49 protein-coding genes and 1 tRNA gene (2 of these 50 only partly in view) are annotated in these 57,671 nt (G+C 62.2%); 25 read left to right on the top strand and 25 right to left on the bottom strand.

Going from position 1 to position 57,671, the window contains the following annotated elements:
* Both LDN90_RS20335 and pucL read right to left on the bottom strand, forming a co-directional pair.
* On the bottom strand, positions 1-393 hold the 5' portion of the coding sequence (locus LDN90_RS20335; protein WP_223946877.1) for a nucleobase:cation symporter-2 family protein. The gene continues 1,116 nt to the left of window position 1, outside the view; only the first 393 of its 1,509 coding nucleotides appear in the window; it begins with the start codon at positions 391-393; the stop codon falls past the left edge of the window.
* Between the two features lie 184 nt (positions 394-577).
* The gene (gene pucL, locus LDN90_RS20330; RefSeq protein ID WP_223946876.1) at positions 578-1,492 is read right to left on the bottom strand and encodes a factor-independent urate hydroxylase; all 915 of its coding nucleotides are present in this window, start codon (positions 1,490-1,492) and stop codon (positions 578-580) included.
* 372 nt (positions 1,493-1,864) lie between these two features.
* Here pucL and LDN90_RS20325 point away from each other — a divergent pair, with 372 nt between their 5' ends.
* Both LDN90_RS20325 and LDN90_RS20320 read left to right on the top strand, forming a co-directional pair.
* Positions 1,865-2,041: a hypothetical protein gene (locus tag LDN90_RS20325; RefSeq protein WP_216926482.1), complete on the top strand. Its 177-nt coding sequence runs from the start codon at positions 1,865-1,867 to the stop codon at positions 2,039-2,041.
* Between the two features lie 180 nt (positions 2,042-2,221).
* Positions 2,222-3,181: a type IV toxin-antitoxin system AbiEi family antitoxin domain-containing protein gene (locus LDN90_RS20320; protein WP_223946875.1), complete on the top strand. Its 960-nt coding sequence runs from the start codon at positions 2,222-2,224 to the stop codon at positions 3,179-3,181.
* Positions 3,182-3,261: 80 nt separating this feature from the next.
* Here LDN90_RS20320 and LDN90_RS20315 read toward each other — a convergent pair whose 3' ends face one another.
* On the bottom strand, positions 3,262-4,605 hold the full coding sequence (locus LDN90_RS20315; RefSeq protein WP_223946874.1) for an 8-oxoguanine deaminase: 1,344 nt from the start codon (positions 4,603-4,605) through the stop codon (positions 3,262-3,264).
* 400 nt (positions 4,606-5,005) lie between these two features.
* On the opposite strand from LDN90_RS20315, the gene LDN90_RS20310 reads away from it, so the two are divergent.
* The 5 genes from LDN90_RS20310 (at position 5,006) to LDN90_RS20290 (ending at position 12,421) form a co-directional block, all read left to right on the top strand.
* Entirely contained in the window at positions 5,006-5,500 is a 495-nt protein-coding gene (locus LDN90_RS20310) for a nucleoside deaminase (RefSeq protein ID WP_223946873.1), read from the top strand.
* A gap of 6 nt (positions 5,501-5,506) precedes the next feature.
* Positions 5,507-7,084 carry an NCS2 family permease gene (locus tag LDN90_RS20305; protein ID WP_223946872.1) on the top strand — a complete coding sequence of 526 codons (1,578 nt, stop codon included), beginning with the start codon at positions 5,507-5,509 and terminating at the stop codon, positions 7,082-7,084.
* A 330-nt stretch (positions 7,085-7,414) separates the two neighbouring features.
* On the top strand, positions 7,415-8,698 hold the full coding sequence (locus LDN90_RS20300; RefSeq protein WP_216926477.1) for an XdhC/CoxI family protein: 1,284 nt from the start codon (positions 7,415-7,417) through the stop codon (positions 8,696-8,698).
* Positions 8,689-9,624 (top strand): FAD binding domain-containing protein, encoded by a 936-nt coding sequence (locus tag LDN90_RS20295; protein ID WP_223946871.1) that lies wholly within the window; start codon positions 8,689-8,691, stop codon positions 9,622-9,624. Before LDN90_RS20300 ends, LDN90_RS20295 begins: the two co-directional genes overlap by 10 nt.
* Complete coding sequence (locus tag LDN90_RS20290) at positions 9,614-12,421, top strand: molybdopterin cofactor-binding domain-containing protein (protein WP_223946870.1); 2,808 nt, start codon at positions 9,614-9,616, stop codon at positions 12,419-12,421. Before LDN90_RS20295 ends, LDN90_RS20290 begins: the two co-directional genes overlap by 11 nt.
* Positions 12,422-12,501: 80 nt before the next feature.
* Here LDN90_RS20290 and nboR read toward each other — a convergent pair whose 3' ends face one another.
* Positions 12,502-13,140, bottom strand: a complete 639-nt coding sequence (gene nboR / locus LDN90_RS20285; RefSeq protein WP_216926602.1) for a nicotine blue oxidoreductase — start codon at positions 13,138-13,140, stop codon at positions 12,502-12,504.
* A gap of 159 nt (positions 13,141-13,299) precedes the next feature.
* Here nboR and LDN90_RS20280 point away from each other — a divergent pair, with 159 nt between their 5' ends.
* A complete protein-coding gene (locus LDN90_RS20280; protein WP_216926474.1) occupies positions 13,300-13,491 on the top strand; it encodes a YegP family protein in 192 nt (63 codons plus the stop codon).
* A 91-nt stretch (positions 13,492-13,582) separates the two neighbouring features.
* On the opposite strand, the gene aceE is transcribed toward LDN90_RS20280, so the two are convergent.
* Entirely contained in the window at positions 13,583-16,366 is a 2,784-nt protein-coding gene (aceE, locus tag LDN90_RS20275) for a pyruvate dehydrogenase (acetyl-transferring), homodimeric type (RefSeq protein ID WP_223946869.1), read from the bottom strand.
* 291 nt (positions 16,367-16,657) lie between these two features.
* Between aceE and LDN90_RS20270 the strand changes: the two genes are divergently transcribed.
* The 4 genes from LDN90_RS20270 (at position 16,658) to LDN90_RS20255 (ending at position 21,570) form a co-directional block, all read left to right on the top strand.
* Positions 16,658-18,223: an NCS1 family nucleobase:cation symporter-1 gene (locus LDN90_RS20270; protein ID WP_216926997.1), complete on the top strand. Its 1,566-nt coding sequence runs from the start codon at positions 16,658-16,660 to the stop codon at positions 18,221-18,223.
* A gap of 13 nt (positions 18,224-18,236) precedes the next feature.
* Positions 18,237-18,998, top strand: a complete 762-nt coding sequence (locus LDN90_RS20265; RefSeq protein ID WP_223946868.1) for an aspartate/glutamate racemase family protein — start codon at positions 18,237-18,239, stop codon at positions 18,996-18,998.
* 63 nt (positions 18,999-19,061) lie between these two features.
* The gene (locus tag LDN90_RS20260; RefSeq protein WP_223946867.1) at positions 19,062-19,829 is read left to right on the top strand and encodes an SDR family oxidoreductase; all 768 of its coding nucleotides are present in this window, start codon (positions 19,062-19,064) and stop codon (positions 19,827-19,829) included.
* 253 nt (positions 19,830-20,082) lie between these two features.
* Positions 20,083-21,570 carry a cation:dicarboxylase symporter family transporter gene (locus LDN90_RS20255; protein ID WP_223946866.1) on the top strand — a complete coding sequence of 496 codons (1,488 nt, stop codon included), beginning with the start codon at positions 20,083-20,085 and terminating at the stop codon, positions 21,568-21,570.
* Between the two features lie 69 nt (positions 21,571-21,639).
* On the opposite strand, the gene LDN90_RS20250 is transcribed toward LDN90_RS20255, so the two are convergent.
* Both LDN90_RS20250 and LDN90_RS20245 read right to left on the bottom strand, forming a co-directional pair.
* The gene (locus LDN90_RS20250; protein ID WP_216927001.1) at positions 21,640-22,071 is read right to left on the bottom strand and encodes a sterol carrier family protein; all 432 of its coding nucleotides are present in this window, start codon (positions 22,069-22,071) and stop codon (positions 21,640-21,642) included.
* Between the two features lie 28 nt (positions 22,072-22,099).
* Positions 22,100-23,116 carry an asparaginase gene (locus LDN90_RS20245; RefSeq protein ID WP_216927002.1) on the bottom strand — a complete coding sequence of 339 codons (1,017 nt, stop codon included), beginning with the start codon at positions 23,114-23,116 and terminating at the stop codon, positions 22,100-22,102.
* Positions 23,117-23,253: 137 nt separating this feature from the next.
* On the opposite strand from LDN90_RS20245, the gene purD reads away from it, so the two are divergent.
* The gene (gene purD, locus LDN90_RS20240) at positions 23,254-24,564 is read left to right on the top strand and encodes a phosphoribosylamine--glycine ligase (RefSeq protein WP_216927049.1); all 1,311 of its coding nucleotides are present in this window, start codon (positions 23,254-23,256) and stop codon (positions 24,562-24,564) included.
* Between the two features lie 2 nt (positions 24,565-24,566).
* Positions 24,567-25,505, top strand: a complete 939-nt coding sequence (locus LDN90_RS20235) for a phosphoribosylaminoimidazolesuccinocarboxamide synthase (RefSeq protein ID WP_223946865.1) — start codon at positions 24,567-24,569, stop codon at positions 25,503-25,505.
* A 74-nt stretch (positions 25,506-25,579) separates the two neighbouring features.
* Here the strand turns inward: LDN90_RS20235 and LDN90_RS20230 are convergent, their stop codons facing one another.
* Complete coding sequence (locus LDN90_RS20230; RefSeq protein ID WP_216927004.1) at positions 25,580-26,860, bottom strand: helix-turn-helix transcriptional regulator; 1,281 nt, start codon at positions 26,858-26,860, stop codon at positions 25,580-25,582.
* A 124-nt stretch (positions 26,861-26,984) separates the two neighbouring features.
* Between LDN90_RS20230 and LDN90_RS20225 the strand changes: the two genes are divergently transcribed.
* On the top strand, positions 26,985-27,194 hold the full coding sequence (locus LDN90_RS20225; protein WP_216927005.1) for a hypothetical protein: 210 nt from the start codon (positions 26,985-26,987) through the stop codon (positions 27,192-27,194).
* Between the two features lie 278 nt (positions 27,195-27,472).
* On the opposite strand, the gene LDN90_RS20220 is transcribed toward LDN90_RS20225, so the two are convergent.
* The 5 genes from LDN90_RS20220 to LDN90_RS20200 all read right to left on the bottom strand — a co-directional run bounded on the left by LDN90_RS20220 (position 27,473) and on the right by LDN90_RS20200 (position 34,709).
* A tRNA-Pro gene (locus LDN90_RS20220) sits at positions 27,473-27,549 on the bottom strand.
* A gap of 75 nt (positions 27,550-27,624) precedes the next feature.
* On the bottom strand, positions 27,625-29,457 hold the full coding sequence (locus LDN90_RS20215; protein WP_223946864.1) for an ABC transporter ATP-binding protein: 1,833 nt from the start codon (positions 29,455-29,457) through the stop codon (positions 27,625-27,627).
* Positions 29,454-31,253 carry an ABC transporter ATP-binding protein gene (locus tag LDN90_RS20210; protein ID WP_223946863.1) on the bottom strand — a complete coding sequence of 600 codons (1,800 nt, stop codon included), beginning with the start codon at positions 31,251-31,253 and terminating at the stop codon, positions 29,454-29,456. The genes LDN90_RS20215 and LDN90_RS20210 overlap by 4 nt, the downstream gene beginning before the upstream one ends.
* A 166-nt stretch (positions 31,254-31,419) precedes the next feature.
* Positions 31,420-32,367, bottom strand: coding sequence for a metallophosphoesterase (locus LDN90_RS20205; protein WP_223946862.1), 948 nt, complete (start codon positions 32,365-32,367; stop codon positions 31,420-31,422).
* A gap of 2 nt (positions 32,368-32,369) precedes the next feature.
* Positions 32,370-34,709 (bottom strand): transglycosylase domain-containing protein, encoded by a 2,340-nt coding sequence (locus LDN90_RS20200; RefSeq protein WP_223946861.1) that lies wholly within the window; start codon positions 34,707-34,709, stop codon positions 32,370-32,372.
* Between LDN90_RS20200 and LDN90_RS20195 the strand changes: the two genes are divergently transcribed.
* From LDN90_RS20195 to LDN90_RS20185, 3 genes are read left to right on the top strand one after another with little or no spacing between them, the layout of a single operon-like run.
* Positions 34,708-34,863 carry a DUF4177 domain-containing protein gene (locus LDN90_RS20195; protein ID WP_011775990.1) on the top strand — a complete coding sequence of 52 codons (156 nt, stop codon included), beginning with the start codon at positions 34,708-34,710 and terminating at the stop codon, positions 34,861-34,863. The two genes, LDN90_RS20200 and LDN90_RS20195, sit on opposite strands and share 2 nt — an antisense overlap.
* 2 nt (positions 34,864-34,865) lie before the next feature.
* Entirely contained in the window at positions 34,866-35,402 is a 537-nt protein-coding gene (locus tag LDN90_RS20190; RefSeq protein ID WP_223946860.1) for a RidA family protein, read from the top strand.
* A 17-nt stretch (positions 35,403-35,419) separates the two neighbouring features.
* Positions 35,420-36,331 carry an NUDIX hydrolase gene (locus LDN90_RS20185; RefSeq protein ID WP_216927010.1) on the top strand — a complete coding sequence of 304 codons (912 nt, stop codon included), beginning with the start codon at positions 35,420-35,422 and terminating at the stop codon, positions 36,329-36,331.
* Between the two features lie 141 nt (positions 36,332-36,472).
* On the opposite strand, the gene LDN90_RS20180 is transcribed toward LDN90_RS20185, so the two are convergent.
* A complete protein-coding gene (locus LDN90_RS20180) occupies positions 36,473-37,150 on the bottom strand; it encodes a Crp/Fnr family transcriptional regulator (protein WP_011775987.1) in 678 nt (225 codons plus the stop codon).
* Between the two features lie 235 nt (positions 37,151-37,385).
* Between LDN90_RS20180 and LDN90_RS20175 the strand changes: the two genes are divergently transcribed.
* Complete coding sequence (locus LDN90_RS20175) at positions 37,386-38,570, top strand: MarP family serine protease (protein ID WP_223946859.1); 1,185 nt, start codon at positions 37,386-37,388, stop codon at positions 38,568-38,570.
* Positions 38,571-38,621: 51 nt separating this feature from the next.
* Entirely contained in the window at positions 38,622-39,086 is a 465-nt protein-coding gene (gene aroQ / locus LDN90_RS20170) for a type II 3-dehydroquinate dehydratase (protein ID WP_223946858.1), read from the top strand.
* Positions 39,087-39,204: 118 nt separating this feature from the next.
* Here the strand turns inward: aroQ and LDN90_RS20165 are convergent, their stop codons facing one another.
* The 4 genes from LDN90_RS20165 to LDN90_RS20150 form a co-directional block, all read right to left on the bottom strand.
* Positions 39,205-41,391: an alpha-galactosidase gene (locus tag LDN90_RS20165; protein WP_223946857.1), complete on the bottom strand. Its 2,187-nt coding sequence runs from the start codon at positions 41,389-41,391 to the stop codon at positions 39,205-39,207.
* A gap of 104 nt (positions 41,392-41,495) precedes the next feature.
* Positions 41,496-42,845 carry a sugar ABC transporter substrate-binding protein gene (locus LDN90_RS20160; protein WP_223946856.1) on the bottom strand — a complete coding sequence of 450 codons (1,350 nt, stop codon included), beginning with the start codon at positions 42,843-42,845 and terminating at the stop codon, positions 41,496-41,498.
* A 71-nt stretch (positions 42,846-42,916) separates the two neighbouring features.
* Positions 42,917-43,843 (bottom strand): carbohydrate ABC transporter permease, encoded by a 927-nt coding sequence (locus tag LDN90_RS20155; protein ID WP_216927015.1) that lies wholly within the window; start codon positions 43,841-43,843, stop codon positions 42,917-42,919.
* A 9-nt stretch (positions 43,844-43,852) separates the two neighbouring features.
* Positions 43,853-44,815, bottom strand: coding sequence for a sugar ABC transporter permease (locus LDN90_RS20150; protein WP_223946855.1), 963 nt, complete (start codon positions 44,813-44,815; stop codon positions 43,853-43,855).
* Positions 44,816-45,017: 202 nt separating this feature from the next.
* On the opposite strand from LDN90_RS20150, the gene LDN90_RS20145 reads away from it, so the two are divergent.
* The gene (locus LDN90_RS20145) at positions 45,018-46,217 is read left to right on the top strand and encodes a Gfo/Idh/MocA family oxidoreductase (RefSeq protein WP_223946854.1); all 1,200 of its coding nucleotides are present in this window, start codon (positions 45,018-45,020) and stop codon (positions 46,215-46,217) included.
* A 14-nt stretch (positions 46,218-46,231) separates the two neighbouring features.
* Positions 46,232-47,251 (top strand): LacI family DNA-binding transcriptional regulator, encoded by a 1,020-nt coding sequence (locus LDN90_RS20140; protein ID WP_223946853.1) that lies wholly within the window; start codon positions 46,232-46,234, stop codon positions 47,249-47,251.
* A 115-nt stretch (positions 47,252-47,366) separates the two neighbouring features.
* Here the strand turns inward: LDN90_RS20140 and LDN90_RS20135 are convergent, their stop codons facing one another.
* The 4 genes from LDN90_RS20135 to acs all read right to left on the bottom strand — a co-directional run bounded on the left by LDN90_RS20135 (position 47,367) and on the right by acs (position 52,595).
* Positions 47,367-48,743 (bottom strand): FtsX-like permease family protein, encoded by a 1,377-nt coding sequence (locus LDN90_RS20135; protein WP_223946852.1) that lies wholly within the window; start codon positions 48,741-48,743, stop codon positions 47,367-47,369.
* Positions 48,736-49,485, bottom strand: a complete 750-nt coding sequence (locus tag LDN90_RS20130) for an ABC transporter ATP-binding protein (protein WP_223946851.1) — start codon at positions 49,483-49,485, stop codon at positions 48,736-48,738. Before LDN90_RS20130 ends, LDN90_RS20135 begins: the two co-directional genes overlap by 8 nt.
* Positions 49,486-49,572: 87 nt before the next feature.
* Positions 49,573-50,370 carry a DeoR/GlpR family DNA-binding transcription regulator gene (locus LDN90_RS20125; RefSeq protein ID WP_216927051.1) on the bottom strand — a complete coding sequence of 266 codons (798 nt, stop codon included), beginning with the start codon at positions 50,368-50,370 and terminating at the stop codon, positions 49,573-49,575.
* Positions 50,371-50,549: 179 nt separating this feature from the next.
* Positions 50,550-52,595, bottom strand: coding sequence for an acetate--CoA ligase (acs, locus tag LDN90_RS20120; RefSeq protein ID WP_223949344.1), 2,046 nt, complete (start codon positions 52,593-52,595; stop codon positions 50,550-50,552).
* A gap of 437 nt (positions 52,596-53,032) precedes the next feature.
* Between acs and LDN90_RS20115 the strand changes: the two genes are divergently transcribed.
* The 3 genes from LDN90_RS20115 to LDN90_RS20105 are packed head-to-tail and all read left to right on the top strand — an operon-like array spanning position 53,033 to position 55,951.
* Entirely contained in the window at positions 53,033-54,472 is a 1,440-nt protein-coding gene (locus LDN90_RS20115) for a hypothetical protein (RefSeq protein WP_223946850.1), read from the top strand.
* Positions 54,473-54,482: 10 nt separating this feature from the next.
* Positions 54,483-55,277: an endonuclease III gene (nth, locus tag LDN90_RS20110; protein ID WP_223946849.1), complete on the top strand. Its 795-nt coding sequence runs from the start codon at positions 54,483-54,485 to the stop codon at positions 55,275-55,277.
* Complete coding sequence (locus tag LDN90_RS20105; RefSeq protein ID WP_216927023.1) at positions 55,274-55,951, top strand: CoA pyrophosphatase; 678 nt, start codon at positions 55,274-55,276, stop codon at positions 55,949-55,951. Before nth ends, LDN90_RS20105 begins: the two co-directional genes overlap by 4 nt.
* A gap of 22 nt (positions 55,952-55,973) precedes the next feature.
* On the opposite strand, the gene LDN90_RS20100 is transcribed toward LDN90_RS20105, so the two are convergent.
* From LDN90_RS20100 to LDN90_RS20090, 3 genes are all read right to left on the bottom strand, one after another.
* Positions 55,974-56,174 (bottom strand): DUF1508 domain-containing protein, encoded by a 201-nt coding sequence (locus LDN90_RS20100; protein ID WP_223946848.1) that lies wholly within the window; start codon positions 56,172-56,174, stop codon positions 55,974-55,976.
* Positions 56,175-56,442: 268 nt separating this feature from the next.
* Positions 56,443-57,378, bottom strand: coding sequence for a CHAD domain-containing protein (locus LDN90_RS20095; protein WP_223946847.1), 936 nt, complete (start codon positions 57,376-57,378; stop codon positions 56,443-56,445).
* Between the two features lie 8 nt (positions 57,379-57,386).
* Positions 57,387-57,671, bottom strand: the 3' portion of a protein-coding gene (locus LDN90_RS20090) for a bifunctional 3'-5' exonuclease/DNA polymerase (protein WP_223946846.1). It continues 1,407 nt past the right edge of the window; only the last 285 of its 1,692 coding nucleotides appear in the window; the start codon falls outside the window, past its right edge; it ends in the stop codon at positions 57,387-57,389.

Genomic DNA, 57,671 nt, shown 5'->3' with positions numbered 1-57,671 from the left:
CAGGGAAGCCACGATGACCGAACCGAATACGGCTTGGATCCCCCCGCCGCCTTGGACGATCGCAACCATGGTTGAGACGCCGGCGAAGGAGACGCCCTGAACAAGCGGTAGCTGTGAGCCGAAGAACGGGATGCCCACCGTCTGGAGGATGGTGGCCAGGCCGCCAACGAACAGGCAGGCTGCGATGAGGAGGCCGATATCCTGCGAGGACATGCCTGCGGCGGCGCCGATGATCAGCGGCGGGGCAATGATGCCGCCATACATGGTGAGGACGTGCTGGAAGCCATACGCGAACGTGCTTCCGATGGAGAGGCGCTTGTCTTCGGGCCGTTCCGGCTTATGCGCCTGGGAGGGGGTGGTATCCGCAGAGCGGGATTTCTTCTTCGTGTTCATGGCAGACTTTCTGGGTTCATGGCAGACGTCTTCGTCTGGCTAACTGTGTCTGGCTAACAAAATCCGGGGTTTTTGGGGTTGGGGTTTGTGTGCAGGTCCGGCCTTGACGGGGCGCCGTTGGGGGACCTGCACACAAACTCTTGGTGGTGCGTTGTTAGGGGTGGTGCAGTGTTAGGGGCGGTGCTTAGCAGAAGCCGGCGATGCCGCTCCATGCAACAGGCGCGGCTGTTGTGTTGTCGCGCTGGACGGTTGCTTCGATGAGGCCGTACGGGCGGTCCGCGGCGAAGAAGACCTCGTTGGGGTTGTCCAGTCCGAACGGGCTCAGGTCAACCAGGAAGTGGTGCTTGTTGGGCATGGAGAACTTGATCTCGTCAACCTCGCTGTGTGCTTCGAGGACCTTCTTGCCCATGTCGAAGAGGGTCTGCTGCAGAGCGTGCGAGTAGTTCTCGGTGAAGCCTTCCAGAAGGAGGGCCTTGATGTCCTCGTAGCTCTTGTTGAAGTCGGTGGCTGCGGCGTCGAGGTTGGTGTTGTAGCGCCAGCGGGCCGAGACATCCGTTGCGAGGATGCGGTCCGTGGTTTCGGGCAGGGTGGTGTACTTGTCGCGCGGGTAGCCGACGAAGCCCGACTGGGTGGTCTTCAGGACGGTCAGGTCCTTGAGGCCGGAGATGATGTGCGTGGTTGCGCCATCACGGACGACGACGGCGGTACGAACCTCTTGTCCGTTGCGGACGAAGCTGTGATCGTGTCCCTCGCCGTGTGCCTGGATACGATCCCAGCTGTAGGCCTCGGCTTCCCAACGGCCACCGGTTACCCATTCGAACTCGCCGGTGAAGTGATCGGCGAGACGCAGCAGGAAGGACTCCGGTGAGCCGATGCCGTCACGGGCAAAAGCGTAGACAGTGTTCTTCTGGGTATCGGTGGCGACCACGTGGCCGTTGTCGCCTTCGAGGTGCGCAGCCTGGAAATCGCCGCGCAGTTGCGAGGTGACATTCAAATCTTCGATGTGGTGGCGGTCAGTATCCCGAGTGACCTTGACGACGCGGACTTCCGCTTTTCCGTACTGGTTTTCGCCGAGGACGATGTTGTTGCTCATGGTCATATCCCAACTTCTGTGAGGTGGAACCTACGTTCCATCAATGAAATTAAGCGCGTGTTTCCACCGCGTTTCTGGTGGAGCCGACCCAACAAAAAAGAGCCGGCATCCATTGATGCCAGCTCATTACGACCCTGCCTGCTGCTCTCAGGTTACGTGACGTACGCCACGAACTCATTCGAGAGTAGCGCATGATTTCGGCTTGTGTATATGGGTTTCCGGAGATCGTTATGAAGCAGCCAAATGTGACCGGAGCAACCGTTCTTCCCTTCTGGGCGGGTCTTGACGCCTGCTTCGGGGGTTGCTTATCCTTTTCACATAGCAAAAATCATTTTCCGAAATACGGAAACTTGCTTGCACTGGAAAGAGGAGGAACAGATGGACTCGAAGGATACGAACAACGTCGTGGAATTCCCGGCACCGGGTCAGGAGCTGTACCTGCCCTTCGGTGCAACAGATCCGGACTTCTACATTCCGGCCGACTGCGACCGCAATGCCGGCGGATTCTCCCGTTGGCTCCGAGCGCTCCCGGTCTTCGGCCGCCAGCGTCCCTAGGCCCCTGCGTCCACGGGGCGCGGCCCGCCCGGCCCCGCCCCGGCAGGCCCACATAGACGGCTCGCTGCAGACAAGACGGTAGGAGTCGTCTTGTCTGCAGCGAGCCCTCGAAACGGACTTTTTCCACATACGACCTGGCACCCCTGTCGCGAGGTCTAAGGCCTTGACAATGCTTGTGTCATGGCGAAAATGGCTGATCTCCCGGCGAGCATGGATCTGTGGCGAACATCCGAACTCAATGAAGCGGGGATTAACGCCCGGGACATAGCGGCCCTGGTGCGAACGGGTGAACTCGTAAGGCTCCGACGAGGGTGCTACATCCGTGGCAGCACCTGGTCGGCCCAGAAGCCCTGGGTACGCAGCCGTCAGTTGATTGCTTCCCACGCCCATGGAACGCTCACGACGTCGGGTGGTGGCTTGGTCTATAGCCACACCTCCGCTGCCCGTCTCCATCGGTTGTTCCTGTGGAATGTTGACGACCGCGTGCATATCACCCAGAAGGCGACACCATCGCCTGTTTCGCATGGCCGTGATGTTGTTCCCCATACTCGTGGGCTCGACGTTCAAGATGTAGTCGACGTGGACGGCATGCCCTGCACGTCCTTGGAGAGAACTGTCGTGGACTGCTGCCTCATGCTGAACTACCGGCAATCGTTGGTCCTCATGGATCATGCTCTCCGAAAAGGCGTGGACGTGGGCAAGCTGAGGGACATGTGCGCATCGCTGGCCGGGAGGAATGGAGTCCTCGCTTTGCGCCGCGCCCTTGAAAATGCCGACGCGCGCTCGGAGTCTCCAGGCGAAACGTTGACCCGGGAGCTACTCGCACGGTTGAAGATCGAACCACCCGAACTCCAAGTCGAAGTGTGGACGCGTGAGGGCCGGCATCGTCTTGACCTTGCCTGGCGCAATCAGAAGCTCGCCCTGGAGTTCGATGGCCGGATGAAGTACTTCGACTATGAGCCCACCGATGAGGTCATCTTCCAGGAGCGGCAGCGCGAGAAAGCCCTTACGGAGGAGGGTTGGACGTTCATTCGCATCAAGTGGCGGGATTTGTTTCAAGAGCAGGAGTTCAAGATTCGTGTGCTCCGAGCGCTCCGGCGATCCGACTCATCGCCGACTAGACGACTCCCTGCACGCTAGACGACTCCTACCGTCTAACGTGCAGGGGAGCATCGAAACGGGCGCTACCCCAACGGGCGCCACACCAACGAAGCCAGAACCTACCCCGCCACCAGCTTCCTCGCCGCAGCCGAGTGCTCAGCGATGAGGCCGGCGACGTCCAAACCGGGAATAGCTCCATCAATCACGCGCCAGGAACCACCCACCATGACCCGGTCTGCCCGGTCCGCCCCGCAGAGCAGCAGGGCGGCGACGGGGTCGTGGCTTCCGGAAAACCTCAACGAGTCAAGCTTGAACAGGGCAAGGTCTGCCTGAAGGCCCGGAGCCAACTGCCCGATGTCCGAGCGGCCAAGAACAGCGGCGGATCCACGCGTCGCCCAGCCGAGCGCACGGGAAACAGGAACCGAAGCACCGTATCGGAGTCGTTGCAGATATAGCGCCTGGCGGGCCTCGAGGATCATGTTGGAAGCATCGTTTGACGCCGAGCCGTCCACTCCCAGGCCCACTGGAACGCCAGCGGCTTCAAGTTCCAGCACTCGCGCTGTCCCGGATGCGAGGCGCATGTTGGAGGTTGGGCAATGCGCGACGGCGGTGCCAGCGGCTCCCAGCCTGGCGATCTCGTCGTCGTTGAAGTGGATGCCATGTCCAAGCCACGTGCGGGATCCCAACCAGCCAACTGACTCCAGGTAATCCACGGTCCGCAGCCCAAACATGGAGCGGCAGAAGTCTTCCTCGTCGATGGTCTCTGCGAGGTGTGTGTGCAGCCGGACGTCGTAGCGTTCAGCGAGGGCTGCGCTCTCGGCCATGATCTCCTTGGTCACTGAGAAGGGGGAGCAAGGCGCCAATGCGATCTGCACTGATGCCCCATCGCCGGCCTCGTGGTACTCACGAATCAGCCGTTCGCTGTCCGCAAGGATCACCTCGGGTGACTGGACCGTGGTCCGGGGCGGCAGCCCGCCGTCGTCCTCTCCCAACGTCATTGATCCGCGGGTGAGTGTTGCCCGCATGCCCATGGAGCGCACCGCGGCTACTTCGATATCGATGGCGTCTTCCATGCCGTCCGGGAAGAGATAGTGGTGGTCGGCGGCGGTGGTGCAGCCGGAAAGCAGCAGCTCGGCCAGTGCAACCTGCACCGCAAGTTCAAGGCTGCGAGGCGTCAACCGCGCCCACACGGGGTACAGGTTCTGCAGCCATGGGAAAAGCGGAGCGTTGGCCACCGGACCCCAGGCGCGGGTCAGCGTTTGGTAGAAGTGGTGGTGGGTGTTGATGAGCCCGGGCAGAACCACGTGGTCGGAGGCATCAAAGACGGAACACGGCAACGAAGGCTGCCCGCCCGTAGGCACGAGCTCCACGATTTTCCCGTCGGAGACCACCAGGCCGTTACCGGCGTCGAGGTCGTTTGCGGTGAAGATACCCAGCGGGTTCTTGATCCAAAGAGGGGTCATGACAGGTTCCTTGTCTGGTCGGCGTGCACGCGTTCCAGCTCAGTTAGGCCCTGTCTGCTGATCCAGGAGCCGGAGGCCAATAAAGTGCGTCCGGTCCGAAAAGCCTAAAATGCCCGACGTCGGCCGTCAACGTTCGCGGGCGACCCTCGGTCACATACGGCTGCCACTAAAAAATCTCGTATGACGAAATTAAATTTTCAAAAAACTATGGCGCGGCTCACAAACGTGGTGCTACGCTCTAACTGCCAAAGGCGGGCACCCGGACCTCGGGAAGCTATCTACCAGGCGCAACTTAACCTTCATCGCACATGCTGAAGCCTGGTAACCAAGCTAACTGAGCTCCGCTCCGTAGCGCCCCCAACAGGTCACCTGGCTTCCTCAGCACTAAGGAAGTCGCAACATGAGTACAACCGTCACGGCCGAGCAATTCCTGGCCACATCCATTGAGCTGGCAACAGCCAATGTCCTCAACAGTGGAGGCCCCTTCGGCGCCGTCATTGTTACCGCGGACGGACAAGCCTTCCAAGGCGTCAACCGCGTCACCGCCACGAACGATCCCACCGCACACGCAGAAGTCACGGCCATCCGTAACGCCTGCCGCGAGCTGGGGACCTTCGATCTGAGCGGAGCAACCCTCTACACCAGTTGCGAGCCATGCCCCATGTGCCTGGCTTCCGCACTCTGGGCACGCATTGACCGCGTGTTCTTTGCCGCAGACCGTCATGACGCCGCGTCCGTGGGCTTCGATGATGCCGTCTTCTACGAGTACTTCGAGAACGACAACCGGGACGCGCTGATGCCGGTAGCCAAGCTGGAACTGGGCGACCCCCAGGCTCCGGCGGCCCTCCAGCCGTTCACCACATGGAACACGCTTGATTCCAGGATCGACTACTAGGGCCCGGTGGCTGACATGACAATCCTGGATCCCGCAGAAATGCAGACCGCAGCTGAAAAGCAGGCTGCGCTCCTCCCCAACGGAGGCAAGAGCGCAGAGCCCACAGCGGCAAACGCAAAGCACACGGCAACCGGCAACAGCAAGCCGCCGGTGTCGAACTCCTTCCTGGATAAGTTCTTCCAGATCACCAAGCGTGGTTCCACGCTCGCCCGGGAATTCCGCGGCGGCCTGGTCACGTTCTTCACCATGGCGTACATCGTCATCCTCAACCCGCTCATCCTGGGCGGCTTCTCGGCAGACAACGCCCCGGTGGATGTGGCGGGCGGCTGGCTCTCCGCAGCACAGGTAGGTGCAGTGACTGGCCTGACCGCTGGCGTCATGACCATCGTCTTCGGACTCGTCGCCAACCTTCCCTTCGGCCTCGCGGCCGGCCTGGGCATCAATTCCTTCCTCGCCGTCGCTGTCATCCAGGAAGTCACATGGCCAGAAGCCATGGGCCTGGTGGTCATCAACGGCATCCTGATCGTCCTCTTCGGCGCCACCGGTGCCCGCACGGCGATCTTCAAGGCAGTCCCCAAGGAACTCAAGGCCGCGATCACCGTTGGCATCGGCCTGTTCATCGCCTTTATCGGCTTCGTCGACTCCGGCTTTGTCCGCCCCACCAAGGGCGGGCCGCCGGTCCAGCTCGGCACGGATGGTTCCATCACCTCCATCCCAACCCTCGTCTTCATCATCGGGTTGCTGGTCATGGGTATCCTCGTGGCACGCAAGATCCAAGGCGGCCTGTTGATTGGCATCGTCGCCACAACAGTCCTCGCAGCTGTAGCCGAGGCCGTGTTCCACATTGGTCCAGGCAGCGCCGACAACCCCGGCGGTTGGCACCTCAACGTGCCAATCCTGTCCAGCCAGCTGGTGTCCGTCCCGGATCTCAGCCTGGTAGGCCAGTTCGACCTCTTTGGTTCGTTCGCCAGGATCGGCGGATTGGCTGCGACCATGTTGGTCTTCACCCTGGTGTTCACCAACTTCTTCGACGCCATGGGCACCATGACTGGCCTGGCCAAGAGCGCAGGTGTTGCACACAAGGACGGTACGTTCCCCAAGCTGAAATCAGCCTTCATCGTTGAAGGCATGGGCGCGGTGGTAGGTGGCGCAACGTCCGGTTCCTCCAACACCGTGTACATCGACTCCGCAGCAGGAATCGGCGAGGGCGCCCGGACGGGGCTGGCCTCCGTTATCACTGGCCTGCTATTCCTGGGTTCAATGTTCTTCACGCCGCTCACCTCGGTTGTCCCGCTGGAAGTGGCTGCATCAGCACTGGTGGTGGTGGGCGCGATGATGATGGCGCAAATCCGCGAGATCAAGTTCACCAAGTTCGCTATCGCGTTGCCAGCGTTCCTCACCATTGTGACGATGCCGCTGACCTACTCCATCGCCAATGGCATCGGAGTCGGCTTCATCTCCTTCGCGGTGATCAGCGCGGCGTCGGGCAAGGCCAAGAAAGTCCATCCGCTCATGTGGGTGGTCACCGCGGGCTTCATCATCTACTTCGCCCGTGGCCCGATCAACGCCTTGATGGGCGTCTAGCCCGGTGCCCCACCCCGCGCCGGCGGGCCCATATCCGGCACTTCGAACGGCGGTCCATCCGCACCCACCGCGCGAATAGGCGTCCACCGTCGTGGTCCTTTGGGAACAGGCACGACGGCGGGCGGCGGTCCTGTTGATTCAGGAACGGGTGCTGTTGCTCCGCTACGGAGTGGGGCAGGGAGATGAAGCCCTGCCCCACTCCTGTGAACTCCTATTCAATAGCCGCGACTACCCCTCAAGACCTTCTGGAAATGAGATTATGAGGGCAAGATCGCGCACTGCTCCGGCCGGGCCACCTGGCCGGGACACCTGGAAAAAGGACGTGTTGCCATGCTGGATCTGATGCCTTCGCTGGGCAGCTGGCGGCCTGCGGTCTCTGGCCAACGATGCGCTGTGGCCACGATTGTAGGGACCGGCGGCTCAGTGCCGCGACCCATGGGGACTTCCATGATGGTCTCCGAAAACGGCGAAATCCTGGGCAGCTTGTCCGGCGGTTGCGTGGAAGGGGCCGTCGTTGAGGCAGCCCTGGAAGCCATGCGCGACGGCGGCCCACGCCTTGAGTCTTTTGGCTACAGTGCCGAGGACGCGTTCGCCGTCGGACTCACCTGTGGAGGAGAACTGGAAGTCCATATCCAGCCACTGGGTAGCGAGTCCGGCGAAATGGCCCTCTTCGATATCGCTATATCAAACGAACCCACGGCCCGGGCGCTCATCCGCAGGCTCGGTGGCGGCGGGGGAGTGGTGGTCGTCGATGATCCTGTTCGGTTCCGCGCCATGGAATCAACCCAACTGGCCCGGTTGGTGGACGATCATCCCGCCACCCTGATGGCTGCCGCGGCCCAGATTGAGCCGCTGCTCCAAGGCGGACGCACGGGTTTGGTCCGCCTGGCAGCACCCGAGGGCTGCATCGATGGCTGGGTGACCGCTGAGAGGTTGGCGGCTCCTCCCCGTGAAGAGGAAGAACCGCAGCCCATCACCTTGTTCGTGGAAAGCCGCTTGCCGGCTGCGCGGATGCTGATTTTCGGAGCCAACGACTTCGGCGCCGCGTTGCTCCCCGCCGGACAGTTGCTTGGCTACAACGTCACCCTGTGCGATGCACGCGCTGCGTTCGCCCAGCAGACCCGCTTCGCCGGTGCGGACCAAGTGGTCACCGACTGGCCGCACCGCTACCTGGAAGCCGAAGCAGCGGCCGGACGGATCGACGCCCGGACCGTGGTGTGCGTCCTGACCCACGATCCAAAGTTCGACATTCCCCTGCTTGAAACAGCTCTTCGCCTAAACCTGGCTTACGTCGGCGCAATGGGCTCGCGTCGTAGCCACCGGCAACGGGTTGAGGCCCTGCTCGAAGCAGGCACGCCTGCCGAAGCACTGGGACGGCTCCATTCCCCGATCGGATTGGACCTTGGTGCAGTGACACCAGCCGAAGTCGCAGTCTCCATCACGGCAGAGATTATCGCCGAACGCGGAGCTCGCGACCACAAAGTCACCATCCACAAAGCCACCGGTCACAAAACCACCAGTCGCGCAGCCACAGGCTTCCCCTCGCTGAAGGACAGCACGGGCCCGATTCACCCAGCACCTCAACACCTCACTCAGGAGGACCCATGGACATGAACACCATCGAGGCCGTGGTTCCCACCACGGATCCCTCTCAATGGCGCGATGGCGATGCCTGGCTCGCCGGAGGAACCGTCCTCTTCTCCTACGGAAGCACCGTGCTCAAGCGTCTCCTTGATTTGGGCCAGGCGGGTTGGCCAGCCATTACTGTCACCGATCAAGGCATTGAGCTCGCAGCAACTTGCACCGTTGCCGAGCTCTACGCATTACCGGCGTCCGCGGAAATAGCCAACCACGAGTGGCCCGCCTTGGCATTGATTCGTCCTTGCTGCGACTCCTTCGTGGCATCCTTCAAGATCTGGAACATGTCCACGGTGGGCGGCAACCTCTGCACGTCCTTGCCCGCTGGCCCCATGATTTCCTTGTCTGCCGGACTCGATGCCATGGCATCCATCCAGAGCCCGGATGGCAGCAGCCGCAGCCTGCCTGTGTCCGACTTCGTTACCGGGGATATGCAGAATGTCCTGGCCTCCGGGGAATTGCTCCGCAGCATTCACCTCCCCGCTGAGGCGCTCTCGGCACGGGTGGCTTTCAGGCGCTTGTCGTTGAGCAATCTGGGACGCTCCGGCGTGCTGCTCATCGGACGCCTCGACGCCGAGGGCGGCTTGGTCATCACCGTCACCGCCTCCACCAAAAGGCCCGTCCAACTACGGTTCCCCGCCGGGCAGGTTCCCGACGCCGGGATGCTGGCAGACGCCGTCGGGGATTCCATTCCCTGGCCGCTGTACCACGATGACATCCATGGGCTTCCCGCATGGCGCCGCGATATGACGTTCAAGCTGGCGGAGGAAATCCGGGCCGAGCTACTGGGCGAGTCGATGGTCGTGTCAGGCGATTTCTGGCCGCCGCACGCCACCTCACCGCAACCATCCACGCAACGCGCAAACAACAACCCGCAGAAGGAGGCCCCCCATGGCAATTGAGATCAACGGCGCTGCCTCTGAGGCCACACCCCGCCCCGGCCAATGCCTGCGCACTTTCCTACGGGAACAGGGAAACTTCGGCGTTAAGAAGGGCTGCGACGGCGGTGACTGCGGCGCGTGCACTGTGCACGTCGACGGCACCCCCGTCCACAGCTGCATCTATCCGGCGGTTCGCGCCGATGGCAAAGCGGTCACCACGATCGAAGGCCTCTCCAACGGAGAAAGCCTTCACCCTGTGCAGGAGCAGTTCCTTGAAGCCCAGGGGTTCCAATGCGGTTTCTGCACCGCTGGAATGGTCATGACGGCAGCCACTTTTGACGACGAGCAACGTGCCAACCTGCCCCGCAATCTCAAGGGCAATCTGTGCCGTTGCACCGGCTACCGCTCCATCGCTGACGCTGTTTGCGGTCATGATGGCGGGCACGCGCACGACGCCGGAGCCGACGTTTCCGGGGCCAAGTCGCCTGCCGCTGTGGAAGCCACGCCCGGCCAGCTTGGGGACAATGTGCCCGCACCCGCAGGCCAAGCCGTGGTTACCGGAACTGCCCGGTACACCCTGGATGTCCCGGGCGAGCAGCTTCCCGGACTACTGCACCTCAAGCTCCTGCGTTCGCCGCATCCACACGCCCGGATCGTGTCCATTGACAAGACTGCGGCTCTGGCAGTTCCTGGCGTCGTCGCCGTATTTACGCACGAAGATGGACCAGCGCAGTTGTTCTCCACTGCCCAGCACGAACACTTCACGGACGATCCCGACGACACCCGTGTGCTGGACAACGTGGTGCGCTTCATCGGCCAGCGCGTTGCCGCAGTCGTGGCGGAGTCCGTTGGCGCTGCCGAGGCCGGAACCCGGGCGCTTGCTGTGGAGTACGAACTTCTGGAGCCAGTATTCACGCCTCAGGAGGCAATTCTTCCTGGCGCTCCCGCAATTCATGGGGACAAGGACGGGGCCTACTCCCGGATTTCCCGGCCATTGGAAAATGTGGTGGCCGAGGTCCACGCCGAGCTGGGCAGCGTGGCCGACGGCTTCGCGGCAGCCGACTTCATCCATGAGCACACGTACAAGACGCAAAGGGTTCAGCACGTTGCAATGGAAACCCACGCGTCCATCGCGTGGCTGGATGAGGAAGGCAGACTGGTTGTCCGTTCCTCCACGCAGGTTCCCTTCCTGGTAAAGCGCACATTGGCGAGGTTGTTCAATCTGCCGGAGGAGACGGTCCGCGTGGTGGCTGGCCGCGTTGGGGGTGGGTTTGGCGGGAAACAGGAGGTCCTCACCGAGGATCTGGTCGCCTTGGCGGCCCTCACGCTCAAGCGGCCGGTCCAGGTGGAGTTCACCCGGACTGAGCAGTTCATGGCCGCCACCACGAGGCACCCCTTCACCATTAATCTCAAGGCTGGGGCCAGCCGGGACGGATACCTGACCGCGCTTCAACTGGATGTCATCACCAACACCGGAGCTTACGGAAACCATGCGCCCGGTGTGATGTTCCATGGTTGTGGGGAATCGTTGGCTGTCTATAAATGCGGCAACAAGAAAGTGGACGCGAAGGCCGTCTACACCAACACCGTTCCCGCCGGAGCCTTCCGCGGGTATGGGCTGAGCCAGATGATCTTCGCGATCGAGTCTGCCATCGACGAACTTGCCATCGGTATTGGCATGGATCCCTTGGAGTTCCGGCTCAGGAACATGGTCCGGCCGGGTGACCACATGTTGTCTACTACGCCCGAGCCCGAGGAAGACGTCCACTACGGTAGTTACGGTCTGGACCAGTGCGTGGCCTTGGTTCGGGATGCCCTGGACCGTGGCAAGGAGCGCTACCGTGCCGCCGGGCTGGACGACCTCGGACCTGATTGGGTGGTCGGAGAAGGTTCTGCCCTGTCCATGATCGATACCGTCCCGCCGCGAGGCCACTTCGCCCACACGAGGGTGAGCCTGGAAGCGGACGGAAGGTTCGCCGTCGATGTCGGTACTGCGGAGTTCGGGAACGGCACCACAACCGTTCATGCGCAACTGGCTGCGACGGCGCTGGCAACGGCCGCCTCAAAAATTACCGTCCGTCAGTCAGATACGGACCTCGTGGAGCACGATACGGGCGCGTTCGGCTCGGCCGGCACCGTGGTGGCCGGCAAGGCCACGCTCGGTGCGGCCCTTGAGCTCGCAACAAGGATCCAGACCGTTGCGGCTTCATTGACGGGCGCTGCATTAACGGATTGCCGTTTGGTGGACGGAGCTGTCGAGTGCGGGGACCGTGTGGTTCCGCTCAAGGAGATTTTCGATGCCGCCCGTCTCCAAGGCGTTCGCCTCGCCACCGATGGCAACTGGGGAGGAACGCCGCGGTCAGTGGCATTCAATGTGCACGGTTTCCGGGTTGCCGTTAATACGGGAACGGGTGAGCTGCGGATCCTGCAGAGCGTGCAGGCAGCAGATGCCGGCGTTGTGGTGAACCCGCGGCAGTGCCGTGGGCAGATCGAAGGCGGCATCGCACAGGCGCTGGGTGCGGTGCTGTATGAGGAAGTGAAAGTGGACGACGCCGGACACGTCACCACCGATATCCTCCGGCAGTATCACATTCCGTCATTCGCGGACGTGCCGCGGAGCGAGGTCTATTTCGCAACAACCAATGACAGCACCGGTCCCCTCGGCGCCAAGTCCATGAGCGAGAGCCCGTTCAACCCCGTGGCACCCGCGTTGGCCAATGCCATCCGCAACGCCACCGGAATCCGTTTCGGCGAACTGCCCATCGCCCGCGACAAAATCTACCTGGCCCTCTGTGACCGCACGCTGATACCCAACTGAGTCGCATTTGTGCGCGTTTTGAGCCTTCTAAACGCGCACAAATGCGACTTACTTGGGTGACATCCGGGCGCGTGGGGTTGTCAGTCCTCCAGAAGGTGCAGCTGGTCCTTCGTATCCAGGTCTTCGCCGGAGCAAAGGTCACTGCAATCCACCAGGTCCACCAAACCTGGATGCGCCTTGAGGAAAGATCGCGCCCCCGTGTCACCATTCGCGGCTTCCGCCGCTTGGGATCGGAGCCCGACGTCGATAATCACCGGGTGCCGACGCTTAAGGCGGCCTGACTCGTCAGGGTATGCGGCCGCCGTGACCCGACCCGGACGGTGGCTGCCCAGCAACCTGCTGACCGCCGTCGGGGTTAACCCGGGCTGATCCACCAGAGCCACCATGATGCTGTGTCCCGGTGAGGCTGCCTCGATTCCTGCACGGAAAGAGCCGGCCATGCCCTTAGCCCAATTTTCGTTCTCGACCACCTTGTACGTCCGTAGATCCGTGGTGCTTCGAACGCGGTCCGCCTCGGCCCCAACCACCACCACGACCTCCCGGCAGCCGCCGTCGAACAGCGTATCGGCGAGCACCTCAACCAGCGTGCGGCCGCGGTAGGGGAGCAGCGCTTTGGGCCCGCGGCCCAAGCGAGTGCCAGCCCCCGCAGCAAGCAGGACACCCGTGGTGGGCGCCACGCCGGATCCAGTCATATCCTCACGATACGCGCGGGCATGCACGCGGTCTGTAGCCTCCTCGGAGCTTTCCGGGACATCTACCAAAATCGGTTGCAAACTACTCCTCAGTAGGTCTGTTGGTAGGTTCCGACGGCCATTATTGTCGGTAGGGAATTGTTGAAATCAGCTCTAATGCAATGATGCGTGGAGGAAAAGGGGAAGATGGCGGGCAGTTTCGAAATACTCAACGCCGGGACGAATACGTTCAGGTTTCGACTCACAGCCGATGACGGCACAGTTGTGGCAGTGTCACCACAATTTCCCAATTTGAAGGCCGTCGTGGCCGGTATCAACGCAGTCCGCGAAAACGCGGCAACCGGATTCGTAGTAGACCGCAGGAATCTGGGTACCTGAGCTTCCCGGTAACACCGCAAATACAGTTGGCGGCAGTGTTCATCATGAACACTGCCGCCAACTGTTTTTATGCCCTGTTATCCGTGGGTTGCTAGGCGTCTCCGCCTGCTCCGCCGGTGGTGCCCGCGTTCACATCGAGCAGCTTGTAGCGGTCAATAGCGTACGACGGCGCACCCTCCTCGACTTCGCCCCTCGCCGCCAGCATCTGCAGGGTTTTGGCGACGATGGAGTGGGTGTCGTTTTTGAAGTAGCGGCGGGCGGCTTGGCGGGTGTCGGAGAAGCCGAAGCCGTCTGCTCCGAGGGAGGCGAAGTCGTTGGGGATGAATTGGCGGATTTGGTCGGGGACGGCTTTCATGTAGTCGGACACGGCGATGACGGGTCCGGTGGTGCCGGCGAGTTGTTCGGTGATGAACGGGGTGCGGGCGGGTTGGCCGGGGTTGAGGAAGGCGTGTTCTTCGGCGGCGAGTCCGTCGCGTCGGAGTTCGTTCCAGGACGTCACGGACCAGACGTCGGCGGCGACTCCCCAGTCGTCGTTGAGGATCCGGGCGGCGTCCAGGGCCCAGGGCACGGACACGCCGGAGGCGAGGATGTTCGCGGTGGGCCGGTTGCCGTTGCCGGTGGTGTTTTCCGGGGCGGGGGCGAGGCGGTAGATGCCTTTGAGGAGCCCGTTGATGTCCAGGTTTTCCGGTTCGGCGGGTTGGGTGATGGGTTCGTTGTAGACGGTGAGGTAGTACATCACGTTTTTATCTGACGCGGTTTGTATGCCTTGCGCGTCAGCGTCGGGTCCGTACATTTGTTCGAGGCCGTGGCGGATGATGTGGCCGATTTCGTAGCCGTAGGCGGGGTCGTAGGTTTTCACGGCGGGGTTGGTGGAGGCCAGCAGGGGTGAGTGCCCGTCGGCGTGTTGGAGTCCTTCGCCGGTGAGGGTGGTTCGTCCTGCGGTGGCGCCGATGATGAAGCCGCGGGTCATTTGGTCCGCGGCGGCCCAGAAGGAATCTCCGGTGCGTTGGAAGCCGAACATGGAGTAGAACACGTAGATCGGGACCAGGGGTTCGCCGTGGGTGGCGTAGGAGGTTCCGGCGGCGGTGAACGCTGCGACGGCGCCGGCTTCGTTGATGCCGGGGTGGATCAGTTGCCCGGCGGGGGATTCCTTGTAGGCCAGGACGAGGTCCCGGTCCACGGAGAGGTAGTTCTGGCCCTTGGGGTTGTAGATTTTCGCGGTGGGGAAGAACGCGTCCATGCCGAAGGTGCGGGATTCATCCGGGACGACGGGCACGAACCGGGCACCGAAGTTCTTATCCCGCATGAGGTCTTTCAGGAGCCGGACGAAGGCCATGGTGGTCGCGGCTTGTTGTTTGCCCGATCCGCGTTTGGCGACTTCGTAGGACTTGGCCTCGGGGAGGGTGACGGGGGTGTGGGTGCGGCGGCGTTCGGGGACGAACCCGCCAAGTTCTGCCCGGCGTTCCATGAGGTATTTGATTTCCGGGGCGTCCATGCCGGGGTGGTAGTACGGGGGCCGGTAGAGGTCCGCGTCGAGCTGGTCATCGGTGATGGGGATGCGCAGGTGGTCACGGAAGGCCTTGAGGTCTTCCATGGTCAGCTTTTTCATCTGGTGGGTGGCGTTGCGGCCTTCGAAGTGCGGGCCCAGGCCGTAGCCCTTGACGGTTTTGGCCAGGATCACGGTGGGTTTGCCCTTGAACTCCACCGCTGCCTTGTACGCGGCGTAGACCTTGCGGTAATCGTGCCCGCCGCGTTTGAGGCCCCAGATCTGTTCATCGCTCAGGTCCGCGACCATGTCCTTGGTGCGGGGGTTCTTGCCGAAGAAGTGGTCCCGGACGAACCCGCCGGACTCGGCCTTGTAGGTCTGGTAGTCACCATCGGGGGTTTCGTTCATGATTTTCACCAACGCCCCGTCGGTGTCCTTTTCCAGCAGGGAGTCCCATTCCCGGCCCCAGACGACCTTGATCACGTTCCAGCCCGCGCCGCGGAAGAACGCTTCGAGTTCCTGCATGATCTTCCCGTTGCCCCGCACGGGCCCGTCCAGGCGCTGGAGGTTGCAGTTGATCACGAAGTTCAGGTTGTCCAGGTTCTCGTTCGCTGCCAGCTGCAGCAACCCGCGGGACTCGGGCTCGTCCATTTCCCCGTCGCCCAAAAACGCCCAGACCTGCTGGTCGGAGGTGTCCTTGATGCCCCGGCCCTGCAGGTACCGGTTGGACTGGGCCTGGTAGATCGCGTTCATCGGCCCGATGCCCATGGACACGGTCGGGAACTCCCAGAAGTCCGGCATCAACCTGGGGTGCGGGTAGGAGGAGAGGGCGTGGCCTTCCTTGGACTTTTCCTGGCGGAACCCGTCCAGGTCCTCTTCCGAGAGGCGGCCTTCCATGAACGCCCTGGCGTACATGCCCGGGGACGCGTGTCCCTGGAAGAACACCTGGTCCCCGCCCGAGGGGTGGTCCTTGCCGCGGAAGAAATGGTTGAACCCGACCTCGTACAAGGTCGCCGCGCCCGCGTAGGTGGAAATATGCCCACCCACCCCAATATCGGACCGCTGCGCACGGTGGACCATGACCGCGGCGTTCCAGCGCATGTACGCACGGTACCGGCGCTCGAACTCCTCGTTCCCGGGGAACTCCGCTTCCTGGTCCACCGGGATCGTGTTCACATAATCAGTGGTCGTCACCATCGGCACACCCACCGACCGGGCACCAGCACGCTGCAACAACGAACGCATAATGTACTGGGCACGCTCCGTGCCCTGCTCCGCGATCAACGCATCAAGGGACTCAATCCACTCCGCGGTCTCTTCCGGATCACGATCAGGCAGCTGGGCAGTCAACCCGCTGAGGATGTGTGAGGTCTCTTCTCCTGCAGCCACGTCCAACCTCTCTTCATTGAATGTCTGGGCGCTTGCTCTGTGGGGGCGCTCAAGGAATTTCGTATTGTGAGAATAAAATTCTGCAATTCGAGATTACGTCTGCCGATGGGCAGCGTCAACACGGATTACGTAACCGCAACAGTCAACTGGGAAAGGCGGGCCCAATCAACCGAATGTGACCCTCCATACACTTGTGACGCCTTGACGTGACGTGACCTGAGTCATAGAGTACTTTCACTATTCAATAACTTGTTTCCGCTTTGTGGAAGCAGTACGAAGTGGAGATCCACGATGCAGACGACTTCATCAGTCGGCGTCACTGAGACTCCGGGAGACACAACAGCAGGTGGGCCCAACCACCCGGCCGTGGGCAACACGGACCTTTGCGCTATTGCTTCCGAAGCCGCAGGCCGTACCATCAGCCCGAGTCTTTACAACGTTGACCTCGCACCCACCAAGGCCGCAGGCCGCAAGTGGACGAGCTACAGCATCTTTACCCTCTGGGCCAATGACGTCCACAGCCTGGGTAACTATGCCTTCGCCATTGGTTTGTTCTCGCTCGGTCTAGGTGGCTGGCAGATCCTGGTGGCACTGGGAATTGGGGCTACCCTGCTCTTCGCCCTCTTGAACTTCTCCGGATTCATGGGCCAGAAGACCGGCGTTCCGTTCCCCGTCATGAGCCGCATCAGCTTCGGCATCCGCGGTGCGCAGATCGCCAGCCTCGTCCGTGGCGCCGTGGCTGTCGCTTGGTTCGGGATCCAGACATACCTGGCATCAGTGGTGCTTCGCGTCATGCTCGTCGCCATGGCCCCGGGCCTGAAGGATCTGGACAGCAACTCGATCCTGGGCCTTTCAACGCTGGGCTGGCTCTCCTTCGTGGCTCTCTGGATAATTCAGTTGGTCATTGTCAGCTTCGGCATGGAGATGATCCGTAAATATGAGGCCTTCGCAGGTCCCATCATCCTGGTGACCATGGCAGCGATTGCCGTGTGGGTCTTCATCGAGGCCGGCGGAGCCATCCAGTGGAGCGGCATCAAGGGACTCGAAGGCGCCGATATGTGGCTCACCATCTTCGCTGGTGGGGCATTGTGGGTTTCGATCTACGGAACGTTTGTCCTGAATTTCTGCGATTTCACCAGGTCCTCTGTGTCCAGGAAGTCCATCGTCAAGGGCAACTTCTGGGGCATCCCCATCAACATGCTGGTATTCGGTGCAATCGTGGTTGTCATGGCCGGTGGACAGTACAAGATCAATGGCACAGTCATCGAGAGCCCGTCGGACATCGTCCAGAGCATCCCCAATACTCTGTTGCTCGTCCTGGCTTGCCTTGCATTGCTGATCCTGACCATCGCCGTGAACCTGATGGCCAACTTCGTAGCACCCGTTTATGCACTGACCAACCTCTTCCCGCGGCACCTGAACTTCCGCAAAGCGGCCTGGGTCAGCGGCACCATTGGCCTCATCATCCTGCCGTGGAACCTCTACAACAACCCGATCGTCATCGTGTACTTCCTTGGTGGCCTGGGCGCCCTGCTCGGCCCGCTGTTCGGAGTGGTCATGGCCGACTACTGGCTGGTCCGTCGGGGCAAGGTCAACGTTCCCGAGCTCTATACCGATGATCCCAAGGGCGCATACTTCTACAAGCGGGGCGTGAACCCCAAGGCCATCATTGCCATGCTCCCCGCAGCTGCCTTGGCCATCGCCATCGCCTTCATTCCAGGATTAGCTCCCGCGGCACCGTTCGCGTGGTTCATCGGAGCCGGCGTCGCTGCGCTCACGTACTTCGCTGTTGCTGACAAGAAGCAGGCCCACGAGGACGTCTCCGGCGAACCAATCGCTGTCGCCAGCACGCACTGATACAGAGGAAACCATGCGCATCCTTGTTGCAAACGTGAACACCACACAGTCCATGACCGATTCGATCGCCGCTCAGGCCCGGGCTGCTGCCGCCCCCGGCACTGAGATCGTTGGCATCACTCCACGCTTTGGTGCCGACTCCTGCGAGGGCAACTTCGAGAGCTACCTTGCCGCGATCGCTGTCATGGATGCTGTGGTCAACTATCCCGAACCTTTCGACGCCGTCATCCAGGCAGGCTACGGCGAGCACGGCCGGGAGGGGTTGCAGGAGCTCCTGGATGTCCCGGTGGTAGATATCACCGAGGCTGCTGCCAGCACTGCGATGTTCCTTGGCCATAAGTACTCGGTCGTTACTACGTTGGACCGTGCCGTCCCCTTGATTGAGGACCGCCTCAAGCTTGCCGGGCTGGAGGCACGCTGTGCCTCGGTCCGCGCCAGCGGTATGGCTGTACTGGAACTCGAGGAGCACCCGGACCGAGCCGTCGAAGCGATCGTGGGCCAGGCCGAGCAAGCTGTCCTGCAGGACAAGGCTGAGGTGATTGTCCTTGGCTGCGGTGGCATGGCTGGCCTCGACGAGCAGATCCGGCAGCGCGCCGGCGTGCCTGTTGTTGATGGTGTGGCTGCGGCCGTCACCATCGCTGAATCCTTGGTCCGGCTCGGCCTCAGCACGTCCAAAGTCCGTACCTATGCAACGCCGCGTCCGAAGACTGTCATAGGCTGGCCGATAACAGCAGCCCAGCCCACTGCAGAGCAGCCCGCGGAGGCCGCTCGCTGACGCGGGTTACAGAAGCTGACGCTGGTTACAGAAGCTTAAGGCGATTTCCCGAAAGGCCACCACATGACTGACCCACGCCCGCCCGCAGACCCGAGGGTCGCCGTCGTGACCGGTGCCGGTTCCGGCATTGGGCGGGCCGTAGCCCGCCTCATGCTCGCTGATGGTTACCGTGTGGCGTTGGCAGGGCGTCGCGAAGCGCAGTTGCTGGAGACTGCGGACAACCATCCGGATGCCCTGGTGGCGCCATGCGATGTGACAGAGCCCGACGACGTCGCGCGCCTTTTCGCGGAGGTGCGGCAACGCTGGGGCCGCGTTGATGTGCTATTCAACAACGCCGGCATCTTCGGACCAGCCGGCGATGTTGGCGAGATCGACGTCGATCAGTGGGAGGCTACGTTGCGCGTCAATGTCACGGGCTCCATGCTGTGCGCCGCTGAGGCCGTGAGGACCATGAAGGCCCAGGATCCCCAAGGCGGACGCATCATCAATAACGGCTCCATCTCTGCGCATTCCCCCAGGCCCAGATCTGTTGCGTACACGGTGACGAAGCACGCGATGAGCGGCCTGACCAAGAGCATCGAGCTGGATGGCCGCGACTTCGGCATCACCTGCGGACAGATAGACATCGGCAACACCCGCACCGAGATCATGGACACCATCGGCGTTGGTTCCGGTGCCCTCCAGGCCGATGGGTCACGGAAGGTGGAGCCGATGTTCCCCGTGGCGGACGCTGCCCGTGCTGTGCTGATGATGGCCAACATGCCGGCGTCGGCCAACGTTGGTTCCCTGGTGGTGACAGCCGCGGGCATGCCGTTCATAGGCCGCGGCTAGGTCACCTGGTCTTGAGTGTGTCGTCCTGACCCTCTTTGCTTTTACTCTGCCCACGACACGCCCATATTTTGGGCGTGTCGTGGGTTTTTCCTTGCCAAAGGGGTCAGGAAGGCACGGGAGTAGGGCTTCCCATCCAAATGTGACTTTCCGCAATATGGAAATTCAATTTCCCCTTGCGGAATGATGTGAGCGGGCTTACATTTTTAAACAACCCCCAAATGTGGGGCTGTTCCCAACTGATTGGTTCAGATCAATGAAGATCCCAGACTCTGCGGCGCTGAAGGCGAGTTCGGCCCCGCTGAAGAAGAAGCCACTGTATAAGTCGCTCTTTTTTCAAATCCTGATCGCCGTCGTCGCAGGTGTGCTCATCGGTCATTTCTGGCCGAACCTCGGGTCCACCCTCCGGCCGCTGGGTGATGGATTCATTCAACTCATCAAGATGATCATCGCCCCGCTGATTTTCCTCGTGATCGTCACGGGCATCTCGGCAGTCGGCGACGTCAAGGCGGTCGGAAGGGTCGGAGTCAAAGCACTCCTGTACTTCACCTGCGCCACTCTCTTCGCCCTGGTCTTCGGACTCATCGTGGGCAACATCGTCCAGCCGGGTGCCGGCCTGAACATCGATCCCTCCACGCTTTCCCAGGAAGCCGTGGACGCAAAGACCGGCCACGCGGTTCCCAAGGATGCGGCGACCTTCCTGCTGGACGTCATCCCCACCAGTGTGATCGGCGCCTTCGCCAACAACAGCCTGCTCCAGGTGCTTTTCTTCTCCGTTTTCTTCGGTGCCGCGATCGTGGTCATTGGCCGCCAGCGCTGCCTGCCGGTGATCAGCCTCATGGAGACTGTTCTGGAGCTGATCTTCAAGATCATGTCCTGGATCATGAAGGTCGCTCCGATCGGTGCCTTCGGTGCCATGGCCTTCATCATTGGCCAGTACGGGCTTGGCACGCTGGGCACGTATGCGCTTCTGATCGCATCCTGCTACGGAGCGGCCGTCGTCTTCATCGGCCTGCTGTTCCTTGTGGCCTGGGGCTTCGCCCGTGTTCCGCTGTGGCAGTTCCTGAAATACACCCGCGAGGAATTCCTGCTCGCACTCGGCACGGCCTCCACTGAAGCGGTCATGCCGCGCATCATGACCAAGCTGACCAACGCTGGCTGTTCCCGGGCAACCACCGGTCTGGTGGTTCCCACCGGCTACTCCTTCAACCTTGACGGCGCAGCGATCTACCTTTCCATCTCCCTGCTCTTCCTTGCCCAGGCGTTCGGCCACCACCTGGACCTCGGTCAGCAGTTGGCCGCACTGGGTGTGCTGCTCCTGACGTCCAAAGGCATGGCGGGCGTCCCGGGCTCATCGTTCCTGGCTCTCTCGGCCACGGCTGCCGCCCTTGGCATCTTCCCGGTTGCAGGCGTAGCACTCCTCCTCGGAGCCGATCGCCTCATGGACTCCATGCGCGTCGTCGTCAACCTGCTTGGCAACTGCGTAGCCACGTTCGTTGTAGCCAAGTGGGAGGGCCAGTTCGACCGCAGCGTCATGGTCCGTGCCTTCAATGGCGAGATTACCAACGAGGATTCAGCCATCATGCTGGGCCAGGAGGAAGTCTTCGAGGAACAGGAGCTCGAACGCCTCAGCGAAGGCCACCACCCCTCACCGAAATTCCGTGGAGGTCCAACGTCGGACGAAATCCCGCAATTCGAGATGAGCAAGCCAGGGCAACCAACCACCCCGGTTTGCCCTGACTAACTCCACAGTTTGTGTACAGCCAATGCCCTCAAGACGCCGTCTTGAGGGCATTGGCTGTACGCAAAGCCGTTAGAGAGGAAGCAGTTCCGAGAGGTCCGCGCGTAGTCCGGACGCGGCAACGCGGCCAGCCGAAACGGCGTCTCCCCACGAGATCCGGCCGGTAACCAACTCAAGCCAGGTGGCGGCGTCGCACTCTATGACGTTTGGGGGAGTGCCGCGGGTGTGACGGGGCCCCTCCACGCACTGAGTGACGCCGAACGGAGGCACGCGGACCTCCACCGAATTGCCGGGCGCGCGGGCGGTGACTTCCTCGAGCGAGTAGCGCACGGCCAGCGCAATCAAAGAGCGCGACGGCGGTGCGGCGCCGGTTTCGCCGGAGGCGCCTTCACCCGAGGGGCCTCCAGCTGAGGGACCTCCAGTTGAGGGGCCGACGGCGGATTGCCAGGCTGCCAGCGCAGCGCGGCCCTCGTTGACGTCGATGCGGCGTCGTGCAACTGCCATGGTTTCTTTCCTTATATAACTAGGTGACTCAGTCGAGCATCGCGGATACGGCGTGGCCCAAGCGGATCTTGCCCACTGGACGCCCGCCGCCGAGCACGGGTTCCACGACGCGTTCCAGGACGTTGGAAACCGCGGGAATATCTACCGCGCCGCTTACGGCAAGCAGGGTCAAGCCCACCAGGGACGTAGCGCGGAGGTTGCCGTCCAGCATCTTGACGGCCACGGTTGCGCCGGTGGGAGTGGCGAGGACCAGAATCCCTTCGGCGCCGATCTTGGCCAGGATGTCCAGCTCTTCCATGACGATCGTGTTCGACTCGCCTTTGCCCTGGACCGCCCACGGGTAGTCCAGCATGGACGTGGCGATGGTTGCGGCGCGTGCGTTCGAGGAGGAATCGCCCGGTGATTTAGCCAGACGTGAATACGCCCGGGCCAGTCCAGTCAGCGAAATCGCCGCAACGGGTGCTCCGCAGCCATCAATGCCCAAATGCGAGATCGTTTCGCCGCTGTATTCCTCGATCACGGTCCGCACGCGCTGCTGCAACGGATGATTCGGCTCAAGGTAACTGCGAAGATCCCAGCCGTTTTCCGTGCAGGCCCACAGGAAAGCCGCGTGCTTCCCGGAACAATTGAACGCAAGCCTGCTCTGGCCGCGTTCGGAACGGACCAGCCAATTGCGGGCGGTTTCATCCTGTGGCCATGCGGTGGGGCACTGAAGCTGATCCTCGCGGACACCGGCCGCTTTGAGCATTCCCTCCACCACGTCCATGTGGTCCAGTGAACCGGTGTGGCTTCCGCAGGCCACAGCCACCTGTGCGCCCCGAAGCGGGACGCCGGACTGCATGGCTGCGAGGGCCTGGAATGGTTTCAGGGTGGAGCGGGCCAGGATGGGAGCATCGATGTCACCCAGCCGGGTGACTACGCTTCCGTCACCGGCAAGGACGACGGCAGCACCGATGTGCCGGGACTCGATAAAGCCACTGCGCTCGATGACTGCCAGTTCGACGGCGGACTCAACGTTGAACGTTTCATGCGAACTCATGGGCATGAGGCCAGTCTAGGGCGCGTCCGCTGTGTTCCCTGGTCACATGCGAGGTCCGGGCGCGGTCCCGGATCCAGTCATCCGTTGCCGGGGAACCGACACAGCTTAGGCCCCGCGCCCTACACAAAGTACCCTTGAAGACTGTGAAGGTACTCGTCATTGGCCCAGGCGGCCGCGAACACGCCATTGTCCGCTCTCTGCTTGAAGATCCCAACGTTTCCGAGGTCCACGCTGCCCCGGGCAACGCGGGCATCAGCAAACTCGTTCCCACGCACGCAATTGACGGGAACAACCCGGAAGCCGTGTCCGCGCTCGCCACCAAGCTGGGCGTAGACCTGGTTGTCGTCGGTCCGGAGGCTCCCCTGGCCGCCGGTGTGTCCGACGCCGTCCGTGCCGCCGGGATTCCGGTCTTCGGACCGAGCAAGGAAGCAGCCCAGCTCGAAGCGTCCAAGGCCTTCGCCAAGCAGATCATGGCTGAGGCTGGCGTTCCCACGGCCATGGCGCGCGTTGCCACCAATGCAGAGGAAGCCGCCGACGCCCTGGCTACGTTCGGCGCTCCGCACGTTGTCAAGGACGACGGCCTCGCCGCAGGCAAGGGCGTTGTGGTCACCAACGACCGCGAGGAAGCCCTCGCGCATGCGCAGGCTTGCTTCGACGCTGGCGGAACAGTTGTCATCGAAGAATTCCTCGACGGCCCCGAAGTTTCCCTGTTCGTCCTCTGCGATGGACGCACCACCGTTCCCCTGTCTCCGGCGCAGGACTTCAAGCGCATCTACGATAACGACGAAGGCCCGAACACTGGTGGCATGGGCGCCTACACGCCGCTCGAGTGGGCTCCCGAAGGCCTGGTCCAGGAAGTTATCGACCGCGTCGCCCAGCCAACCGTGGATGAGATGGCACGCCGCGGCACGCCCTTCATCGGCGTGTTGTACTGCGGCCTTGCACTCACCTCGCGCGGTACGCGCGTCATCGAGTTCAACGTACGCTTCGGCGACCCCGAGACCCAGGCAGTCCTCGCCCGACTCAAGACTCCGCTCGGTGCGCTGCTCCTGGCAGCTGCCAAGGGCGAACTGGACACCGCAGAGGAGCTGCGCTGGTCCAAGGACACGGCAGTCGCCGTCGTCGTGGCCGCCGAAAACTATCCGGATACTCCCCGCACAGGGGATCGCATCCGCGGCCTGAAGAAGGTGGACGAGCTCGAAGGCGTCCACGTTGTCCACGCCGGCACCAAGCTGGATGAGGAAGGCAAAGTGGTTTCGGCCGGCGGTCGCGTTCTCGCAGTGGTCGCGCTCGGTTCCGATCTGGTGGAGGCCCGCGAAAAAGCGTACGACGGCGTTGAGCTGGTTCAGCTTGAAGGCTCGCAGTTCCGTACGGATATCGGAGGCAAGGCCGCCCGCGGTGAAATCCGAGTGCCCTACGCAGCAACCGGAACCCTCCCGAAAGTACAGGCCTGAGCATGACTGATTCGCTCCCCACAGGCGGTTTCAAAACCGAGACCCTGCAGCTTCCGGGCTGGACGCACGTCTATTCCGGCAAGGTTCGCGACCTCTACGTCCCCACGGATGAATCCATCACTGAAAAGGTCGGCCAGGAGTGCGTACTGGTGGTTGCCAGCGACCGCATCAGTGCCTACGACCACGTCCTGAGCAGCGAAATCCCTGACAAGGGCCGCATACTGACGCAGCTCAGCCTGTGGTGGTTCGATCAGCTGGATGTTGAGAACCACGTGCTGGCCTCCACGGTTGAGGGTGGCGTTCCGGCCGCCGTCGAGGGCCGGGCCATGATCTGCAAGAAGCTGGAGATGTTCCCGGTGGAGTGCATCGCCCGTGGCTACCTCACGGGTTCCGGGCTGGAGGAGTACAAGCACTCCCGTACGGTCTGCAACATCCCGCTTCCCGACGGGCTTGTTGACGGTTCCCGCCTGGAGAAGGCACTGTTCACGCCCTCTGCCAAGGCCGACGTCGGCGAGCACGACGTCAACATTACCTATGACGACGTCGTGGCCATAGTCGGTGACGACATCGCCGCCCGCCTCAGCGAACTCACGCTGAAGATCTACACCCGCGCTGAGGAGATCGCCCGCGAACGGGGCATCATCCTTGCCGACACCAAGGTGGAGTTCGGCCTCGACACGTACACGGGCATCATCACGCTGGGCGACGAAGTCCTCACCCCGGACTCCTCCCGTTTCTGGGACGCATCCACTTATGCGCCGGGCCAGTCGCAGCCCTCGTATGACAAGCAGTACGTCCGTGACTGGCTGACCTCGGCCGAGTCCGGCTGGGACAAGTCCTCGGACACGCCTCCGCCGGCCTTGCCCGCTGAAGTCGTGGAGCGCACCCGTGCCCGCTACGTGGAAGCCTACGAGAAACTCACAGGGCGGACGTTCGCCTAAGTTGCACCAAAACAGCCCCGGACCAGTTCAAGTTCACCACTGGTCCGGGGCTTTTTGTGTGTTTTCGTGGTTGGCTAGCTTGCTTCGGAGTGCGCTTCCGGGTGTGATGCAGCGGCGCGGCGTTCCGCCAGGCGGATCTCCAGGACAGCATCCATGGCTTGCTGTACCCGGTCCGAGGCGCCGGCTGCACTGAAGTCGTGCTGGGCCTCTTCCAGATAGTGCAGGGCCTCCGTGGTTTCACCTGCTGCCTTCAAGGACTTCCCCAGCAACAGCGAGACCTCTCCAGCCGTGTGGCGGGCCAATACCTTGCGGTCCTTGTAGATCTCGCGAAGCTTGTCCACCGCGGCCGGAATATCGCCCGTCAGGTAGAGCCAGCGTGCGCGGATGAAAGCTACTTCCAGCTGGTCCGTCTTGTTTCCCCCGACGATGGACAACGCCAGCTCGGCACGTTCAATTGCGGACAGGGTTTCGGGCTCAACAATGCCGGACGACAACCTGACAGCGGCCGATGCCTTGTTGAATCGGGCCCACAGTTCGATGTCGTTGGCAGGGGAGAGCAGCTTTGCCGCGCGCTCGTGGTGCTTGATGCCCTCAACGTAGTCGTGTCGCATGAAAGCAACGTTGCCCACCACCCACGCGACCTCGCCGGCCAGCTGGGACATGGAGTGCTCGTCCATGTGCTCGATCATGGTCAGGCAGTACTCCCATGCTTCGTCAAGCTTGCCGCTCTCCGCGAGGGCGCCGATCAACGCCCGGTGCGCGCCGATAATCAGCGTGGATCCCTTGGGCAGCTGTTCGGACAGTTGCACAGCTTTCTTTGCATGCTCGACGGCGGTGGCCAGCTGACCTTGTCCGTGACAGACTGCGGCAAGCATCTGCCATGCCCGGACGCCAAGCCCCGCCGATTCCGTCGCCATGGGGTGTTCCAACAAATGTTCGACAATTTGCTGGCATTCCTTGAGTTGGCCTTGCTTCATCACACACTCGGCCTGCATGTAGGTCATATTCCACCAGGCGCTGTTGTTCTTCGCCTCGAGGGCGATCTGCGCGGCAGTCGCTGCATGGCTTGCTGCGAGTTGGTAGTCGCGCAGGTCCCAGGCTTGCCGGGCATACAAGCCAGCCAGCACGTACTCTGCATCGCTCACGGAGACAGGTTGGCTCCAGGCTTCCAACGCCTTGGGCGCTAGCTCGAGCCTGCGTGCCAGCTCTTCGATGACCTCGGCAGTAGGCTCGCGACGACCTGTTTCAAGCAGCGAAATGTAGCTCGGGGAATACAGGTTTTTGCCCAGTTCTGCCTGCGTCAACCCGCGTTCGAGCCGTTCGGCACGTAGCTTCTCGCCGAATCCGTTTCCCACGGGGTCCTCCTACAGGTGTCTTTTCACCAAAACCTTGACAGTCTCTGTGGAAAACATTTTACAATGTATGTCAACAGGGACCGTGCAATTTCCGTAACGAATCCGACTCGCATTGGGGAACATAATGTTCAAGAAAATGGCCGCTTCGGTGGCCTTGGCAGGCGCTCTCGCTTTTACGGTTGCGGCTCCCGCAGTCGTCTCTGCTGCTGCAGCGGCAGACTCCGGCTCGGTAAGTGCTATTGGCAACTGGCCCGATCCTATGAGGTCCACCACCACGTCAGGTGACACGACGTACACGACGTCGTCCATCGGCAACTGGCCGGATCCTATGTAAATCAGTAATTACTGAAGAAAACCCCGGAGCGTGACGAGCGATGCTCCGGGGTTTTCTTTTGCGTTCCTGCGGGTGCTCGGGTTTGCACGCGGGGGTTTGCAGGCGGTGCGACGGTGACACCCAAATTCGCCCCGGAACCCGAAACGGGTTGGCGACACCCGGATGTGGCTGTCGCCAACGGGGATGCGTGGCTTGGACGAACGTCCGTGTCGTGGCGGCACTCAGGGCATCCCCGGACAAACAAAAATGGCGCCGATTTCTCGACGCCATTTCCTTTTTGGTCGGGATGACAGGATTTGAACCTGCGACCTCTTCGTCCCGAACGAAGCGCGCTACCAAGCTGCGCTACATCCCGATCCGCTGCGAAAGCAACTGTTCAAGGATAGCTGAATCGCTGCGGGATGCGAAATCGAGGAGCGGGTGTCGCTCCTCACACGAGCGAGTCCCGCCAGGCTCCGTGGAGCCGGGCAAACTGGCCACCACCAGTGATTAGCTCGGCCGGTGTTCCGTCCTCAACAATCCGGCCGTCGTGGACCACCAGCACCCTTTCCGCTGTCTCCACGGTGGAGAGGCGATGGGCAATGATGATGGCCGTACGGGCAGCGTTCTGGCCTGCAACACCCTCCAGAAGATGGGCGAGTCCTGCCTGCACCATCCGCTCGGAGGGAATATCGAGTGAAGACGTTGCTTCATCCAGGATCAGAACGGCAGGCGCGGCGAGGAAGGCCCTGGCGAATCCGATCAGTTGGCGCTGGCCCGAGGACACGCGGCCACCACGCTTGTTCACATCCGTGTCATATCCCTCGGGCAAGCTCAGGATAAATTCATGGGCGCCCACTGCTTTTGCCGCCGCCTCCACTTCAGCACGCGAAGCCTCCGGCCGGCCCAGCGCGATGTTCTCCGCCACGGAGCCGCTGAACAGGAAGGCTTCCTGGGTCACCATGACCACTGCGCGGCGAAGGTCGGTGGTAGCCAGATCACGGAGGTCAATGCCGTCCAAAGTGATGGCGCCTGACGTGACGTCGTAGAAGCGCGCGACGAGTTTTGCAAGAGTGGATTTGCCGGCGCCCGTCTGCCCAACCAAGGCGACGGTTTGGCCAGCCGGAATGTGAAGGTCCAGCTGGGGCACAACCACCTTGCCGTCGCTGTACCCGAACTGCACACCCTTGAAGTCGATCTCGCCGCGTGAACTCTTCAGCGGCACAGGATTTTTTGGAGGCCGGACGGTGGGTACCTCTTCGAGGAGCCCGGATACTTTCTCCAGTGCAGCCTGGGCACTCTGGAAGGAGTTGTAGAACATGGCCATCTGGTCCACCGGCTGGAAGAAGCGCTTCGTGGACAAGATGAGGGCCAGGAGTACGCCCACTGCGAGGTCACCACTGAGCACCCTGAACCCGCCGAACAACAGGACCGTCGCCACGCACACGTTGCCGATCAGGACCAGTCCCGGCTGGAAGATGCCGTTCAGGTTGATGGAGCGGACAGTGTTCTTGCGGTAGTCCTCAGCCAGGGCTCCATAGCGGTCGGCGTTCTCGCGCTCCTTGCGGAAGGCCTTCACTGCACGGATGCCGGTCATGGTTTCCACGAAGTGTACGATCAACCGCGCCGAAACCACCCGGGATTCCCGGAACGCGATCTGTGAATGCTTTTGGTACCAGCGCGCGAGTAGGAACATGGGCACACCCGCCGCAAGCATGATCAATCCGCTCCGCCAGTCCAAGGCAAATACAGTGAAGGCTGTGAAGAGCATGAACAGCATGCCCGAGGCCAGCGAGCTTACGCCGGAGTCCAGCAACTCCCGCAGCGCCTCGAGGTCCGAGGTTTGACGGGCGATGATGCGGCCGGACGTGTATTTCTCATGGAATTCAAGGCTCAACCGCTGGGTGTGCCTGAACACGCGGACCCGGAGGTCCAGAAGCATGGCTTGGCTCAATTGGGCTGTGGACGTTACGTAGAGGGCGGTCATTGCAGCGGTGGCGACTGCCGCGGCCAAGTACAAGGCACCGGCGAGTACCAACGGGCCATTGTCGCCGGCTTGCAATGCGGGCAAAGCGGTGTCGATGCCAAAGGCGATCAGGGCTGGCCCCGCCACGCGGGTGAGCTGTGAAACCACCACCATCACGATTGTCATCCAGAAACGCAACCGCACCGGGCGGATCAGCGAGCCCAGCAAGGCCAGTGACCGGCGTCGTACTGCTTTGCTGTCCGCTTTGCTCAGGAGCGTGTTGTCCTCGTTGGCGGTTCCAAAGGTTGTGGCGCTCACCGGCGGGCCTCCTCGGCGTCTTCGAGCTCGTCCAGTTCGCTGTCCAGGTCCCTCGGACCGGTATCCAGGCTTGCGATGACGTAGCGGTAGTGGGCGTTTTCAGCCAGCAGTTCCGTGTGGGTTCCGACCGCGGTGATGGTTCCGTTCTCAAGCAAGGCCACGCGGTCCGCCAATGCCACGGTCGAGGGCCGGTGCGCGACGATCAGCGTGGTGGTCTCGTGCAGTACTTCGCGCAATCTTGCTTCCACACGTTCCTCGGTGTTGACGTCCAAGGCCGAGAGAGGATCGTCCAGGACCAACACTTTCGGCTTCGCTGCGATGGCCCGGGCAAGGGCTATGCGCTGCCGCTGGCCACCTGAAAGGCTCAATCCTTCCTCACCAATCAGCGTGTCGACGCCTTCTGGCAAAGAGTACGCGAAGTGGGCTTGGGCAACGTCCAAGGCTTCATCCAGGGCTGCGTCGCTGGGCTCAGGGGAGCCGAGCAGGACGTTGTCCCGTACCGAGCTGGAGAACAGTGTGGTGTCCTCGAAAGCCACCGCAACGATGCGCCGGAGTTCCTCGATGTCGTAGTCGCGGACGTCCACACCATCTATAGTCACGGAGCCTTCGCTGACGTCATAAAGACGGGGTACCAGTTGGAGCAAGGCGCTCTTGCCGCTGCCGGTGATGCCCACCAGTGCCATGGTTTCGCCAGGACGAATATCCAGGGTGATGTCACGCAGGAGCATACTGCCGTCGTCGAATCCGAAGCCCGCGTGCTCAAAGCGCAGGGCGCCCTTCACTGTTTCCGGCACCGCAGCCTGATCCGGCGAGGTGATGGTGTTCTCGGTGTCCATGACCTCGAAGTGCCGGTCCAGCGCAGTCTTGGCAGTCAGCGCCATGGCAAGGAGCATGCCGGAAAATTCCACGGGAGTGGCCACCACGGCTGCGGTCGCGAAGAACGCAACCAGCGAGCCGATACTCAGCTGGCCGCTTGCCGCGAGCATGATGCCCACCACGAGGCCGACGCCCAGTGCCAACTCAGGCAGCAAGGTGACCACCAGCGTGAAGCCGGCTTGCTGCTTCGCCTTGGCAATCTCTGTCTGCCGCAGCTCTTCCGCTTGGCCGTTGAAATTCTCCAGCGCTTCGCGGCTGCGGCCGAAAGCCTTCAGGACGCGGATGCCGTGGACGGACTCTTCCACGGTGGTAGCAAGATCGCCCGCCTGGTCCTGGCTGAGGCGCGTGACCAGGCTGAAACGACGGCGGAAGCGAAACGAATTGACCATGATCGGCACAGCCGCGCCGAGGAAGATCAACGCCAGCTGCCAGCTCATGGAGAACATGACGCCGACGCCAATGATCACTGTCAATGTGGTGACCACCAGCATGATCGCGCCGAACGCCATCCAGCGGCGCAGGAAACTCAAGTCCGTCATGGCGCGGGACAGCAACTGCCCTGAACCCCAGCGATCATGGAAGGACACTGTGAGTTGCTGGAGGTGACCATACAGCGATACGCGCATCCTGGTCTCAACCGTGGTGGCCGGGTTGATCACGAACTGCCTCCGCAAAGCCACCAGCCCGGCTTCAGCCACACCAAGCGCAAGAATCACGACGGCGGCAATCCAGACAGCACCTGGGTCACCGCCCGGCTGAAGCGAGGTGTTGACCAATACACGCAGCACCTGGGGGATGGCCAGCGCGACGATGCTGGCGAGCAGGGCGCAGAGGAGGCCCATGAAAAGCCGGGGGAGGATGGGCCGCACATGAGGGAACAGGCGGCCGACGGATGTGAAGAATGACGTTTGTTTGGACATGCCCGCTTCTCAACAGCTGGATCTTCAGATGGTGCGGAGGTAGTTTCCCGTAGCAACTACCCTATGCCATGCCGTGATTCGTTTCACAGGACCACACTTTGCTATGTGGAAAGTTCCCCAGTTATTGGGGTTCGTAATAGTCCGTGCGTTTAGCTGCGCTCGGCGTCTAGCTGCGGGCCGTGAGTGTCAGAAGGACCGCTTCCGGGCGGCACGCGATCCGGACCGGTGCGTAGCGCGAGGTGCCAATGCCGCCTGAGACGTTCACCGGCGTCGTGAACCCGTCACTTTCCCAATCGTGGAGGCCCTTCGCCCGCCATGTCGGGAGATCGCAGTTGGATACGAGAGCGCCGTAACCCGGGATGCAGATCTGGCCGCCGTGGGTGTGTCCGGCCAGGATCAGGTCTGCTTCGGCTTTGGTGAAGTGGTCGAGGACGCGTTGGTACGGTGCATGGATGACGGCGATCCTCAGGTGGGGACGGGCATCCTGGTTGACGGTGCCGCGGGGCCAACCAGCATAACGTTCGCGCTTCAGGTGGGGATCATCGACCCCCGAGAAATCGAAACGCAGGCCGTTCAACACCACCGACTGGGCGCGGTTGGTGAGGTCGATCCAGCCCCCCATGCCGAACGCAGACCGCAACCTGGGCCAGTCGAGCTTGATGGGATCAGTCCTGAGTTTCGACGGTCCGCGGAAGTAGCCCGCCGGGTTCTTGATCCTGGGTGCGTAGTAATCGTTGGAACCCGGGACGAAGACACCGGGAAATTCCATGAGAGGCCGGAGAACGGTGATCAGCGGATCGACGGCCTGTTCGTGGCTGAGGTTGTCGCCGGTGTTGACTACAAGATCGGGCTTCAAATCCACCAAAGACTGAAGCCACTGGGTTTTCTTGTCCTGTCCCGGAACGAAATGGATATCGCTCAGGTGCAGCACGCGGAACGGCTCCGAACCTTCGGGGAGGATGGGGAGAGCCTCATGGCGGACTCCGAACTGGTCCTTTTCCCACCAACCGTAGGCAGCAGCTGCCGTGCCCGCAGCGGCACCGAGGGCAGTGGTGACGGCGAAACCGCGCCCGATGGTGCGGACGCGGTTTGCCAGGGAATCAGGGAACTGCACGGTTAATCCTTGCCAGGGCCGCTGTTGTTCCCATTCCCGTTATTGCCCGTGTTACCAGTGGGGGCTGTCGTCGGGGGAGCGGGATTGTTCTGCGTGGGTGCCGGCGCTGTACTGCGCTGCGGAGCAGGGCCTCCGAGGAGGTTGGACGGCGGCGCCTGGAACGGGTTGGTGCCATACGCAGGAGCAACGGCAAGCATGTAGTTGGTGAACTGCGGGCCTGCAATCATGTAACCGTCGATCGACTGGTAGAACTTGCCGTTGACGGTCAGGTTACGTCCGGGACGCTTCTGGTCACCCAAGGGGTCACCGAACCAGGAGGCTGTTGCCAACCCCGTGGTGTAGCCGACCACCCAGGTGGAACCGTTGGTGTCGTTGGTACCGGTCTTGGCGGCTACCGGGAAGTTGTTACGAGTGGAAAGAGCAGGCCGGATCAGCGAACCCGAACCGGCGTTCAAGACTTCCTGCATAGCGTACGCCACGCCTCGGGCAACCTCAGGTTTGACGGCATCCTTGCAGTTGGAGGATTGGGCCGGGAGGTCGGCGCCGGACTGGTCCTTTACCGACGTAATCGCGATTGGCTGGCAGTACTTGCCATCGGCAGCAAACGTGGCGAAGGCGCTGGCCATGGTGAGAGGCGCAGTCTGGGTGGAACCGATGAGGTTACCCAGGGTGGTCATTGGCACCTTGGGATTGGGGTCCGTGATCTTGCCAGTATCGTCCCGTGCAGGCAGGCCGCTGTGGATGCCCGTAGCATCGACGATGCCCTGGATTCCGCAGAGGTCCAGCTGGGCAGCCGACGCAAACGTCGCCGTGTTGATGGAGTTCATGAGGCCATAGAGGACCGTCATGTTTCTGTAGTAGCCCTCGTCCGAGTTTTGGAGGTCGAACGTGCCATTGGTGGCGTCATACCAGCCAACGGTGGGCGCAGGGCAGGTGTTCCTCCACCGGAAGTTCTGCGGGTACCTGCGGACTGAAGCGTTGATCGTCGTATTCATCGACTTGCCCTCGTTCAGCCATTCAGCGAACGTAAACGGCTTCATGGTAGAACCGGGCTGGAAGCCGCCAATGCCGTTGAGGTCATTGCCGTCGGCATCGAGGACATCCACGTTGAAGTTTTGGGTCTGATCGAACTTGCCGTCTTGGGGAAGCCAAACAGTGTTCTGGGCCATGCTCACAATCTGGCCGGTGCCTGGCTGGACCGAGACGATCGAGGCACCCCACTTGTCCGGGTTGGCGCCAGCTGTCCCATCGACCTGCTGCTGGGCAACGGTCTGAGCGGTGGGATCAAGGGTGGTACGGATGGTCAGGCCACCACGCATGACCCGCTTCTCGCGCTCGTCCGACGTCTCGCCGTACGCCGGGTTGTTCAAGAGCAGGTGCAGCACGTAGTCGCAGAAGTACGGAGCCATGGTGGCGTACGCGCAACCCTGGCGTGCGGGGGTGACCTTGGTGGTGACAGGGGTGGCAACCGCTTCGTCGTACTGTGCTTGGCTGATCTTGCCCTGGTTCACCATGGCAGCCAGCACAAGGTCGCGGCGCTTCTTGGAGTTATCCGGGTTGGTGATCGGATCGAAGGCGGACGGGCTGTTCACCAAACCAGCCAGCAAGGCTGCCTGCGGAAGTGTCAGGTCCTTGGCAGAAGTGCTGAAGAAGAACTTGGAAGCAGCTTCAATGCCGTAGGCGTCACGGTTGAAGAAGACGATGTTGAGGTAGCCCTCAAGGATCTGCTCCTTGGAGAACTTCTTCTCCAAGGCAATGGCCAGCTTCATCTCGCGGAGCTTATCGCCGACGCCCTTGTTGAGGCCGTTCAGCTTGACGTCTTCGTCCTTGCCGGATGCCACCAGCGATTCATTGATGACGTTGTTGACGTATTGCTGCGTAATGGTGGATGCGCCCTGTTTGTTGCCGCGGGCGGTGCTCACGATGGCTCGCATGATGCCGGTGGTGTCGATGCCGCCGTGCTCATAAAAACGGCTGTCCTCGATAGCGATGACAGCGTCCTTGATGAACGGGCTCATTTGATCCAGCGGAACCTTGGTCCGGTTCTCAGCGTAGATCGACGCAATCGGTGTACCGTCCTTCGCCAGAATCGTTGTGTTCTGGCTCGGCGGGTCCACCTGCAGCTCTGCCGGCAGAGTGTCAAAGAACTGGATTGAACCACTTGCGGCACTGCCCGAAACGGCGGCTGCGGGGACCAAAAGGCCCGCCACCAGGACGCCACAAATCGCGCTCACGCCAAGGAAACCTAAAATCTTTCCGAGGGTGGTGGCAGTGTCGAATATGGGGTTCTTGCGAGTCACCATGTTTTCCACTTTACCGGCAAGGGCTAGGCTTTCTGTCATGACCAAATGGGAGTACGCCACGATTCCGCTCATTATCCACGCCACGAAACAGATCCTGGACCAGTGGGGCGAGGACGGTTGGGAGCTTGTCCAGGTCGTCGGTGGACCCGATGGCAAAGGCCTTGTTGCATACCTGAAGAGGGAGAAGCAGTAATCATGACAACCCCCGCAGAAACCACGTCTGCCGCGGAATCCGGCGCTCCGACGTCGGCCGTTGAGCAGCGTCTCGCCGAGCTCGGCTTGACCCTCCCGGACGTGGCCGCACCCGTTGCCGCCTACGTGCCCGCGATCGTCTCCGGCAACTACGTTTACACCTCCGGCCAGCTGCCCTTTATTAATGGCAAACTCGAAGCTACGGGCAAGGTGTCCCTCGGCGAGTTGGGCGCTTCGGATGAACCCACCGTCGATCCCGAGGATGCCAAGCGCTACGCCGCTGTCTGCGCGATCAACGCCCTCGCTGCCGTTAAGAGCGTCATCGGCGACCTCGACCGCATCACCCGCATCGTCAAGGTAGTTGGCTTCGTTGCGTCCGAGCCCACCTTTACGGGCCAGCCCGGCGTTATCAACGGCGCCTCCGAACTGCTCGGCCAGGTACTGGGCGACGCCGGCAAGCACGCACGCTCCGCCGTCGGCGTTTCCGTCCTGCCGCTCGACTCTCCCGTTGAAGTCGAGCTCATCGCTGAATTCAGCTAAGGAACCGGTTCACCCAATTGCCGCAGCTTGCCCGCCGCCTGTTCGAACTCCCCCCGGCACTCGAAGGGGCGGCACGAAACTGGCTTGAGCTCGGCGAGCGGACCCCCAGGGCCGCCCGCTACGCATCGTCCGTCGTCCTCTTGCGGGACTCACCCACCGGTCTGGAGACCTGGCTTGGTTACAGGCCAGGCTCCTCGCCGCTGGGTGTCGTCGCGTACCCAGGTGGGTCCCTGGACCAGTCCGATGACGACCCCGTCGGTTGGTTGGGTCCCTCACCTCAGTATTGGGCTGAGCACATGGGAACGGACGACGTCGGACTCGCCCGCCGCCACGTGGTGGGCGCAATCCGCGAACTCTTCGAGGAAACCGGCGTCCTCCTTGCCGGCCCCGACGCTTCCTCCACCGTGGAGGCCAACTCCACGGTGGAATGGATGAAAGCCCGGGAAGCTGTGTCCAGCCAGGAAAAGTCCTTCAGCGAAGTGCTTGCCAAGCGTGGCCTTTCGCTGCGCACGGACCTGCTGAAGCCCCTGGTCAACTGGCTCAGCCCCGACTTCGCGCACACCCGTTTCAATACGCGCTATTTCGCCGCCACGGTCCCCGTGAACCAGCAGCCGAGCATCCTGGGCAGCAAGGGAGTCTGGGGCCGTTGGGTGTGCGCCGCGGAAGCGATCGCGCTTCGCGACACCACAGCCCTCGGCGACGAAATAGCCCAGGAAAACACGGTGGGACTCACCCTCGGCCAGCTTCTGGTGCCAGGATCCGAAATCATGCTCGAAAAAATGGCCCACGCCAACGGCTGTATCGCTTACCTGAGTTACAAGCGCAAGGCCCACCTGTACCAACCCAAACTGGTAGATGAAGGTGGAGTGCTGATGCTCGAGGTCGAAGCCGCCAGGACCGTAGCCGGAGAGCCACAGCGGGAGCGCTAAATCGGTTCCTCTCTCATATCCCGACGGGTTTTGATGGTTCCTCTCTCACATCCCGACGGGTTTTGATGGTTCCTCTCTCACGTCCCGACGAAAAAAGCCGCCCCGGTTCATTACCGGAGCGGCTTTTTTGCAAGGACAAATTTAGCGCGAACGCTGGCGGAGTCGCTGCATGTCCAGAATGACGACGGCGCGCGCTTCCAGACGTAGCCAACCGCGCTGGACGAACTCGGCCAGTGCCTTGTTGACCGTTTCGCGGGAAGCGCCCACCAACTGGGCCAGTTCTTCCTGCGTCAGTTCGTGGGCAACCAGCACGCCGTCGGTGGCCGGACGCCCGAAGCGGTCAGCCAGATCCAGGAGCGCCTTGGCGACGCGGCCCGGGACGTCCGAGAAAACGAGGTCGGACAGTGAATCGTTGGTGCGGCGGAGTCGGCGGGCGAGTGCCTGCAACAGCTGCGCGGAAACCTCGGGACGTGTGCGAAGCAGCGCGTTGAGGCTTTCGTTCTTTAGACCTGCCAGGCGCGTTTCGGAGACGGCGGTGGCCGTGGCGGTGCGGGGGCTGGGGTCGAACAACGCCATTTCGCCGAAGAGTTCTCCAGGGCCGAGGATGGCCAACAGGGACTCGCGGCCATCGGGGGAGGTGCGGCCGAGCTTTACCTTGCCGGAAACGATGAAGTACAGCTGGTCACCCTGGTCGCCTTCGCGGAATACCGATGCCCCGCGTGAGAGGTCCACCTCGGTGAGCTCGTCCGTCAGCAAGCGGAATGCGTCGTCGTCAAGGGTGGCGAAGAGGGGTGCGCGGCGCAATACCTCGATGTCCATGAAATCTCCTGAATATAAGTTTCGGTCGTGGCGCTCCAGCCATTGTTTCAGAATTTTTAAGCTTCTGTGACGTACTTGGCAGGCGAAACGCTGAAACGGCGCGGTTTTTGCCCCTGTCAGCCCCTGTTTGCCGTGCCTTTGTGCGCTCGGAGGGGACCCGTATCGTGATGGGACTAACGGTTCCCTGTCAGGGTGCCCAACTACAATTGGCGCTACCCGGTCACAAGGAGCATTGGTGTTTGGCTTGACGATTTTGGATTTGGCATTGATCTTGATGCTGCTGTCCTACCTGATCTATGGCCTGCGCAATGGCTTCCTGGTGACGCTGGGCGGAATTGCCGGTTTTGTGGTTGGCGCGATTGCTGCATTTGTGGCTGTTCCACTTGTGAGCGGCTGGGTGAGCGATAGCGGTTGGAGGCTGACGGCAACGGTGGGTGCCGCCGTCGTACTTATTGCACTTGGCCACGGGCTGGGGACCATGATCGGACGAAAAGTCCGCCATGCCGTGCGGATAAAGCCCTTGCACGCAGCTGACCGGTTGATTGGCGGCGTGGTCAGCGTGGTGGTCGCGGCGCTGGTGATGTCCATGTTGGCCTTCAGTATCAGTTCGCTGGGCGTGCCGTTTGTCTCGCAGCAGTTGGCTGAATCGCGTGTCATTCGGTACATCGATTCCTTGACGCCGACGCCGGTCAAAACCACTATGGCGCAACTGCGGTCAACGGTGATCGGCGACGGTATTCCCACGCTGATTGAGGGCTTCGGCCCAGCGACGCCGGTTCCGGTTCCCAACGAGTCCACTGACACTCCTGCCCTGAACCGGGCCGCCGAGTCCGTCCTGAAGATTGCCGGAACGGCATTTGAATGCGGCCAGAATCAAACTGGATCCGGATTTGTGGTGTCGCCCGGGCGCGTCGTGACCAATGCGCACGTTGTGGCGGGCGTGTCGCAACCGGTGGTGGAGATTCCCGACGGCGGCGCGTTGCCGGGACGGGTGGTCTATTTCGACTCCCAGCGGGACATCGCAGTTTTGGCAGTGGACGGACTTTCATCGGATCCACTCCAGTTGAGTCCAGACCTGGCAGCTGGCAGCCCCGCAGCTTTTGCGGGCTACCCGCACGGCGGTCCTTTCCAGTCCAAACCAGCAACGGTCCAAGGTGTCTCGACCATCCTGGTTCCCGATATTTATGGCAGCAATCCTTCTCCGGAGTCGGTCTATAAGCTTGCGGGTGACGTCCAACCCGGTAACTCGGGAGGGCCGCTGCTCACCATGCAGGGACAGGTAGCAGGCCTGATCTTTGCCAAGACCACCACCGATGCTGCGCTTGGCTTCGCACTCACCATGGAGGACATCCAGCCGGTGGCTGCACAAGCTCCAGGTCTTAGCGCTCCGGTTTCGCCCGGGCAATGCACACGCAAGTAACTTTGAGGGCAATTCCCCGACATTCTCCCGTCGCCTAATAGATTGGGAGCCATGACTGAAGCCACCCCCGCCACCGAAGCTGGTCGCGGCACCATTCTTGTGATCAACGGACCGAACCTTAACCTTTTGGGCACCAGGGAGCCCGAGAAGTACGGCACTTCCACGCTCGCCGACGTCGAACAGTTGGCCATATCAGCGGCGGCTGCCCATGGCTTCACGGTGGACTGCGTTCAGTCCAATCACGAGGGGGACCTCCTCGATGCTATCCACGCGGCGCGTGGAACCGCGGCGGGAATCGTCATCAATGCCGGCGCCTTCACCCACACGTCGGTGGCACTTCGTGACGCCCTGGCCGCGGTTCAGCTGCCTTCGGTTGAAGTACATATCACCAACGTTCATCAGCGGGAAGAGTTCCGGCACCATTCCTACTTGTCCGGCGTGTGCAATGCGATCATCGTCGGCGCGGGTGTGCTTGGGTACAAACTGGCCATCGATTACCTGGCTGAAACGGTCTAGTTAGGCTGATGTGAGAGAAGGTTCCCGGGAAGCCGTCAGGATGTGAGAGAGGGTTCCCGGGAAGCCCTCTGGATGTGAGAGAAGGTTCCCGGGAAGCCCTCTGGATGTGAGAGAAGGGCTACAGGGCAGTGAACCTCAGCAAAAGTGCGTGCTCGGGGTTCAAGACGGGCATGGGAAGGCCCACCTCGCCCAGGAAGCGTCCCGTTGCCACAGCACCTTCGGCCAGCCAAGCGACCGGCCGGGCCTCGATGAACGTGTGCCCGTAATCGGCATCCGCCGGTGTGGGGAAGATTGCTTCCACGCGATAGGAACGGGAAGCTTCCAGTCCCGGAATGGCTACGCGGCCGGGCTGCTCGGCGAAACCGGTCCGCGTCTTGACCACGGCGAACAGGGCTGCGGTGGCACCCACTGCAGTACCGCCGTCGTGCATGGCAGGGTCGGCAACAACACCGTGCAGCATCAGCGACTCGTCCGCCAGATCTGCGCGAACCATCCGCCCAGTGTGGATCAACCCGCGGTGCTCCTTGTACAGGGTGATGAAGCGCTTGAGTTCCTCGCGCTCAGCCCCTTGGACTTCGCGGATGTCCCACTCCATGCCGAAATGTCCAAACAGCGCGGTGATGGCCCGGAAGGACAGGTCGTGCGTCCGCGCCGTGGTGTGGGACGTGGTGGGCCCGATGTGCCCGCCCACCAGCTCCGGGGGAACCACCATGCCGGTCCAGCGCTGGATGGTTTGCCGCTCCAAGGCGTCATTGCAGTCCGAGGCCCAGATCCGGTCGGTGCGGTCGAGGATCCCGAGGTCCACCCGGGCGCCACCGGAGGAGCAGCTCTCGATCTCGACGCCCGGATGAGCCGCACGGAGGGCATCAAAGAGCCGGTAAGCGGCAAGTGTTTGTTCATGCACGGATGCTCGGCCCGCATGGCCGTGCTCCACGAGGTCCCGGTTTTGGTCCCACTTGAGGTAGCTGATGTTGTTTTCCCGTAGCAGGGCGTCAATACGGTCAAAAATGTACTGCCACGCCTCGGGATTGACGAGGTCGATGATGTGCTGGTGTCGCCACTCGAGCGGCAGGCGGCCACCGTCCTTGAAGGACAACGCAGATGGTCCAACGATCCACTCGGGGTGGGCGCGGGCGATGTCCGAATCAAGGTTCACCATCTCCGGTTCAACCCAGAGCCCAAACTCCATTCCGCGGGAAGTCACTGCATCAATCAGGGGCGTGAGGCCTGAAGGCCAGCTGGTCTCATCGACATACCAGTCGCCGAGCCCAGCGTGGTCGTCCCGGCGCCCGCGGAACCACCCGTCGTCGAGCACAAAACGCTCAACGCCCAGGTCCGCGGCGGACTCGGCCAGCTCGATCAAGGTCTCCAGGTTGTGATCGAAGTACACCGCTTCCCAGGTGTTGAGGACAACTGGCCGTGGTTTCCCAGCGACATCCACGTGGTGCGGGCGGGACCGGAACCAGCTGTAGAAGGCCTCGCTGATGCCGTCCAAGCCGTGGTCGGAGTAGGCAGCGTACAACGCCGGTGTGGTGTAGCTTTCGCCGGATTGCAGCACTACTTCCGAGGGGCCAAGCAGTTCGGAACCGCCGATCATTGTGCGGCCGTCCGCTACGTTGTCGGCAAATTGCTCGTGGTTTCCGCTCCACGCCAAATGCGTGGCCCAGACTTTGCCGTGCCGGTTGCCGAAGCCTGCGGTTCCGGCTGCAAGCAGCAGGGAGGAATCGTGTCCCGTACGGCCGTGCCGGCCAGTGCGGACCCAGGTTCCTTGCTGGATTGCCCTGCGTTGCGGGTGCCGTTCGCGGCACCAACGGCCAGTAAGGTCCAAAAGCTCGACGGCGTCCGGCGCCACCGGGAGAATCGTCGCCAATTCGTCCACCTGGAAAGGCGACGTGCCGTCGTTGGTGACGGTGTGCCGTAGTTCCAAAAGCCCACCCGGGTGCAAAGTGAGGTTGCTCGTGACGGTGATGCCGGCGTCGGGATCTGATTGAACGATCACCGCTGACGACCCGTCCCCCGTCGCGTTCGCCACCCGCAGGCGTACAGAGAAGTCATGCCCGGGAACGCCGTCCGTGAACCGGTGTCCGCGCAACCCCGTCCGGCCTTGCCACGAGGAGGACGCCTGCGGGAGGAGTCCGGCCGGTACGTTGGCATCGATCGAGGAAGGAGGGATGGGCTCATTGAGGATGGAAAGATCCGGAAGGGCGTCGCCCAGGTCTGCTCCCCAGTGGGATATTTCGGCCTCTCCTCGGTGAGTGCTGATCACCAGGCTGGTACCGGCGGAACGGAGATGGAGCGGGTGCATGGGTATGAGTCGCTTTCAAAAGATGGTGCTGGACTTGTGAGGCCTGTTCTACGTCCCAACGGGGCGTCAAAGAGCGCAGAACAGGCCTCACAACGGGAGGGGTTTTACTTGAAGAGGGCGTTGACTTGTTCGTTGGCGGCGGTCAGGGAACTGGCCGGGGACTTGCCGGCGATCACCGCGTCCATGGCCGGCTTCATGATTCCCGCAACCTTGGCGGCGTTGTCCGTGATGGGGAGCATGAAGGTGGTCTTGTCCTTCACGTGCTGGGTGAAGGCGCTGACGTCCACGTTCTTGGCCTTGAAGGCATCAGCGGCCTTCTCGGAAGAGGTGGTGATGGCCGGGAACACGACGGCCTTGGAAGCGACGACGTCCTGGCACGCGGCAGAGCCGAGGTACTCGACCCACTTGATGGAAGCATCCTTCTTCTTCGTGCCGGCCCAGATGGAATCGGCCAGGCCGTTGAACATGGAGGCGCGCTTGCCGTCGGGGCCCTGAGGGGTGGGGGCGATGCCGACGTCGATGCCCTTGTAGCCGGTGTACTGGCCGATCATCCAGGAACCATTGCTGTTGATGGCTGCCTTCCCCGCGCCGAAGTTATCGGCTGCGTTGGCGCCCACGGTTGTTTCAAGCTTGGGCATGTAGCCCTTCGCAGCGAGTGAGGCCCACCAGTCGATGGTGTCCTGGAGCTTCTCGTCGTCGTAGTTGAAGTGGGTGCCCCATGGGTTCTTGTCCGTGGTGGTCCAGCCCGTGGTGGCGGACAGGTAGCTCCACTGCGTCTGGCCGGCGTTCTCGGCGTCGGAGCCTGGCAGCCCCAATCCGTAGACGGCAACGTTGTTCTTGTCGAAGCCTGCTTCGTCGCCGCGCTTGCCGTTCTTGTCCACGGTGAGGCGGGCGATCGCCTTCTCGTATGTTCCGCCGTCCTGCGGGTTCCAGTTCAGGGAGCCCATCTGTTCCGGGGTGATGCCGGCGTCCGTGGCCATCTTCTGGTTGTAGAACAGGGCGATGGTGTCCCAGTCCTTGGGCAGCCCGTAGCGCTTGCCGTCTTGGCCCACCCAGAGGTCGGCGAGGCCCTCGTTGTACTGTGAAAGCTCTACCTTGTCCTTGGTGACGGCGTCGTCAAGTGGCACGAGCTGTTTGGTCTTGAGGAAGTCCGGGTACTTGGACAGGTGGTCGGTAAAGACGTCCGGTGCGGTGCCGGAGGCCATGCCGTTGGTGATCTTGGACCAGTAATCATCCCAGCCGGTCTGGGTGATCTTGACGGTGATGTCCGGGTTGGCCTTGGTGAAGTCCGCGGCGCACTGCTGGTAGGCAGGGAGCTGGTTGGCGTCCCAGAGCCAGTAGTTGATCTCGCCCTTGGCAGCATCTCCTCCGGCGCTTCCGCCCGAGCAGGCGGACAGGGCGAGAGCAGCGGCTGCTGCTACGGCGACAGCGCCGAATGCCTTCTTGTTCATCATGGTTTGTCCTTTCAGGACGGGATGGGGTGCGGCCGGCACATGCCGGTTCCGCGGGAGTGCGGTGGAGAAAGCTATTTGGTGCCGTTGAAGCCGATGGAGTTGACGATCCGTTTGCCGAAGATGGCGAAGAGGATCAGCACGGGCGTGGCGGACACGAGCGTTGCGGCCATGAGCCCGGACCAGTCCGGTGCGCCTTGCGGGGACTGGGATTTGAAGACTCCCAGACCCACGGTGAGCACCCGGGATTCTTCGGAGGTGCCCACGAGCAAGGGCCAGAAGTATTCGTTCCACTGGCCCATGAAGGTCAGCAGTGCCAGGGTCGCGATCGGTGCGGCCGCGTTGGGCATGATGATCTGGAAGAAGATCCGCCAGTGCTTGGCGCCGTCGAGCATGGCCGCTTCTTCGACTTCCCTGGACATGTTCAGGAAGAACTGGCGCATGAAGAAGATCGCGAACGGGGTCATGAACAGGTAAGGCAGCACGAGCCCGAGCATGGAATTCAACAGGCCCAGGTTCTTGATGAGCAGGAAGTTGGGCAGGGCGGTGAAAATCGGCGGGACGAGCATGGTGGCAAGGAACAGGGAGAAGACGGCGTCGCGGCCCTTCCATCGCAGCCGGGAGAAGGCATAGGCGGCCATCGAGCTGAAGAACACTGCGCAGGCTGTGGTGATGCCGGAGAAGAGCAACGAATTCCACAGGTATTGCCAGAAGTTGATCGAGGCACCGGAGCCGCCTTCTGCGATGGCTTCGGAGGCACTTTGGAGGCCGAAGACCCGCTTGAACGCGCCTAGGTTGAAGTCGGCCGGCAACAAGTTGGCGGAGTTAGCTGCGAGGGATCCATTGGAGGACAGGGCCGTGCGAAGTACCCAGTAGAAGGGCAGGATGCTCACGGCTATGGCCACGGCGAGAAGGGTCAAAGCGATGGCGCGGCGCCAATTGAAGGGGCGGCTGAAAGGACGACGGCGGGCGCCGTTCTTGTGGGAGGCAAGAGTGGTCATGGCGTGTCCTTAGTCCAGGTCAGACTGGTTGCCGCGGAGGAACTTCATCTGGATGAAGGCAACGATGGCGAGGATGAGGAAGAGGATGACGGCCAGCGCGGATCCGTAGCCGAAGTCCTGTTCGTTGAAGGCGCGCTGGTAGATGTAGAACTGCAGCACGCGGGTGGCGTTGACAGGTCCGCCGGCGGTGGTGACGGCAACGGTGTCGAAGACCTGGAAGGAACCGATCACGGTCACGACGAGGACAAGCACCAGGACCGGGCGCAGCAGCGGCAAAGTGATCCGCCAGAAAGTGCTCACGGCCTTGGAACCGTCGATGCTTGCAGCCTCGTAGACGCTGTTGGGGATGGCCTGCAGGCCGGCGAAGATCAGTAGTGCTGTGTAGCCCATGTGCCGCCAGGTATTGATGAGTGCCTGGGTGGGGATGGCCCATTGCTCGCTGCCGAAGAAGGCCACCCGAGGCAGCCCGGTCCATTCGATGATCTGGTTGATGATTCCGATCTGGTAGTCAAGCATCCAGAACCACAACAGGGCCGCGATGACGTTGGCCATCAGATAGGGCATCAGGAGTGCACCGCGGATAAGGGTGGACTTTGCCACCCGGTGCATCAGGATTGCCAGACCCAAGGCCAACGCTGTCTGAAGGACAATGTTGATCACGACGTACTCAGAGGTGACGCCCAGGGCGTTCCAGAACAGCGGATCCTTGGCTATGCGTTCGTAGTTCCTGGCGCCAATCCATTCCGGGTCACCCAGGATGCTGTACTCGGTGAAGCTCAGGTAGATGCCCCGGATGGTCGGCACGAGGTAGAAGAGGATCAATCCGACCATCGCCGGAGCGATGAAGAAGAGAGCGACCTTCAGGTCCCCGATGCCGCGGAAGCCGTCGGACGGTTTTCCCCGTTTCCGTGACTTTCGTGGCCCCCTGGGGACGGAGAGCCCCGGATCCGGCTGCTTGGTTAGCGTGGTCATCGTCGACCCTTTCCTGACTGTGATATGGGTAACAACTGGACTAGAATCTACACGAGTAGATCCGAACCACGCAAGCTTTTTGGGAAGATTTGTTCGTTTATGTCCAATTTGTTGACTCGTGTAGATCGTAGTGAAAGACTCAAACGAGCCCACTGAGGGGCCACTACAACTGCTGCCGAGTCAGCTCCAGGAAAGGCAAACGATGACGTTTTCGATCGGTGTTCTAGGTGTCGGGCAATTCGGCAGCCAGTTCGCGCACCTCTTCAAACTCCACCCCGGTGTCAGTGACGTTTACGTGGTGGATGAGCTACCGGAGCGGGCCACGGCAGCTCAGGAGCGCTGGGGCCTTGATGGCGTGTTGGGAAGTTTTGAGGAACTCCTGGAGTCCGACGTCGATGCTGTCGCCATCTTTACGCAACGGTGGACTCACGGACCCCTCGTCGAGCGGGCGCTGCGCGCTGGCAAGCACGTGTATTCCGCCGTCCCGATGGCGATTTCCGAATCGGAAATCGAACGGATCATCCAGGCCGTCCGCGAAACCAAGCTTGTTTACGCCATGGGGGAGACCAGCTACTACAACCCCGCGACTGTGTTCGCCAGGCAACAGCATGCCGCCGGGAAGTTTGGCCGGATCTTCTACACCGAAGGCGACTACGTCCACGACATGGATCTAGGTTTCTACGAGGCCTACCAGTACAGCGGTGGCGAGCGGTGGAAGGAAACGGCGAGCTATCCGCCCATGCTGTATCCGACCCACGCCATCGGCGGCGTCCTGGGCGCCGTGCCGGGCCACGCTGTCAGCGTCAGTTGCATTGGGGTCAAAGACGATCGTGGAGATGGCGTCTTCGATAAGGACGTCAGTATGTTCGCCAACGATTTCTCGAACGCTACGGCATTGTTCGAAATGAACGACGGCGGTGCGATGCGCACCAACGAGATGCGCCGGGTCGGCTACCCCTCGCACCTGCGCGAGTCCCGCTTCCGCTTCTTTGGCACGGAAGCCAGCTTCGAGCAGCTGGCAACCACAACAGTGTGGCAGGACAAAACGAAGGTGGAGGACGTCTCGGAACAAGTTGAGACAAAGCCCACCATGTCAGCCGACGACCTCTCTTTGGCTGACGTGGCGCCGGAACTCCGGGATGCCTTCATTTCCGGTCTGGCACCTGTTCACGATCAGTCACGGCTTCCCGAGGAGTTCCTCGGAGCGCCCAACGGACACGAAGGCAGCCACCAATTCCTTGTGGATGACTTCGTCACCGCAGTCAACAACCGAACGCTGCCGCCAGTCAATGCGTGGGTTGCGGCCCGCTTCACCTTGCCCGGAATCGTAGCCCATGAATCTGCCCTCCGCGGCGGCGAACGCCTTCCCATCCGGGACTTCGGCGACGCTCCCTCCATGTAGCTAGCATTTACCTCATGACAACTTCGGCAGTACAAACCCCGCGCGGACCGGTTACACGCAAAGACGTGGCCCGGTACGCCGGGGTGAGTACCGCCGTCGTGAGCTACGTTGTGAACGGCGGGCCCAAGAACGTGGCCCCCGCGACGGAAGCAAAAGTGCGCGACGCAATCCGTATCCTCGGCTACCGTCCAAACGCTGCGGCGCGCGCTCTGAAGCTCGGCTCAAGCGAAACTGTGGGCGTGATTGTTCCCGACAACACCAACCCATTTTTCTCGCAGCTCGCCCACGCTGTTGAAGATGCTGCAGCAGAACTTGGCTACGGCATGGTCCTTACCAACTCGGGCGGCAGCCTGGCCAAAGAACGGCAAAACATCCGCAACCTTGCCGCACGGCAAGTGGACGGAGTGTTCCTGGCGAGCTGCGTGTTCGATCCCGACCTGACCGACCTTGAAGCCTCGGAAATCCCGTCGGTGTTGCTGAACAATGCCGGCTCGCCCCCAGGGTTCACCAGTGTAGGTGTGGACCTCGAAGCAGGCGCCCGGGCCGCCGTCGAGCACCTCATAGGGCACGGCCACACAAACATTGGCCTGGCCATAGGAACCAACACAGGTAATCAGCTCGACGGACGTGAAGTGGGCTGGCTTCGAACTTTGCGCGACGCTGGACTGCCGGATGGCCCCATGCTTCATGGCGAGTTCAGCAGGCCGGGCGGCTACGAGGTAGGCAAGCGCTTTCTCGCCATGGCCAACCGACCCACGGCAATTTTCGCCAGCAACGACATGCAGGCCATCGGAATCCTCCGCGCCCTCCACGAGGCGGGGCTGAATGTTCCCGATGACATGGCCGTTGTGTCCTTCGACGGTTCCCTCGATTCCGAATATAGTTGGCCCGCGCTGACTACCGTGGCCCAACCTGTGGAGGCGATGGCTGAAGCAGCTGTTCGGGCACTCGTGGGGGAGGGACGGGGTGAGGCACTGCAGCACAGCATCCTGCCCACGGAGCTGATCGTGCGCCAGTCGTGCGGCTGCAAGTGACCTCCCGACGTTCTCTCACATCCTGCCGCCTGGACGCAGGTGTTCTCTCACATCCTCCGTCGATGTGAGAGAGCATCCCTCAAAAAGGGCCCCGATGTGAGAGAACATCCGCGGGCTACGAGTCCATGCTGGCGTAGCGTTCGGGCCGGGCGAGTACCTGGCCGATCTGTGCAGTGCCCGCGGCCAGGGCGAGCCGGACCAAGAGGAAGCCGGCCGCAAAAACTCCACCAACGGTCAGGAACACCACGGGCCGGGTCAACAGGGCAGGACCCGCCAGTGGCAGGACCAACGCTGCTGCTGCGGCCGCAGAGATGCCCGCCACGAGGAGCAATGGGGACATCACTGCCTTGACCCGTGCAGCCACCATGAGTTTCTGCGGCATCCCTACCCGGTCCAGGGCCACGAGGGTCGAGGCACGGTCAAGCACCGCTGCGGCTTGGTTCACGCCGGCGGAACAAGCCACCATGAGGAACGAGCCCAGCAGGGTGATCATCACGCCGGTGTTGATATCGCGCACCAGCTGCGTGGATTCATCCGATGTGCTGCTGCCCATCGTGTCCGCCACCGCCATGCCGACGCCCACGAACACTCCCACAAAACTGGTCATCGCGACGCCCCCAACTTGTCGCCACGATTCCTTGGGACTTTCCAGGACTGTCCGTGCAGCGAGCAGTTGTTCGGGGCGCCTTGCCCTCTTGAGCTGCGACGACGCCTGAAGTCGGAGGACCCACGGCCCCATCAGGTTCAGTGCAAGCAGGGCCAGTCCAAAGCAGCCGCCCATCACGGCGATAATCACCATAAACGCGCCGAAACTGCTGAGCATGCCCATGGCCACCACTCCGAAGACCACCACCACGGCCGCGATTACACCGCGAACCCAGTGCGCGCCGTTCGCCGTTTGCCTGGTCCGCACGCCCAGCGGCGTCAGTACCACCTTCCGCAGGCCAAGCGCAGCGCTCGCTGCGGCAAGGACGCAGACTGCCAGGATGCATCCGAGAATGGACGCCACGGACAACCAGGCATGGCCGCCTATCGCGTGTCCACGGAACTGGATCAATCCCAGAAAAGGCGCCGCGCAGGCATACAGGCCAGCACCAGCTACCGCCCCGATTGCCGCCAGGACTGTTGACTCTATGACCGTCATCCATATGACCGTGGCACTACTGGCACCCAAGAGGCGAAGGGACGCCAATCGGTCATCACGACGGCGGGCGGCCAGTCGTGCTGCAGAGGCACCGAGCGTCAGCAGCGGTATGACGAGCAAGACCATGGCGACGACGGCCAGCGCCTGATAGGTGCCCGCGATGTCATCAGACCAGGACCAGAAGACTTGGGAACCGCCAGCCACCGTCAAGAGGAGTGCCGTGACCGTGCCGAACGCGAGAATTGGCAACCCTGCGTCGCGCAGTTTGGTTTGGTGCAGCCCTGTTTGACGGCTGCTGCTCCGGGAGAGGTACGGGGTGAGGCGAAGGGCAAGGGCAAGGCTAGACATTGAACGCACCCTTGAAGTCAGTGGTTGCAGGGGCCGGCTGGCTGGGAGGGGGAACGGCGCAGCCAGTGTCCGCCACGATCCGGCCGTCACGCAGTTCCACGACGCGTTGGCAGCGTGCTGCCACGTTGGGATCGTGGGTGACCACCAGCAGCGTTCGGCCATTGGCTGCGACGGACTGAAGCAACACGTCGAGGACCTCATTTGAGGTGGCGGAGTCCAAGGCACCAGTGGGTTCGTCGGCAAAGACGATGCGTGCACCTGTGACGTGGGCCCGGGCGATGGCCACCCGCTGGACCTGCCCGCCAGACAATTCACCGAGCCGGCGCTGCTCCATGCCGGCAAGGCCAAGGGCCGCCAGCCACTCGGCGGCACGGGCCTCGGAGGTAGTCCGATCGGTGCCGTTCAGCATCAGCGCCAAAGCAACGTTCTCAAGGGCGGTCAGTTCCGGCAGCAACATGCCCTGCTGGAAGACGAAACCGAATTCCTCCCGGCGGAGACGGGAAAGCGCCCCATCTCCGAGGGAATCCAATCGGACCGGACCGACCGCCGAGCTCAAGGTGACCGTACCGGCGTCGGGCCTCAAAATCCCGGCTAGGCAGTGCAGAAGGGTGGTCTTACCGGAACCCGACGGCCCAATGATTGCAATGGATTCGCCCGCAATTGCGGCGAAGTCCACGTGATCGAGCGCGATGTTGCCGGGGTAGTGCTTGGTGAGTTGCTGAGCGTGGAGGATGGCGTTCATGACTCCAGCATCCCCAAAGGCCCCATCCCTAGGCGTCAGCCCACTGGTTGACCTCCCCGGGCAGGCCTCCACCCGCGGTATGAGAGCCTACTTGGCCTGGACGTCCGCGATTCTCAGCTTCGCAACATTCTCGGCGAGCACGCGGCGGGCATCCTCACCCAGGTTCGAATCGGTAATGAGCTCGTCGGCCTCTTCCAACTGGGCAATGGAGGCTATGCCCACTACGCCCCACTTGCTGTAGTCGGCCAGGACCACAGTGCTGCGGGCCGATGCCATGAATGCACGGTCCGTTTCGGCCTCGAGCAGATTGGGGGTGGTGAAACCTGCCTGGGCGTCCATGCCATGGACGCCCAGGAACAGGACGTCAAGATGAAGCTGCTTGAGCGAGGACGTCGCAATCGGCCCCACCAACGCGTCCGACGGCGTGCGTTCGCCGCCAATCAGGATCACGGTTGAGCCGAACCGGGCCGGCCCTGATGAAGACCCATGATGGAACAGATCGGCTATCCGCACGGAGTTGGTGACAACGGTGATTCGGGGACCATGGACGAGTTCCTGCGCCAGAGCCCATGTGGTGGTTCCTGCGCTGAGCCCGATCGCCATGCCTTCGTGGACCAGCGAGGCAGCCTCGACCGCAATGGCATGCTTTTCCGCGGTCAGCTGTGTGGACTTGAGCTCAAAGCCGGGCTCGTGGGTGCTGGCATCGCCGGGAAGTTTGGCCCCGCCATGAATTCGTTCCACCCGGCCGGTTTCTTCGAGGGCTTCTATATCACGCCGGACGGTCATGGGGGAGACGCCCAGCAACTGGGCGAGGTCCGATACCCGCACAACGCGCTCGCGCTGGACGGCATCGATGATGGCGGAGTGGCGTGCTGCCTGAAGCATCAGGGCCTTTCTGGAGAGCCTCATCAAACACGAGGCTGATTCTGGCTCCAGTCTAGGACCCGGCGCTGCTGCTGGGTGGCAAATGCAGTCGCGGCGTCGTCACGATCCTTTTGAACGCACGACGGCGCCGCTCGCCTTGGGAGGGGAGCGGCGCCGTCGACTAGTGGGTCCGAGGGAGGCTACTTACGCAGCGATTCCGCGATCTGGGTCATGATGGCGGGGTCTGCCAGGGTGGTGGCATCGCCGGTGTCGCGGCCTTCTGCGATGTCTTTCAGGAGGCGGCGGACGATCTTGCCCGAGCGGGTCTTCGGCAATTCCGGCACGATCAGCAACTGCTTGGGCTTGGCGATGGGGCCGATTTCCTTGCCCACGTGGTTGCGCAGCTCCAGGACGGTTTCGTCGCCGCCGTTTACGGCGTCGCCGCGGAGGATGACGAACGCGACGATGGCCTGCCCGGTGGTCTCGTCAGCGGCACCCACGACCGCCGCTTCGGCCACGGAGGGGTGGGAGACGAGGGCGGATTCGATCTCGGTGGTGGAGAGGCGGTGGCCGGAGACGTTCATGACGTCATCCACCCGGCCCAGGAGCCAGACGTCGCCGTCTTCGTCCTTCTTGGCGCCGTCACCGGCGAAGTACATGGTCTCGAAACGGGACCAGTAGGTGTCCTTGAACCGTTCCGGGTCGCCCCAGATACCGCGGAGCATGGAGGGCCACGGTTCGCGGACCACAAGGTAACCGCCTTCGCCGTTGGCAACGGACTCGCCGGTTTCGTCCACCACGTCCACGGCGATACCGGGCAGTGGTACCTGGGCTGAGCCGGGTTTGGTGGCGGTGACGCCGGGCAGGGGCGCGATCATCTGCGCACCGGTTTCGGTCTGCCACCAGGTGTCCACGATCGGGGCGGGGTGTTCCTTGCGTTCGCCGTTCTTGCCGGCGTTGCCGCCGATGACCTCGCGGTACCACATCCACGCTTCGGGGTTAATGGGTTCGCCCACGGAGCCCAGGACGCGGATGGAGGACAGATCGTACTTGCCCGGGATCTCCCGGCCCCACTTCATGAACGTCCGGATCGCCGTGGGGGCTGTGTAGAGGATGGAGACCTTGTACTTCTCCACGATCTCCCACCAGCGGCCCTGGTGCGGGGAATCCGGTGTGCCTTCATACATGACCTGGGTGGCGCCGTTGATCAGCGGTGCGTAGGCGACGTAGGAGTGCCCGGTGACCCATCCGACGTCGGCGGTGCACCAGTACACGTCCGTTTCCGGGTGAAGGTCAAAGACGGCCTTGTGCGTGTAGGCGCTCTGGGTGAGGTAGCCGCCGGTGGTGTGCAGGATGCCCTTGGGCTTGCCGGTGGTACCGGAGGTGTACAGGATGAACAAAGGGTGCTCGGAGTCATGCCCGACGGCGGTGTGCTCGGTTGCTGCCTTGTCAACGGTGTCAGCCCACCAGAGGTCGCGGCCTTGGACCCAGTTGACGTCCTCGCCGTTGCGCTTGACCACGACGACGTTCTGCACGGAGTGTCCCTCTTTACTGAGGGCCTCGTCCACGGCCGGCTTCAGCGGGCTGGGCTTGCCCCGGCGGTAGGTGCCGTCCGCGGTGACCACAAGCTTGGCCTCGGCGTCCTCGATGCGGGAACGGAGCGCGTCGGCGGAGAAGCCGCCGAACACCACCGAATGCACAGCACCGATCCGGGCGCAGGCCAGGATCGTGATGACGGCCTCGGGAATCATCGGCAGGTACACGGCTACGCGGTCGCCCTTGGCAACGCCCAGGGCTTCGAAGGCGTTCGCGGCCTTCTTAACCTCGTCGGTCAACTGCGCATATGTGTACGTGCGGGTATCGCCGGGCTCACCCTCGAAGTAAATGGCAACGCGGTCTCCCAGGCCGTTCTCCACGTGGCGGTCCAACGCGTTGTACGCGGCGTTGACCTCACCGCCCACAAACCACTTGGCGAACGGCGGATCCGACCAATCCAGGGCATCGCTGAAGTCCTTGTCCCAGCTCAGCAGCTCACGGGCCTGCTTCGCCCAAAACGCGGGACGGTCCGCTTCGGCCACTTTATACTCATCGGCGCTAGCCACGGCGTTCGCGGCAAACTCAGGTGATGGCGGGAACTTACGGTTCTCGTGGAGTAAATTCTCGAGAGCCTCGACGTGCGGTGCCGGACCGTTCTGCGGCGTCGACGCTGCAGCGGTGGCCGTGGATCCGGTGGTGTCCTGGGACATGGTGAACCTCATCATTCATCGATCTTTGCTGCGCGGACGCCGCCAGCTAAGTCCGCACTCCAGCCGTGAGCCGTTGCAGTGCGTCCCGCGGCGGATCCGCAGAGTGTTGTCCGCCTTCAACATTATCGCTTTGGGAGGTCCTACGTGTGCGTGGTCACAAATGGGTCAGCGAGCGGTACGGATTCGTCGACGAATGGCTGCTTTGGTTGTCAGGAACCGCTTACATGACGGGGGTTGGCAATGCCAGACTGTAAGGAACCTTGGAGTTTCCTGTGGACGGAGCAGCGTGGCCGATTTCAGCTAGAAGAGTGTCAGTGGCGTGGCATAGGCTGAATAAGTCTTGGGACGCATCGTCAGGTGTGCCCGGTTTTCCGCGGAAACCTGCGGAAAATACCGGTCCGGACTGTCCAAGGCGCCGCCGTACGAAGGAGAAATAGATGAACCAGCTGAGCCCAGGCCCGCACGACTCACACCCGACGGGACCGGACACCGCGGCTGGAAAGGCGAACGACGCCGGTACCACCACTGCTGCGAAGTCCGCCTCAGGCGCACCCACCAAATACGAGGCAGTTGCCGGCCCTTTCACCATTCGTGACCTCACGGTTTTCGGTTCCGTACTCCTGATGTTCATCGCCTCGCTGCTGCCCATGTTCGGTGGCCGTTACAACCTGTGGAACCTGGACAACCTTTTCTTCCTCCTTCTGGGAATCATCCTGCCGGTAGTTGTTGTGGCGCTTTTCGTTGCCCGTCGGCTTCAGCCCGGGACCATTGTCCGCGTCGGCTCGTTGTCGATTGACCAGTTCGCTTCCGTGACCGCTGCATTCGCGGTGCCCTTGTTCTTCCTGACGATCGTCGATTCCTTCAACGGCAGTGTCCTGCTGGGCCTAGTGGGTTCCGTGGGCTTGCTGGCCGCCACCGTTCTGGCCCCGCATCTGCCAGTGCTGTCGGCTGATTTCAAGGGCCGCGCTGAAACACCGGCCCACATTGTTGCCCGCCAGGCAGCGATTCCCACCCGTAAACCGGCTGCCCCGAAGCCTCCCAAGGAACCCAAAGCGCCGAAGTCGGCAAGCGGGCCTTCGACGCCCGACTCCCGAGCAACGGGGTATCAGGCGCAGGGTGCAGGTTCTGCCAGTGCCCATCCATATGCTCCGCCAGCCGGTGCGAGCCCCTACGCTCCGCCAGCCACGTCCGGCCGCGTTGCTCCGGCCCCAACTGGTGGGCCCGCCGTCGTGCATTCGGCCGATTCCACGCCTGCTGCGGAACCTCATGCTGCCGCACCCTCCTCTCCTCCCTCGCCCGCAGCTGCAGCGCCCGCAGCTGCCGCCCCTGCCACTGCCCCGGCTGCATCCGGGTCGCCCGCTCCGGCTTCGCCAGCAGAGCCCTCACCGGCCGAGCCAGACGTCGTCGTGGAAAGTCCGGGACAACCGCAATCGCCGACGCAGGCACCGGCCACTACCCAGCACGCCCAGCAACCGGCTGCCCGGCAGCCCGCCGCCGCACAGCCCGCAGCAGCCCAGCAGCCCGCCGCCCAGACGCCGGCCGCCCAGACGTCCGGAAATGAGCGCGGATGGGCTGCCACCATGGCCACGCCCATCGTGTCCGCCGATACCCGTTCCGTGAGCGACTCCATTGGGGCCACTGTGGATCCGTCCAGGCGTTCTGATGATTCCGGTTCCTCTCCTGCCTATGAAGCCTTCTGGTTTGCCGTAGCCCAGCCTCGAACTGCATATGACGAACGGACAGGTGCTCCGGCCTTCACCATTGAGCCTGGCGGTTGGGTCCTCGCGCTCGAGGACCGTGGCGACGAATTCCTGGTCCAGGACACCGATGGCAAGGTTGGGGTCCTGCGGGAGCTCAGCAATATCGAACGCGGCTGAGAAGGACGCTGTGGCCATCGCTGAAGCTGGTTCCCTGCTCGCCTTGAAACGCCGGGCACGCAAGATCAACAGGATCTTGGCTGACAAATACCCTTATGCTCACGCCGAGCTGGATTTCCGGAATCCGTTTGAGCTTGTGGTGGCCACAGTCCTCTCGGCCCAGACCACGGACGTACTGGTCAACCAAGTCACCAAGATCCTGTTTGCCCGCTACCCGGACGCCCGCGCCTTGGCGGAAGCGGACCCTGCTGAGCTGGAATCGATCCTGCAGCCCACTGGATTCTTCAGGGCAAAGGCCAGGAACGTCCTGGCCCTTAGCACCCGGTTAGTGGACGAGTACGACGGCGAGGTTCCAGGTCGCCTCGAGGATCTCGTGACACTTCCGGGCGTCGGGCGGAAAACAGCCAACGTGGTCCTCGGGAACGCCTTTGGTGTCCCCGGAATTACTGTTGACACGCACTTCGGGAGACTGGCACGCCGTTTCGGGTGGACGGCATCCGATGATCCCGTGAAGATCGAATTCGACGTCGCTGAGCTCTTTGAACCACGCGACTGGACCATGCTTTCGCATCGCGTGGTCTTCCACGGCCGGAGGATATGCCACGCTAAGAAACCCGCCTGTGGGGCGTGCCCGGTTGCCAGTCTCTGTCCCAGCTATGGCGACGGCGAGACCGACCCCGTCAAGGCGGCAAAGTTGTTGAAGTACGAGCTCGCGCCCGGCAACGAGGCACTGTTGGAGAAGTTGCTTGCCGAGACGCACAGGGCGGCGGAGATCCGGATGGAATCACAGAGGAGGCCCGGGTGACCGCGTTTGAGGACCTTGCCAAGTTAGTGTCCCGCTTTGAGGCCGGCGAGCAGCAACATTCTTCCCACTGGGCGCAGTTGCCGGTCACGCCGGAAACCAATCGCGCCGCCGCCGTGCTCATGCTCTTTGGTGTGCTGGACAACATCCCGGCCGAATCCGGACGCCCCTTTGCGCCGGCGGACCTCGACGTCCTCCTGCTTGAACGGGCTCACACCCTGGACGACCATCCAGGCCAGGTAGCGTTTCCGGGCGGGAGCGTGGATCCGGAGGATGACTCCGTGGTGTCCGCGGCCTTGCGTGAGGCAGTGGAAGAGACAGGGCTGGACGTCAGTGGCGTGAAGGTGCTGGGCGTCATCCCCGAGCTCGGGCTGATCCGCAGCAATTTCCGGGTGACACCCGTACTTGCCTGGTGGGACTCTCCATCACCCGTTCGCGTCGTCGATTACGCTGAGTCCGCCCAGGTGTTCCGGGTCCCGGTTCGGGATCTCCTGGACCCCGTCAACCGGGTATCCGCCACCATTTCCCGTTTCGGCCGGACTTTCAGGAGTCCGGGTTTTACCGTCAACGGCGTCGTGGTCTGGGGCTTTACCGGGATGGTACTCAGCGGTTTGTTCGACGAACTCGGATGGACGGTCCCCTGGGACCAGGACAAGCTGTACGAGATCGAGCTCTAGCAGCTCCGGCCGCGGGCGCCGTTCAGGCAGCCCTTCGGTTCGCCGTCGAGCGGTCCACGATCAGCCCTGTTGCGGCGTTTTCACGCACTGCATTAATGCCGTCCACCACGCCTTTGAGATGCTTGAACGTTGGTGACTCCGCTACAACCGTTCCGTCCGCCGCTGTAAGGCGAAACCGGTACGAGTCGTCGCTGTCTTTGAGAATTTCGAACCTGCCAGCCATTTTGTGCTGTCCCCCTTGATGCTTCCTTGCAGCAGTCGTGGGCCGGTGTGCCGATCCCACCTAGAGAACGTATCCAGAAGCCAGCGGGAAAGAAAGTTACTTTGGGGTACCGGTCATGGAATTGTCATGCACCATCACACTGCGAGATGTGACTGGCTTGTTGTGAGGGTGGCAGCTAATCTGAGCGCTGGCTGCTCCGTCGGGCCGTCTACTCCATTGTGCCGGCCACTCCGTCGTGCCACCTGTCGACGGCGAAGGTGACGAATGATCAACCCAGCAGCATTCGGCGAGGCTCAGGGACAGGGGAAGCGAGCAACGCTGCCCGGAGGCTGGCCTCGGTCTCGGCGAGCCTACGTTGTTCCATGTTTTGAAGGTCCTCGACGTCCAAGGGCTCTACACCGGGCATTTCTGAAAGACTTTTTATCCATGCCTGGCCAGCCACGCTGTCGTGTTGTTCTCCGAGGAGACGCTGCAGGGTCATCGATGGTTGGATGATCGCCGTGGCGCCTGCACCCAGGACAGGGGCCACCGCCTCCACGGAGTACCGCAATACTTTGATGTCCTTTCGCGCGCCATGAAGCACTTCGTTGCGTTCTGCTTCATCGGCATGCCTGCTGTCCGGCTCCAGGGTTCGTTGCGTAGTTTCCAAGCTCTTCTGCACCGTCTCCCAACGCGGCTGCAGGAGTTCCACCACCTCGAGGAAACTGGGATGGTTGTCGGTTTCCCCTGCCGCCAAGTGGGCCGTTGCAGGAAGGAGGGCTTGCCGGGTTGCCTTGACGATTCCCTGCCATCGACTTCCGGTCCCGATCCGGGTAGCCATTGCGTTACTGCTGGCAAGGAGCTGGTTCACGGCTTTATGGAGTGCTTCCGGTGACAACCAGGCCTCTGATGCGTCCAGCCATAGCGCCAAACGCAGGGACAGAACGTATGCGTCGCGGGCTTCGCCGAGGGAGCGCGCCAGCCACCGGACGTCTCGGCCCGTGGCTCCCGGGACGTCAGGGAGAACGGATTTGTAGCATGAAAGGACAGAACGGAGCCGCCGAAGCGCCAGCCGGGCCCCGTGGACGGCGTCCTGGTCGGCCGCGCCAACCAGCGGCAAGCAGCCTTCCAGCTCTGCAAGTTGGAAAGCAATGTACGAATCCACGGAATCACGCACGTCCGAACCCACGTGGCCAGTTTCCTCCGGGACAGCAGGGGTGGACAAGCAGGTGCCTACTTCGTTTTGTCGTAAGAATCGACGACGGCGACACTCACCGGGAATTCGACCGGAATCCGCCCGAACATAAGCTCTTTCGCTGCGTTTGCGGACTCCTCGATCGCCTGGATGCAGGCGTCTACGGCTTCATCCGGGGCATGGACCATTACTTCGTCGTGAAGGAAGAAGACGAGCTCCCCTGAGGGTAAGCCTTCGGCATCCAAAGCCCGCAGCCGCCGTCGTAATTCCGCCAACCAGCAGGAAGCCCATTCCGCAGCCGAGCCCTGGACTACGAAGTTCCG

Source organism: Arthrobacter sp. NtRootA1, assembly GCF_019976975.1.
In the GTDB taxonomy this organism is placed as follows: Bacteria; Actinomycetota; Actinomycetes; order Actinomycetales; family Micrococcaceae; genus Arthrobacter; species Arthrobacter aromaticivorans.
This window is presented reverse-complemented; position numbering and strand designations above follow the sequence as displayed.

Coding starts and splice junctions, on each gene's coding strand:
- pucL (WP_223946876.1), bottom strand. CDS start 1,492: ATGACCATGAGCAACAACATCGTCCTCGGCGAAAACCAGTACGGAAAA.
- LDN90_RS20325 (WP_216926482.1), top strand. CDS start 1,865: ATGGACTCGAAGGATACGAACAACGTCGTGGAATTCCCGGCACCGGGT.
- LDN90_RS20320 (WP_223946875.1), top strand. CDS start 2,222: ATGGCGAAAATGGCTGATCTCCCGGCGAGCATGGATCTGTGGCGAACA.
- LDN90_RS20315 (WP_223946874.1), bottom strand. CDS start 4,605: ATGACCCCTCTTTGGATCAAGAACCCGCTGGGTATCTTCACCGCAAAC.
- LDN90_RS20310 (WP_223946873.1), top strand. CDS start 5,006: ATGAGTACAACCGTCACGGCCGAGCAATTCCTGGCCACATCCATTGAG.
- LDN90_RS20300 (WP_216926477.1), top strand. CDS start 7,415: ATGCTGGATCTGATGCCTTCGCTGGGCAGCTGGCGGCCTGCGGTCTCT.
- LDN90_RS20295 (WP_223946871.1), top strand. CDS start 8,689: ATGGACATGAACACCATCGAGGCCGTGGTTCCCACCACGGATCCCTCT.
- LDN90_RS20290 (WP_223946870.1), top strand. CDS start 9,614: ATGGCAATTGAGATCAACGGCGCTGCCTCTGAGGCCACACCCCGCCCC.
- LDN90_RS20280 (WP_216926474.1), top strand. CDS start 13,300: ATGGCGGGCAGTTTCGAAATACTCAACGCCGGGACGAATACGTTCAGG.
- LDN90_RS20270 (WP_216926997.1), top strand. CDS start 16,658: ATGCAGACGACTTCATCAGTCGGCGTCACTGAGACTCCGGGAGACACA.
- LDN90_RS20265 (WP_223946868.1), top strand. CDS start 18,237: ATGCGCATCCTTGTTGCAAACGTGAACACCACACAGTCCATGACCGAT.
- LDN90_RS20260 (WP_223946867.1), top strand. CDS start 19,062: ATGACTGACCCACGCCCGCCCGCAGACCCGAGGGTCGCCGTCGTGACC.
- LDN90_RS20255 (WP_223946866.1), top strand. CDS start 20,083: ATGAAGATCCCAGACTCTGCGGCGCTGAAGGCGAGTTCGGCCCCGCTG.
- LDN90_RS20250 (WP_216927001.1), bottom strand. CDS start 22,071: ATGGCAGTTGCACGACGCCGCATCGACGTCAACGAGGGCCGCGCTGCG.
- LDN90_RS20245 (WP_216927002.1), bottom strand. CDS start 23,116: ATGCCCATGAGTTCGCATGAAACGTTCAACGTTGAGTCCGCCGTCGAA.
- LDN90_RS20235 (WP_223946865.1), top strand. CDS start 24,567: ATGACTGATTCGCTCCCCACAGGCGGTTTCAAAACCGAGACCCTGCAG.
- LDN90_RS20225 (WP_216927005.1), top strand. CDS start 26,985: ATGTTCAAGAAAATGGCCGCTTCGGTGGCCTTGGCAGGCGCTCTCGCT.
- LDN90_RS20210 (WP_223946863.1), bottom strand. CDS start 31,253: ATGTCCAAACAAACGTCATTCTTCACATCCGTCGGCCGCCTGTTCCCT.
- LDN90_RS20195 (WP_011775990.1), top strand. CDS start 34,708: ATGACCAAATGGGAGTACGCCACGATTCCGCTCATTATCCACGCCACG.
- LDN90_RS20200 (WP_223946861.1), bottom strand. CDS start 34,709: ATGACAGAAAGCCTAGCCCTTGCCGGTAAAGTGGAAAACATGGTGACT.
- LDN90_RS20190 (WP_223946860.1), top strand. CDS start 34,866: ATGACAACCCCCGCAGAAACCACGTCTGCCGCGGAATCCGGCGCTCCG.
- LDN90_RS20180 (WP_011775987.1), bottom strand. CDS start 37,150: ATGGACATCGAGGTATTGCGCCGCGCACCCCTCTTCGCCACCCTTGAC.
- aroQ (WP_223946858.1), top strand. CDS start 38,622: ATGACTGAAGCCACCCCCGCCACCGAAGCTGGTCGCGGCACCATTCTT.
- LDN90_RS20165 (WP_223946857.1), bottom strand. CDS start 41,391: ATGCACCCGCTCCATCTCCGTTCCGCCGGTACCAGCCTGGTGATCAGC.
- LDN90_RS20160 (WP_223946856.1), bottom strand. CDS start 42,845: ATGATGAACAAGAAGGCATTCGGCGCTGTCGCCGTAGCAGCAGCCGCT.
- LDN90_RS20155 (WP_216927015.1), bottom strand. CDS start 43,843: ATGACCACTCTTGCCTCCCACAAGAACGGCGCCCGCCGTCGTCCTTTC.
- LDN90_RS20150 (WP_223946855.1), bottom strand. CDS start 44,815: ATGACCACGCTAACCAAGCAGCCGGATCCGGGGCTCTCCGTCCCCAGG.
- LDN90_RS20145 (WP_223946854.1), top strand. CDS start 45,018: ATGACGTTTTCGATCGGTGTTCTAGGTGTCGGGCAATTCGGCAGCCAG.
- LDN90_RS20140 (WP_223946853.1), top strand. CDS start 46,232: ATGACAACTTCGGCAGTACAAACCCCGCGCGGACCGGTTACACGCAAA.
- LDN90_RS20135 (WP_223946852.1), bottom strand. CDS start 48,743: ATGTCTAGCCTTGCCCTTGCCCTTCGCCTCACCCCGTACCTCTCCCGG.
- LDN90_RS20130 (WP_223946851.1), bottom strand. CDS start 49,485: ATGAACGCCATCCTCCACGCTCAGCAACTCACCAAGCACTACCCCGGC.
- LDN90_RS20125 (WP_216927051.1), bottom strand. CDS start 50,370: ATGCTTCAGGCAGCACGCCACTCCGCCATCATCGATGCCGTCCAGCGC.
- acs (WP_223949344.1), bottom strand. CDS start 52,595: ATGTCCCAGGACACCACCGGATCCACGGCCACCGCTGCAGCGTCGACG.
- LDN90_RS20115 (WP_223946850.1), top strand. CDS start 53,033: ATGAACCAGCTGAGCCCAGGCCCGCACGACTCACACCCGACGGGACCG.
- LDN90_RS20100 (WP_223946848.1), bottom strand. CDS start 56,174: ATGGCTGGCAGGTTCGAAATTCTCAAAGACAGCGACGACTCGTACCGG.